Origin of the sequence: Microcystis sp. (genome assembly GCF_048564745.1) — a bacterium.
Taxonomy (GTDB): Bacteria; Cyanobacteriota; Cyanobacteriia; order Cyanobacteriales; family Microcystaceae; genus Microcystis; species Microcystis ichthyoblabe_A.
The window spans coordinates 1-57,119 of sequence record NZ_JBLZRT010000045.1 but is presented as its reverse complement, the minus strand read 5'-3'; the positions used below and the strand labels follow the sequence as shown (position 1 = coordinate 57,119).

The window sequence follows — 57,119 nt, the reverse complement described above, 5'->3', positions numbered from 1 at the left end:
GTTTTCTCTCTGATGCAACCCGATTATATTTTTGGCGAAAATATCAAGGTTTTTAACTATAATTCTCCTCCTGTCAATCCTGTGACTAATTCTCTGATGATACCCACGGGAGGAACATCGGGAAAAATTCGCTTTGCTATCCATAACTGGTTAACTTTAACTGCTTCTGTCAAAGGTTTCTCTGAGTATTTTCAAGTCGAGCAGGTTAACTCTTTTTGCCTACTGCCCTTATATCATGTTAGTGGTTTAATGCAGTTTCTAAGAAGTTTTTTAACAGGGGGAGATTTTGCTGTTATTCCTTACCATAAAATCAAACAAAAGCGCATAAATACTCTCAATCTTCAAGATTATTTTATCTCCTTAGTCCCCACTCAATTACAATTTTTTCTAGAAAATGATCCTCGATGGTTAGCCAATTTTAAAACAGTTTTACTAGGAGGTTCCCCTGCATGGCCATCTTTACTAGAAAAAGCTAGAGAATATAATATTTCTCTGTCTCCCACCTATGGAATGACAGAAACTGCCTCACAAATTGTCACCCTTAAACCAGAAGATTTTCGACGAAGCAATAATAGTAATGGACAGGTATTACCCCATGCTCAGATAAAAATTAATCCCGATAACCAGAAAATTATTATTGAAGCAAAATCTTTATTTTTAGGTTATTATCCCCATCTTAATCAAGCAAGCTACTTCGAGACCGATGACTTAGGTTATTTGGATAAAAGTGGTTATTTATATATCATTGGTCGGGATAGTCAAAAAATAATTACCGGAGGAGAAAATGTTTATCCTCTTGAGGTAGAAACTGCCATTAGACAAACTAATTTAGTTAAAGATGTGGTGGTTTTAGGGTTGCCAGATTCTCGATGGGGACAGATAATTGTGGCTTTTTATGTACCCGTTAACTCTCAGATAAACCAGACAATTATTCAATCTCAGATTAAAGATAAATTAGTCAATTATAAGCTGCCGAAACATTGGATAAAATTACCAGAGATACCAAAAAGTCCCCAGGGGAAGATTAATCGAACCAATTTAATTAAATTAGCTGAAACTTTTTTGACACCGAGTCAAACCCCGGACGATAATTATAGCAGTTATCTTAATGGTGAGTTATGAGGGTTTCCTAAATTAGCGTCATTTTCCCAGCCAAAAGCCAAGGGATTTACTCGGTATATGGCGACAAAATCGCCATTTTTTGCCGAGGAATTGCTGGTAATGGCAATCTCTGGCTCATTTTATTAATGAATGTTAAAAGTTGATAGCTATCTTGCTAAAGATTGACCGCTCAGGCAATAATGGGAAGGTTTATCATCCCCATTAAAGTAAAGAATGCTCAACGCTTTTATTTGGCTACCGATTATAGGGGCGATACTGATTGCCTACACGCCTCTAGAGGCGAAAAAAGTGCGAGGATTAGCTCTAACTCTTGCTGTCGTTCTCTTACTGCTTAATATTCTCCTTGGCTGGCAATTTGACCCTAGTAACCCGCAAATGCAGTTCACGGTTAACCTGCCTTGGATTAATTTCCTCGGTTTCAATTATGCCCTCGGTGTTGATGGATTGTCATTCTCATTACTTTTTCTTAACAGCATCTTGACAATAATTGCTCTTTATGCTAGTGGTACAGAGGTTAACCGGCCGAGATTTTACTATTCTCTGCTCTTGTTACTCAATGCTGGAGTAGCGGGGGCCTTTCTAGCACAGGATTTACTGCTATTTTTCCTATTTTACGAATTAGAAATCGTCCCGCTTTACTTTCTCATTGCCATTTGGGGGGGTCAAAGACGCGGTTATGCGGGCATGAAATTCTTATTATACACAGCAATTTCTGGCTTTTTAGTGCTAATCTCTTTCCTTGGCTTAGTTTGGCTAACTGGTGCTAATAATTTCGCCTATAACCCCCTTTTATCGAACAATTTAGACGTTAAAACCCAATTACTGCTCCTTATTCCCCTTCTGATTGGATTAGCCATCAAAATCCCGATTTTTCCCTTTCATACTTGGCTACCGGATGCCCACGTCGAAGCATCTACCCCCGTTTCTGTGCTTTTAGCGGGAATATTACTCAAATTAGGAACCTATGGACTGCTGCGCTTTGGAGTCGGTTTATTTCTCGATGCTTGGGTGACTCTCGCCCCTTGGTTAGCAACAATAGCAGCTATCAGCGCCCTCTACGGGGCCAGTTGCGCTATTGCCCAAAAGGATATGAAAAAAGTGGTCGCCTATTCTTCCATTTCCCACATGGCCTATATTTTACTAGCGGCGGCGGCCACCACCAGATTAAGCATCACCGCGGCGATTTTGCAGATGATTAGTCACGGTTTAATTTCCGCTTTGTTATTTTTGTTGGTGGGAGTAGTGTATAAAAAAACCGGCAGCCGGGATGTGGATTATCTACGCGGTTTATTAAATCCAGAAAGAGGTTTACCAATCACGGGAATGTTAATGATTTTAGCGGCCATGGCCAGCGCCGGCATCCCCGGAATGGTGGGATTTATCGCCGAATTTTTGGTCTTTCGTGGCAGTTTCCCGATTTTTCCGATACAAACGCTCTTATGTTTGGTCGCTAGTGGTTTAACCGCAGTATATTTTCTCCTGATGATTAATCGGGTTTTCTTTGGTCGTTTAACCCCCGAATTATCGCGCATTCCTCGCAGTACCTGGCCCGAAAGATTTCCCGAAATTGTTTTGGCTTTATTTATTATTGTTTTGGGATTACAACCGAGTTGGATGATTCACTGGAGTGAAAACCAAGCATCAGTGTTATTAACTGGCACGGCAATTAGTCAAAGGCAATCATAGAACCATCTTCCGGAATTTTTCAAACCTAGACCGAAACTAACTTGTGGATAGGAGCCGAAACGTCAAAAATTTTTGGCCTTGCGGAGGGAATTAACCGTTAAAACCACCTGTTCCCCCACCAGTTCAATTTCTTCTAAAGTATTAAAACGACTCAACCCGAAGCGCAGGGAGGCATAAGCGAGAGATTCGGGGCGACCCAAGGCAGTTAAAACGTGGGAGGGGGCGGTATGGCTAGAAGAACAGGCAGAACCGGAGGAAAGCGCCACTATTGGCTGTAATCCTAACAATAACGCCGCACCGTCCACCCCTTCAATACTAATATTCAAATTTCCGGCTAATCTTTGGCTAGGATGACCATTGAGATAAATTCTGTCTAATTGACTGATAATCTCCCATAAACGGGCTTTTAACTGATTTAAGTAGCTGTTATCTTCTTCGATCGCTTTGATGCCCAATTCTACCGCCTTGGCAAAACCGACAATTTGCGGTGTAAATAGTGTACCCGATCGCAGTCCTTTTTCCTGGCCTCCCCCTTGAATTTGAGCGGCGAGACGGACTCTGGGATCTCGGCGCCGGACGTACAGCGCACCGATTCCCTTTGGTCCGTGGACTTTGTGAGCAGTTAAGGACATCAGATCTATATTCATTTCCTCCACATCTAGGGGAATTTTCCCGATTGCTTGGGCTGCGTCCGTATGCAAAAGTACCTGATACTGGCGACAAATCGCCCCAATTGCCCCTAAAGGTTGAATCACCCCAATCTCGTTGTTAGCGGCCATAATTGACAGCAAAATCGTGTCAGGACGTAAAGATTTTTCTAGTAATTCCAAGTCAATTAGTCCATCAGCACCGACGGGTAAAATTGTCACCTCAAAACCCAATTTTTCCAGATAATGACAGGGATCTAAAACGGCCCGATGTTCTGTCATCACCGTAACTATATGCCTTCCCTTGGCGAAATAAGCTTCGGCAACCCCTTTGATAGCCAGGTTATTGGCCTCCGTTGCTCCACTGGTAAAAATAATTTCTTCGGGGCTACTATTAATAGCAGCGGCGATTGTTTCTCTTGCCTGTTTAACCGCAGCCTCGGCTGTCCAACCATAGACATGATTAATACTACTGGCATTACCAAAGTGTTCGGTAAAATAGGGCAACATCGCCGCCAGAACTTGCGGATCTAGGGGTGTCGTGGCGTGGCAATCTAGATAAATCGGCTTTTGAGACATATTTTTGGCGTGTGGGGGAGCAGGAAGGTCTTGTCTATGATGGAATTGATTAGTTGGGTAGATGGGATAAATGGGACTTTTGCAGAAGGCAAGTTCTCCGACCCTGTAATTAATTATAGGATTGGCCACTAGAAACGGTCTTAAGATTATAGATAAAGATGATTTGCGAGAACTTAAAGAAACCATCAAGGAAGAAATGAGTGAATGGCTGGAAACCCTAAAGCGATACGATGACCCATTGAGTGAAGATAAGTAGCTGGTTACAATTAAATTAAAAATGGATTTTAGGTTCGATCCCCCCTGCCCCCCTTGATAAGGGGGGTGCCGATAGGCGGGGGGATCTCCCCTTAATAAGGGGGGCATCTGACAACTTTTAACGCCTACCTACTTATGTCGGATGTTCGGTGATTTTAACCGAGGAGCAATCCCCCACCCTCTAGGTGAGAAGCTATAATATCATGGTCGGGACACAAGAAGAGCGAAACAATGACAACATTAGAATTAGAAAGCTGCCAGTCGATTCTTAAGGCTGGTAAAACGACGACAGAAATAGCTTTACAATTGTTTGACGCTCTCGAACCCGTGAGTTTAGACTTTATGCTCGGTGTTTGGCAAGGTTCTGGACTTGAGACAAATCACCCAATGGATGGTTTATTAGAAGCATCTAATTGGTATGGTAAAGAATTTGTTGATACTGAGAATGTCCACCCCCTGTTATTTTTAGATGGTCAGGGAAAAATTTTTAAGGTAGCACCTAATCCCACGGCCATGAACTGGATTTTGAAGCTGCCGATACTCAAAAATAATTCTCTGAAACCTTTACTGATGCTGACCAACTCCTTGCTGAAAACGCAGACAAGTCAGGCTAGACTGCGAATGATGGAATATCGGGGCAAAGTCAGCGCCACGATGATTTATGATTATTTGCCGATTAATGACTCTTTTCGGAAAGTAGATGATAATACGGTGCTGGGAATTATGGATTTTAAAAACTTTCCCCAGCCTTTCTTTTTTGTTCTCAAGCGATGTCAAAAACATTTTAATTCTTGAGGTTGGATTTGAAATTGTTCGCGCTCGTCCAGTTGCCAAGCTTGTAAATCGATCGCTCGCCCTGAAACTACGGAGACAATTAAATAAGTATATCCTGACCAGGCTAATTGGCGATCAATTTCCGAGGGAATGGCGGCATGATCGGGATGGGAATGATAGATACCAATAATTTCTAGCTGGTTTTCCCGGGCCGATTTTTGAGCTTGTAAAAGCACTTCTGGGGCAATACTAAAGCGGTTTCTTTTATTGCCTGACCAGTTATTTTCTGTTGCCTGTATGCTGATAACTTCGGCTGCTGTCTCGGTAATTTTTCCTAGGAGTAACCCACAACATTCTTCGGGATAGGTGGATTCTGCGTGGGTGAAAATAGACTGGTAAATTTGGTCTGTAATCAGGATCATAGGGTGGAGTAAGCGGGTCTCAAATGCTATGGACAACAGGGTAAACGCATCTCAATTTTGGCCCACCATTTTCTTGCTTCTGGCTGGCTATTTTGTCACCCGCCAACTGAGTTTAAGATTAACCCAAAAGTTCCAAACCGTGACGATAGCGATGGCGATGAAGTTAGCTAGATAGCGATTAATTCCTAAACCGTTAAAGAGCAGGTTGAGCAGCAGTACGTTTAAAATTAAACCGGCTAAACAGATCAAATTGAACTTGAAAAATCTTTTCCAGCGTTTATTCCAACCCCGTTGACGAGCGGATAAATCGCCAAAAGTCCAGCGATCATTCCAGATAAAATTATTAATAATTGCTAATTCGGCGGCGATGATTTTACTGCGGGTTAATCCCCAACCCAAAGCGGCGGGATCACTGAGAAGATAGAGAAAGGCCATATCGACAAAAACCCCGGTTAATCCCACTAAACCGAAGCGAATAAATCTATCTAAAGGTAGATTGACAATTGCATCTAAAAACCTTAATGGCTTTTGAGAGCGCAAACGCAGCAGATGGAAGATATATTCTAGCCATTGTTTCCAAGTTACCTTACTTTCCCCCTCTAGGCGCTCTTGGAAGACATAACCCACTTCTCCGATGGTTTCGATGCGGCCTTTGCCGATGACTTCTAGTAAAATTTTGTAACCGGTGGGATTGAGAATCGGACCGGCGATCGCTTGACGGCGGACCATAAAGTAACCGCTCATGGGATCGGAGACGCGACCGACCACCTCTGGCAGTAGAATTAAACCAAGGATTTGAGCGCCGCGAGAGAGAAATCGTCGCAGCAGACTCCACTCGCTCACTCCTCCTCCTTCGATGTGACGACTAGCAAGAGCTAAATCGGCTCCTTTTTCGATAGTTTCGAGGAGATTATAGAGAATTTCGGGGGGATGTTGCAGATCTCCATCGATTACTCCTAGTATCTCACCCCTTGACCCTTGCCAACCCCGCACCACTGCCGACGCTAATCCCTTTTCTCCCTGACGACGCATCACCCGCAGTTGCGGATAATCTGGGGTTAATTTGCCGGCTAATTCCCAAGTGCGATCAGGACTGTCATCATCGACGATAATTAGTTCATACTGATCGGGAATTTTTCGATCGAGTAATTGACTGAGATTCTCGACTAGGGGAATAACGTTATCTCGCTCGTTATAAGTGGGAATAACTAGAGATAATTTGAGTAATTGCGGCGAATCTCTGAGAATATAACTATTATTGCTAATAATTCCTTCAATTTGCTCTAAAAAAGGAATTTGCAAAGAGCCGACGGGGGTGGTTAAAAAGGGATAGGGTGGAGAGTTGGTCACTCGCTTACACTCACAGACTAAAACAGGTTTAGAGACGCACAGTTTACCCGCAAATTTGAGCTAACTACTGGCGATGCGGAATCCTAATACACTATAGCGATTATCGGGGCTAAATTGGCCTCGACTAGCGGAGCGACATTCCCTCAATTCTGTCCCCCAACCACCTCCACGCAGGACGCGATAACGATTGCCGGTGCTATTAGGATCGGCCGGCCATACTTGGTCATCGTTGGGAGCATTGTTATAGTTGCGATGCCAAGGATCGGCACACCATTCGTATAAACTGCCGTGTAAATCGTATAATCCGAAGGCATTTGGGGGAAAACTGCCTACAGGGGTGGTTTTAGCTCGAAATTCGCTCTCTCTTTCCACTGCGTAGGGAAATTTAATGGCATAGTAGTTAGCGAATTCACTGGTAAGGGTGGCACCAAAGTAGAAGGGTGTGGTAGTGCCGGCACGACAAGCATATTCCCATTGTGCCTCGCTTGGGAGCCGATAGTTTCTGCCGGTGGCCCTGGCAAGTCGATCGCAAAACTCGATCGCATCATACCAAGAGATGCTATCGACGGGTAAGTTATCCCCTTGGAAGTGGGAGGGATTGGGGTTTAAATCGCGGTTAATTTTGGGCAGATTAGCGACAATTTGCCATTGTTTTTGGGTTATCGGGTATTTACTCAGGTAAAAACTGTTCACCTTGACTAAGCGCTGGGGTTTATCACTACCGGTAAAGTCTCCTTTTTCTCCGTCCGGTGTCCCCATGATAAAAGTGCCAGCAGGGATAGCAATCATCTCTAATCCCGCAAGGGTTTCCCTGTAGTATTCGGCACTACGGGAATTGCGCTCGATCACGAAACCGCTAGGATCGAGAGTGACGGTTTCAAAGGAAAAGCTTTGTCGGGGGGGAAAAGAGGAATTTTGGGGGGGTTGCGAGGGTATGATTGCTGTAGCGGTGGAGGGGGAAAAAATATTTTTTCTATCTAGAATCGCTGCTAGTCCGACTCCTGCACCGATCAGACTGATCCACTGGCCAAATTTACGTCTGTTTACTTTAATCATCCCGATTTTTCTGTCATCATCACCCCATCCATTATACCATGAAATTCTGACTCTTATTTAGTCACTGCCACCTATACTTAATAATCAATGCCCAGCTTTTTGACTGTCCATAAACATTGGTTGATTGCAGCAATTATCACCTGCTTAGGTGCTTTTTTGCGAATCTATAATTATGATTCTTTGCCTCCAGATAATTGGACTGCTGACGAATATGCTTTTGCTTGGAGTGGCATGAGTTTATTACAAACGGGTATCCCCACCAGTTGGTCATGGTTAAGTCCCACGGATAATTTTCCTACGGTGGTTTGGGAAGCGAAAAATATCCGTTATCGTTTGGTGACTCCCTGGTTTGATCATCCTCCTTTATTTGGTTTATTGGTGGGTTTATTTGCTCTTTTAGGAGGAGCAAAGACTTTTTTTGATTGCAGTTTAACTATTATTAGAGTCCCTTCTTTACTCTTAGGTATTGCTGCGATAGTTTTGGTCTATTTACTCGCTCTCAAGTTGAGTAATTTATCGATCGCTATAATCGCTAGTTTAATTTATGCCACCAATCCTAATACAGTTTTTCTCTCTCGGTTAGCTATTAGTGAAAATTTAATGATTGTTTTGTGCTTATTGGTGGTCTTACTGTATTGGCAATACTATCAAAATCATCGGAAAAAATATCTCTACATCGCCGCTTGTTTAGCTGGTTTAGCCTGTTTAGTCAAAGTAACAGCTATTTATTTAGTAGTATTATTAATTGTCCTCTTGATTTACGAAAAGCAAGGACGAGAGGCCATTTATATAACTGCGATCGGTGCTTTCTTTTTCTCTCTCTATTTTCTCTACGGTGCCATCTATGACTACGATTTCTTTCGGAAGATATTTCAAGAACAATCCCTGCGCTTCGAGGACTTTAACTTTGTCAAATATCTAACCACTCCCACGGTATTTTTCGAGGATGGTTGGCTAATTTTTAGCTGGTTAACCCTCTTACCCTTTCTCAGAAAGAATCCCGCTAGTCCCCAAGTTAGATTACTCGCTTTACCAGTAATCCTCTACACCTTAATTTTAGTTGCCACGGGAGCGCAAAGTCACTTTTTTACTTGGTATATGATTCCTTTTTATCCGTTTATGTTTATTATTCTAGGCATCTTTCTCGATGATTTTCGCCAAGAAACGGACGCATTAACTGCCTCAATTATTTTTATCTTTCTGGGAGTTTGGTCGATTCATCTCAATCTGACAGCATGGATCTTATCTTCTCCCTACGGTCGCTATTATTTTATGCTCGGTACAGCAGCAATTCTGGGAGTATTCTATCTCAAGGATATCTTTGGTTTCTTTAAAAAATTCTGGATTGATCGCTTTACTTTCCTGTTATTCTTGGCGCTGCTGGCAGCTAATATCAATGTGGTATTAACCTATAAGTTTTCTGGTTAAAACTTAGCAAGAAGGGAACCCTAAAAGGGATAAATTGGCCTGGGAATCGAGAGTAAACTTAACTAGGATCCCTGACTTGAAAGAGGGTGTGGGGTGTGGGGTGTAGGAAAGGAAACCTCTTTCATCTGTGGGGGTGAAAATTTTTTCATCAGGACTGACTCAGGAATAACTTATTCTTGGCCAGTTCCAGCCAATGTTAAATTTATTAATAGACTGTACTGCATTTAAACTGCGTATTGAGAATTTTAGTACAAATGCTCAAACTCCTTTTCCCCGCTCATAGACAGTCTTAACGAGTAATTTAGATAGTTAACAGTATAGACTCTTTAACCGATTGTCCCCTAACCTTTTCCACTGAACTAATAAATGTCGATCGATTTTCGCAATCTTAATACACTTTGGGGTTCTATTTTAGTCGAAACATTGGCCCGTTTGGGATTGAAGATAGGGGTGGTTTCTCCCGGATCGCGATCAACTCCTTTAACGGTAGCCTTGGCAAGACATCCCCAGATTGAAGCTATTCCCATCTTAGACGAGCGCTCGGCCGCTTTTTTTGCCCTAGGATTAGCCAAACAATTATATCAACCGGTGGTTTTAGTCTGCACTTCCGGCACTGCCACGGCTAATTTTTATCCCGCAGTCATTGAAGCAAAAGAAAGTCATGTCCCCTTATTAATTCTAACCGCCGATCGCCCCCCAGAATTGCGTCATGCTCATGCCGGTCAGACTATCGATCAAGTCAAACTCTACGGTAATTATCCCAACTGGCAAGCGGAAATTAGCTGTCCTAGTGCCAATATCGAGCGTTTACGCTATCTCCGTCAAACTATCATCCACGCGTGGTGGCGCTGTCTCGATCCTGTCCCCGGAGTGGTGCATCTGAACTTACCATTTCGGGATCCCCTCGCACCAACTCCCGATCTAGAAATTAACAATTTAGAGGCTAATTTTGACGAAGAAGCTTTTTTTAGCCATATATCTCGGCAAAATATCGCCATTAATCACTCAATTCTCGAAATTCCTTCTTTACCCTCCAAAGGAATTATCATCGCGGGATTAGCTTCCCCGCAAAACCCTGAAAGTTACTGTCAGGCGATCGCTAATTTAGCCCGATCGCAACAATATCCCGTCTTAGCGGAAGCTTTATCTCCTCTGCGAAACTATGCAGGGTTAAATCCCCATCTCATCACTACCTATGATTTATTATTGCGGAATCCTGCCCTTAGAACCCAATTAACCCCCGATGTTGTCCTGCAAATTGGCGAATTACCCACCAGCAAAGAATTACGGATCTGGTTAGAAGAAATCGACTGTCCGCGTTGGATTATCGATCCCCATCCTGATAATTACGATCCTCTACAGGGAAAAACCAGACATCTCAGGGGAAATATCGAGCAATTAGGGGATTTATTCCCAGATAAAACCGATAATAATCGAGAATATCGGCAATTATGGCACAAATTCGACCAGCAAGCTAGATTTAAAATCGATCGCCTTTTGGCAGCAGAAACTAAACTGATTGAAGGGAAAATCCCCTGGCTGCTCTCCCAATACCTCCCCCCCCGCACCCCGATCTTTATCTCTAATAGTATGCCTGTTCGCTATGCCGAATTTTTTAACCCGCCTAGCGATCGCCAAATTCGTCCCTATTTTAATCGCGGGGCCAATGGCATCGACGGCAACCTCTCCACTGCTATAGGAATAGCTTATAAAAATGTCCCTAGTCTGCTATTAACGGGAGATTTAGCCCTATTACACGACACAAATGGTTTTTTAATCAAAAAATATTTTGTTGGCTCCTTGACCATAATTTTAATCAATAACAAGGGGGGAGGCATTTTCCAGATGTTGCCGATCGCCAAATTTGACCCTCCCTTTGAAGAATTTTTTGCCACTCCCCAAAATATCGACTTTTGCCAACTCTGTCACACCTACGGTATCGATTACCATTTAATCAGCGATTGGACTGATTTTCAGGAAAAAATCGCAGTTTTACCAGAATCAGGGATAAGATTACTAGAAATATCCTGCGATCGAGCTTTTAATGCTCAATGGTTCCTCAGTAATTATAGTTAATTCCCTTTTTCGAGAAAGTCAATACAATGGGTGGAAAGCGAGTTAAAAGGGTTCGATGAATCGACAAAGACGGCAAAAATCAAGACAATTTTCTCCCCCCAGATATTCTATCTTTCCCCCAGAACAATGGCGATGGGGAGTGACTTCTTTGGTGATTAGTTTAGTCTTGTCCCTACTGATTTTAAAACTGAATACCTCTAGTCTCTCCACTGCCACCATAAATATTTTTAATCCCTCCACTGTGGGGGAGAATTTAGCCGGTAAGAGCCTAGATGAGTTAGAAAAGCAGAAAATCGCCGAATTTTTGCAAATTGCCCCGCCAGAAACCGAATTAACCCTCGATCGCGTTCCCTTGTTTATTCTCCACGATACAGCTTGGAGTATGACTGCGGGTAACATCGAAGAGCAGAAAAAATATGCTCGCGGTCCGATGAAATTGGGTCCGAATGTTTACATCCCCCGCAAACAGAATTCCAGGGATAGAGATATTTTAGACTCGATCGCCCGGCCTTTTTTTGAACGTCACCGTCCCACGGCCACTTTTTATGAACAAGCGGCCGAAATGCTGCCCGCAGACACCAGAGATCAATTAGTGCGTCAACTGTGGCAACTCACCCCAGAAACTATCCGCGTCAAGGGTTTTGCTCTTGCTTTAGCGGGTGTTCCCTTGAGTACGCGATCGGCCCCTGAGTTAGAAAAAAGGGCGAGAATTTGGTTAAATACGCCTTCAGAAGCCGTTTTTAAGCGTTTAGTCAAAGAATATCCCACAAATTACTTTGATGGGGCAAAAACTACCGCATTATGGGCAACAGAAGCGATTTGTCAGCAGCTATCTCACCCTAATTGCGATCGCTTGCAGCCGGTTTTTGCCGAAAGAAATCGTCGGGTTATCTCTAGTGTTAACATTGAACTGGTACAAGCGCCAGGATCCCACTGTTTGACCAAAGGACGCTTGCAAACCCTCCCCGGTTACAGCGATTTTCAATACCAGCAAACGGCGAAATATTATCTCCTCGCAGCCTTACAAACGGGACAACTACCGCAAATTGTCAGCCATTTTGCCGTCGATAGTTTTCTGATTAATCAAGGAAAATATCCCCATTGTGACCCCCGGGGTTTTGATCTACAACGTCTCTACAATCTGATCAGTGAAGCTTTGGATTATGACCCCGGCACTGTTTATGGTATTGTCCCTCGTTACGGCACAAATATTATAGCTGGTGATAATATTTGGTGGCATAATCGAGTTTTTGATGCGGCCAATTTACCCACAACTTTAAATTAGACCTGATCATTTAGAAATATCCACTTCTCCCAAAGCTTCTAGATAGGTAATCGCCGCTTCTAAAGGAGAATCGTAGCTATAGGAAAACTCCTCAAACCAGCGTCCTTCCTCCGATTTGGCATCCAATTTATCTAACCATTGCTTTGCCTTTCTAGTTAAAGCTTCTCGCTTGCGCTGCTGTTTTAATGCCGCCGCTTTTTCTTTTTCCGCTGCCTCCTGTTGTTCCCTTTCTTGGTTTTCTAAGGCTAAAGCTTTTAAAAGCGCATCGGTAGAAGAATCGCCGGAATAATTAACCTTAAATTCGGCTGGGAAACGCTCTTTTTCTTGGCGAGAAGAAGAGGACGGCATCGGGTTTTCCCGATCCCGTTTCTGGTATTCTGCCTTCATTTGTGCCAGTAAATCTTCTATTTCTCCCATAATGGTCAAGTTAGAAAGTAAAAAGTTAAAAAGATAATTGCTCTGATTGCCTCTGCCTTAATAACTAAGTAGCTAGTTATAATTAAATTGAATATGGCACCCCCCTTAATCTCCCCTTGATAAGGGGGGTGCTGATCCCCCCAAAAGCTTGGATTGACTGATAAAATCGAAAGTAATACCCGATGTCTCAAGTTAATCGGGGGAGGATTTTTGGGGAATTTATCTCAGTCATAATTTTACCAAAAGTAGCGGTCGGGGTGAATAGTGGTTTGACGTTGTTGGGAATTGTATTCTAGCAGGTATTTTCTGGCGATTACTTCCTGTTCTTCTAATAAGAGTAGCTCATTTTGTCCGATTTCTGTATCGGTAGAAAGGAGGATGACTTGAGAGGAAGCAGCGGGAAAATAACGTTCAACTAAATTATGGCGATGGGAAGAATCTAAGCGTCCGAGGGGTGTATCGATAGCGATGGGTAAATCTCGTCCGGAGACTCGCGCTAATCCCCACAAAAAAGCGATCGCTAATAGTTGTTTTTCTCCGGCAGAAAGACGGTGTTTAGGCACATTTTGTCCATCGGGACCAAAGAGAGATAGACCAAAAGTATCGGCATCGATCGCTATTTTCTGAACTAGATCGGACTTATGCAATAAATAACGAAAACATTCCGCCACTTCTCCCTCTAATCTATTTAATTTTTTTAAAGTTAAGCGTTCTTTAAATACTTTTAAAGTTTGCTGTGCTTTGACAATAGCATTGACGATATGTTCGTTACTTTGGGATTCTAAAGCTTTCTCACTATAGGCAAATAATTCTTTTTTAGTTTTCTCAATTTTCTTTTTGATTTCCTCATAATTTTTGTGGCTTTGCTCGTATTCTGCTTGAGCATTTAGATACTTTTTCTGAGCGGTTTTTAAGTTATTACTCAGGGTTTCGTATTCTTCGGGAGAGGCTGCTACTGCTAATTCTCGCTCTAAATTATCTAAGTCAGCTTCCAGATTTCTTAATTGTTCCATCGCTTGATGAGCGAGGTTAATTTGTGCCGGTAATTGATGGGTTAAGACTCGATTTAATAACTCGATCGCCTCCTCGTCTAAATCTAAGTAAGGAGTAATCAAACAATCGCTATCCTCAGCTAAAAACTGATTTTCTTGCTGTAAAAATTCTCTAATATTCTCTAATTGTTCTAAAGTTAAATTCAGTTGTTCTAAATAAGCAAGTAACTTTTTATCTCTGGATTCTAAAACCGATTGAGCGACTTGAGACGATTGCAATTTTAGCTCTTTTTCTCCCTGAATTTTAGCCGCTTCTAGGAGAGGAAAAATTAACTTTAATGGTAAAAATTCCCCCGCTAATTGACCTAAATATTCTCTCTGGTTATCTAGCTTTTTATCTAAATCCTTTTTTCTGCTCTCTAATTGACTTCTTTCGGCGGCAATTTTTCCGCCATCAATGCGAAATTTATCCGAGACTGCATCAAAATCATTTCTAACCAAATCTAAATTTTTTTGTTGAGTTTCCATCTCTTGCCGAGCCAATTCTAAATCCTCTTGGTACTGGGCTAATTTTTTCTCGATAGCTTCAATAGTTGCCAGTTCATTCTCTGCCGCTAATAACCGGCGCTTGCGACTAGCTAAAATATCAAGATCAACTGCTAATCTTTCCGCTAATTCTAACCCTAATAAAGTCTGCATCGAATCCTTAACACTGTCAGGAGGTACATCCTGTTCTGCCAATTCTTTTACCTGTTCCCCATCAAATAAAAACAGGTTAGAAATACCCAAAGGTAATAAAGTTTCAATATATTCATCCCAAGTATTAGCTAAGGCAGGATCAGGCCAATCTTCATCTAAAATACCGAGGGTATCCTTACCATCTTTGGGCTGTTTTGTCCAGTATCTAACGATACGATATTGTCGCCATTGTTCATTAACTAGATGTTCAAAAGCCAGTTCAATTCTAGCTTGATCGATGAGGGAAGCTTGATGATTAACTGCTTGACTGAGAAACTCGGCATAACTTAAATTATTGCGAGTAGAACATTTAGCCCGCGCACCGTACAAAGCCAAACGAATCGCATCCATTAAAGTAGTTTTGCCGCCGCCATTCATGCCTCCCAAAAGGATAATTGGACAGGGATTGTTGTCTTTTTCGGGACGTAAATTAATCACTTGACGACCGGCGTAGGGACCGAAATTTTGCAAAACTAATTCAGTAAAAATCATTAACAGTCAGCCTTAGTTAAGTCGAAAGTTTTAGGGAATCTCCTGTAAAAATTATACCAGAAAAAGTGCCGCAGATATTTTTTTACACCCCAGAGAAAAACCCCAGATTTTATACTATAGCATTGATCACCATCGCCTAGATATAATTAGGGTCTGCGGAAAAAACTCTAAGATCCCCCCGCCTGTCGGCACCCCGCTTATTAAGGGGGGCAGGGGGGATCGAGTGCAAAACCTATCTTCTATTTAATTGCAAACAGCTACTTAATTAAAGTCTGCTGATTGTTACTTTCCAGTTTATTACTGGGCATGAGCCTATTTTTTGAAAAAATCGTTATGATCGGCGTGAAAGTGCCAACATAGGGGAGAAAATTGCTATGATCACCATCGGCGAATATTTATTCCAGCGTCTCCATAATTTAGGGGTTAATCATATTTTTGGGGTGCCGGGGGATTATGTCCTCGATTTGATGGATGTTTTGGTGGAAAGTCCGATCGAATTAGTTTGCACCTGTAATGAGCTTAACGCAGGTTATGCCGCCGATGCCTACGCGCGAGTCAAAGGTATGGGCGCTGTCTGTGTCACCTACGGTGTTGGGGGATTTAGCCTCGTTAATGCTGTGGTCGGTGCTTACGCTGAAAGAGTTCCCTTGGTGGTAATTAGTGGGGCTTCCGATCGCTCGATTCGCCGGGATAATTTATTATTACACCACACCACGGGCGATTATAATCTGCAATTGTCCATCATGGAAAAAGTCACGGTTGCCTCGGTTATTCTCACTAATTCTGCCCAAGCAGCCAGTCAAATCGATCAAACTTTAGCCGCTTGTTTGCATCACAAACGTCCCGTGTATATCGAAATTCCCCGGGATCTAGTCTATCGTCCCTGTATCCCCTCAGAAAAGCCAATTTATTTAACCGATAATCTCACGGATGCCGCCGCTTTAGAAGAAGCCATTGAAGAAGCGGCTTTTTTATTAGAAAAAGCGGAAAAACCAATTATTTTAGCAGGGGTAGAATTCCATCGGTTTAAACTCCAGGATAAGTTGCTGAAACTTTTAGAAGTAACGGGTTATCCCTTAGCCACCACTATTTTAGGTAAGTCGTCAATTTCGGAAATGCAGCCGCAATTTATCGGCACTTATGTGGGGGCATTAAGTCGCGAATACGTTAGTCAACGGGTAGAAAATGCCGATTGTGTCCTCTGTTTAGGGGCGATCATGTCCGATATGAATTTAGGCGGATTTACGGCTAATTTAAATCCCAATAATTTGATTAATGCCAATTCCGAGAAGATAAAGATTAAACATCACTTCTATCAACCAGTATTCCTAGGGGATTTTATCGAGGGTTTAATTGATAAGCTAAGTCACAAAGAAGCGGCTACACTAGAGATTAAACCCGCAGCCGAATTGAAGGATTTAGAATTCATTGCCGTGCCAGAGCAAAAATTAACTAATACTCGTTTTTATGAGCGAATGAATCATTTTATTGCTCAAGAATCTTTTGTTATTTCTGATACAGGGGACGCAATTATTGCCACGATTGATTTATTGATGCCCCAAAAAACCGACTTTATCGGTCAAGCATTTTATCTCTCTATTGGTTATTCAATTCCCGCCTGTTTAGGAGTAGCTTTTGCCGCACCAAATACTCGTCCTATCGTCTTTGTGGGTGATGGTGCTTTTCAAATGACCGCCCAAGAACTTTCGACAATTATCCGTCACCATCTCAATCCAATTATCTTTTTAATTAATAACGACGGTTACACGATCGAGCGAGTAATTCAGGATAATATTTATAATGATCTACAACCGTGGAAATATCACCAATTACCAGCAGTATTTAACGGGGAAAGTTGGAGTTGTCAAGTCAGGACAGAAGGGGAATTAGAAAAGGCTTTATCGATTGCCCAGGGTAACATCGATCGCCTATCATTTATCGAAGTACATCTCGATCGTTTTGACTGTTCCCAAGGCTTAACTCGTTTAGGTCAAGCTTTACGTTCACCCCATGCTTAGACTGGTTATGCTATCCGGTTTTGACTGTGTGAAGCTGCCCTAAGACACCAGACTGAAACTCTTTTCGCTCCCAAGAGTCAACAATTAAGATACAATCGGTATCTTAATCAAAGTGTGATGGTGACAACCGCAACTAAAAACCCTATGAATGCTTTATGGAAACAAATCACCCTACTGAACTTTTCCCCCGCTTCTTGGTCAAAATATAGCTATCTGCATCGTTTCGTCGGCCTTTTTAGTCAATGGCGACAGGGTAGCCGGTTTGTGGAGTGGACAGAACTGATGGGTGCGCTGTTAATCTCTCTTCTTATCGCCACTGCGCCGTTTTTTTCCACCAGTCAAATCGGTTTTTTATTGTTAGCAATAGCCGGTTATTGGCTACTGTTAACCCTTGTGGATGAAGGCAAAATCGGGGTGACACCGATTCACATTTTAGTGCTTTTATACTGGGGAATTGCCACGGTTTCCACGGCTTTTTCTCCCGTTAAAACCGCAGCTTTGGAAGGATTAATTAAATTAACTCTCAATCTCATCTTTTTTGCTTTTACTGCCCGAATTATGCGATCACAACGCCTAACAAATTGGATTCTGACTACTTTAGTTTTAACCGCTTTAGCAGTGAGCGTTTACGGCATTCGTCAGCAAATTTTTGGTGCGGAACAGTTAGCAACGTGGAACGATCCCACTTCAGAATTAGCGGGAGATACTAGGGTTTATAGTTATCTCGGTAATCCTAATTTATTAGCTAGTTATTTATTCCCTGGTATTGCTTTTAGCGGTGCAGCCTTGTTTGTGTGGCAGGGATGGCTACCGAAAATTTTAGCGGCTTTATTAACTTTAGCCAATGCCGCTTGTTTATTTTTTACCGAGAGTCGTGGCGGTTGGATTGGTTTGATGGTCTTAGGAATTGTCTTCTTATTGCTATTATTTTATTGGTTCAAAAATTATCTACCGTTATTTTGGCAAACATGGCTTTTACCCTTAATTTTAGGTGGTTTAGCGGTGGTGATTTTAGGGGCGATTTTATTGGTGGATCCCCTGCGAATTCGGGTGATGAGTATTTTCGCTGGCCGGGAAGATAGTAGTAATAACTTTCGGATTAATGTTTGGGATGCAGTTATCCGCATGATTCAAACTTATCCGCTTTTGGGCATCGGACCGGGTAATGATGCTTTTAAGAAAATTTACCCCCTATTCATGAAGCCAAAATACACGGCTTTAAGTGCCTATTCTGTGCTATTAGAAATCATGGTAGAAACGGGAATTATTGGTTTTACCTGTTTCCTCTGGTTATTAGTCACAACTATCGGTCAAGGCATCCATCAAATTAAACTTTTACGCGATAAAATGGACAGTCAAGGCTTTTGGTTAATCGGGGCAATTGCCGCTATGGCTGGAATTCTTGCCCACGGTTTCTTTGATACAGTTTGGTATCGTCCCCAAGTTAGTACCCTCTGGTGGTTAGTTTTGGGTTTAATTGCTAGTCGTTGTTATTCCCCCGCTAGGGGTTTAAAGTAGTTCAGGCACAGATGCGATCCTCGATCGCCACCGATTGCAGAAGTCTTTCTACGATAGCTTTAGCTTGACGACCGTGACTAGGAATCAGACGATGGCAGAAGACGTAGGGAGTGATAAACTTAACATCATCGGGGATAGCATAATCGCGACCTTCGAGGAAAGCGTAAGCTTGAACTGCTTTTTGCAAAACCACACAACCCCGGGGACTGACTCCTAAACTAATATCTTCGTGGTCACGGGTAGCGCGGACTAAATCGACGATATATTGCTGTAAAGCAGGAGCTACCCGGACCAGACTGACTAATCTTTGCAATTCTCCCACCTGTTCTAGGGAAATACAAGCTTCTAGGGATTTAACCGTCTCTTGAGAATGCTGTCTTTGTAACATTTTTAATTCTTCTGCTGCGCTGGGATAACCCAAACTCAGGCAAACGGCAAAACGGTCCATTTGTGCTTCTGGAAGCGGAAAAGTGCCTTGATATTCGATCGGATTTTGGGTGGCGATCACAAAGAAGGGTTGGGGGACCGGCCGCGCTTCTCCATCGATGGTAACTTGTTTTTCTTCCATGACTTCTAGAAGTGCCGATTGGGTGCGCGGGGTGGCCCGGTTGATTTCATCGGCCAGCAGGACGTTAGCAAAAGCGGGGCCGGGGATAAATTCAAATTCGCGACTGTTGGGGTTCCAAATCGTGGTTCCCGTGATATCACTGGGGAGGAGGTCGGGGGTGCATTGTACCCGTTGGAAACGACCGTTAATTGAACGCGCTAAGGATTTAGCTAACAGGGTTTTGCCGACTCCGGGTACATCTTCCAGGAGAGCGTGACCACCACTGAGCAAAGCCACCAGCACAATGCGAATCGATTCGGTTTGGCCGACGATGCTCTGGCTCAAATTTTCCATCAAAATATCAATAGCGTCTCTCATAGTACAGATGGGGTATTTTGTCAAGAAGATTAATGTTAAGTTTTTTTGATCTTAACGATTCTTTTCCTAATTTGCCCACACTAGCAAGAAAAGTTGACAGACAATGGCGGGAAATTTTCTACTAGGGAGCTAATCGGGGTTAGGGTGGCGAGCAGGGAGAAAATTAGTTAAGAATTGTTGCCAGTGGGCGAAATCAAGATTTTAAGTCGGTTCAGTACGGTAAAATCGAGAAGAATTTCTCTTAATCAGTGAAGATGAAAGCCAGTTCACTCGTTTTTAGTCTTGTTTTAGGAATCGCTGCCAGTACATTAACCAATAGTTTACCCGAAAATTTGACTTTCAATTCTCGGAAAATATTGGCTCAAGATCAGGCTCCTTCCTGTCCCCTTCCTCCAGATCTTGCCATCACTTTTCGCAATAGTGAATGTCAGGCAATTACCCTAGAAAAACCCCAGACTTTCTTCCGTTATTATAGTGACGAAAATTACAAAAAAGGTCGTTTTCTAACCACGGATCAATATACCACCAATGTGGAGGTGATCAGAAATTTAGCCCTCGATCAAAAGTGGAATCCTCCCAATCAAGCGACTAAAGTAGTATCGGTGACTTTACCTGCGGGAACAACGGTTTATCAAGGAATTGTTGCCCCCCAGAATCCGGCTGATTGTTATCCCGGTGGTGGTCAGCAAACTTTTATTAAAGACTCGCGAGATGCCAATATACAATGGGGAGAGGGGCGAGCAATAACGGTTACATCTCTTTCCTGTCGCTAGAATATTATGGAAACGAACATGAGGGAATTAGTTCAATCAATTGACCAAGCTATTACCGTGGCCGAACAGATGCGGAAAACAGAAATATCAACTCGGATTGAGGGTTTAATTTCTGTCCTGAAAACCATCAAAAGTCAGGCGTTAGCTGGTCAATTACCACCGTCTCAAGGCATTGTTACCCTAGGATTAGCGCGAGAAGTAGCTGATTGGATCGATTCCCTCGATTCTCCTTTATTGAAAGCCGTGGGTAAAGTGGAAAGAGAATACCAAAAATATTAGGAGTTGTCGGTTACAGAACTTAGAATTAACCGAGAGCGATCGCAGTCTATCTCGATCTGATTTTTTAATCGATCGAGAGAATTAAATTTCTGTTCTGGTCGCAGAAATTGCACTAAATCCATCGTTAAAATGCGATCATATACATAGCCCGACCAATCCAATAAATGGATTTCCACACTGATAGTTTTTCCCTCGATCGTGGGACGATAACCGATGTTCATAACTGCCGGTAAGCGAGAACCATCGAGATGCACCCAACCGCAATAAACCCCCAGTCGCGGCAATAATTTATCGGGAGGAACCTGTAGATTAGCGGTATGAAAACCTAATGTTCTGCCCAGCTGTTGCCCGACGACCACGCGACCGGTTAAACTATAGGGACGACCTAACATTTGCCCGGCTTGCTCAACGTTTCCCGCTGCCAAAGCTTGACGAATTAGGGAACTACTAATCCGACCCGCCCCACAGTTTTTTAAACCAACAATCTCGACTTTAATATTAAATTGAGAGGCGATCTGTAATAAATCTTCGGCTGTACCTTGACGACGATAACCGAAGCGGAAATCTTGACCAACACTGATCGATTTAGCCTGTAATTTTGCTACTAAAATCTGTTCGATAAAAGCCAAGGGAGTCAGGGAAGCTAATTGAGCAGAGAAAGGCAGTAAAACTAATTGTTTAACGCCTAAATTCTCTAAAACCTCTACTTTTTCCCCTAGAGGAGTTAATAACTGCCATTTTTCCCCCGTAAAAAATTCCCGCGGGTGGGGAGTAAAACTAACAACGGTGGGATAAGCGGATTCATCCTGAAAAATTGGCTGTAGGACGGTTTGATGACCTAGGTGCAAACCATCAAAGTTACCAAGAGCGATCGCACTAGGGGCTAAAATACGGGTATTAGGGGAATCTACAATCCACACGCTGGCTTTAAGAACAGATACAAGAGAACAATTCAAGCGATTAATCTTGAGTGTAGCCTTTTGATTCTATATCAATCGGGCGATCAAGCCAAAAAAACACCCCCAATCCCTTGGAGGCTTTTTCAGAGAAAAATAACTGTCATTAACCTTCTGCTAATTTCAGATCCCGCAGGGCGCTAATATCCACTTGAATCGATGGCCCCATGGAGGAAGAAACGTAAACTGTGCGCCAGTAACGCCCCTTGGCCCCGGAAGGCCGGTTTCTGTCCACCGTTTCCTGTAAAGCTTTCAAATTGACTAACAGATCCTCAGCACTAAAAGAAGCTTTACCAAATTGAACGTGAACGATCCCAGTGCGATCGGCCCGGAATTCTAATTTACCCGCTTTAAACTCAGAGATCGCTCCCGTTAAATCCGTGGTTACGGTTCCCCCTTTCGGTGAAGGCATTAAACCCCGTGGACCGAGTTGACGACCTAATTTAGCCACCTTCGGCATCATATCGGGGGTGGCGATCAAAACCTCGAAATCCATCATCCCCTTGGCGATTTCTTCGATTAATTCTTCCGAACCAACGATATCGGCCCCGGCGTTGTTCGCTTCCTGTACCTTTTCCCCGCGAGTAATGACCGCTACTCGCACCGTGCGTCCGGTTCCTTTGGGTAAACTTACCGTTGTCCGCAGTTGTTGGTCGGTATATTTAGGATCGATACCTAAACGAATATGAGCTTCGGCGGTTTCGTCGAATTTCGCCGTCGCTAATTCCTTTAATAATGTTAGTGCCTCTAATGGCTCGTAGGCTTTATTTTCTACCTTAGCCTGGGCATCTCGCAAACGTCGTGAAACTTTTTTTACCATCTGATTTGTTGCTCCTTGGGTAATAACGAAGCTGGGCTTCTCCCCGTAATAAAATTTAGTCTGAGATCTTGACACCCATATTTCTGGCCGTTCCCGCCACAATATTCATGGCCGCTTCGATGTCGTTAGCGTTAAGATCGGGCATTTTAGTTTGGGCGATTTCGCGTAATTGGTCCCGGGTAATGGTGGCGACAAATTTCTTGTTGGGTTCGTTGGAACCTCTTTCCACGCCGGCTGCTTTGCGGATGAGAACGGAAGCGGGGGGAGTTTTGAGGACAAAGGTAAAACTCCGATCCTCAAAAACGGAGATTTCCACAGGGATGATCATCCCAGCCTGATCGGCGGTTTTAGCGTTGTAATCTTTACAGAACGCCATAATATTCACCCCGTGTTGACCTAAAGCAGGACCCACCGGAGGAGCAGGGTTAGCCTTACCGGCAGGTAAAGCTAGTTTAATAATTGCGACGACTTTTTTAGCCATGATTTAGTTTTGTTTTTCGACTTGATTAAATTCCAATTCGACCGGGGTATCCCGACCAAAAATGGAGAGCAGGGCCTTGAGTTTGCCGCGCTCGGGACTAACTTCGATCACTTCCCCTTCAAAGTCCTTAAATGGACCGGATAGAACCAAGATTTGATCGCCAACTTCCATATCGATTTTGACGACGGGTTCTTGAATCTGAGCTTGTTTGAAGATGCGATCGACTTCTGACATACTCAAGGGTAGCGGGGTGACGTGACCGCGGCCGCGTCCGTAGTGCCGTTTTTGTTCGGCCCCGACAAAGTTGATCACATGGGGGGTGTTTTTCACCACCTGCCAAGCATCATCATCCATGATCATTCTGATCAGGACATAACCCGGGAAGACTTTTTCCTCGCCGTGTTGCCGTGAACCATCCTTGCGGACTTTGACGGTGGCCGCTTGGGGAATCTGGACTTGTAGAATGCGATCGGCCACATCGAGGGTGTGGATGCGCTGTTCCAAATTAGCTTTGACCCGTTTCTCACAACCGGAAGCCACCTGCACGGCATACCAACGGGGTTTTTTCGGTAGGCCGCTAAGATTGAGTTCTTCGGGAAACTGCTCTTCTTCTAGATTCATGGGAACACCTTCCCCGCACCCCAGGCAAAGAATTTATCGATTAGATAGATGAGAGTGGCTACTAAAGTCACCATTAACATCACCGCCGCTGATTCACTCAAAAGTTGCTGACGGGAAGGCCAGACGACTTTGGCGAGTTCTTCTTTGGTTTCATTGACGAATTCCTTGACCTGAAAGGAGCTTCCCTCTTTCTTGTCGCTCGCGTCTTTTTCTAGGGTTTCTTTTTTGGCCACGATCGCTACTCCTTAAAATGATACTCAAGCTATCCTTAACTTATCATTTTCACCGGACAACCCACACTAACCCCCAGACATTTAGATTATGTCCTTTGCAATTATCGGCTTGGTGATTACCAAACGCGCCCTGGAGGACTTGAACCCCCGACATCAGGTTTTGGAGACCTGCGTTCTACCAACTGAACTAAGAGCGCCCATTCGCTAAACTATTGGGCTTTTTTAAGGCCTTTATTTATTATAGCGTAGTTGTTGGCGATTAAGCAACTTTCTTGGTTAGGCTGTCGCCGGAAATTTTTTAGAGGGGGCGATCGAAACGTTCTTGGACCCTGGTGGCTTTGCCAACCCGATCGCGCAGGTAGTAGAGTTTCGCCCGGCGTACTTTACCACGACGGATGATCTTGATATTGGCAACCCGGGGCGAGTGGAGCAGGAAAACTCTTTCTACTCCCACACCCTGGAAGACTTTGCGTACTGTAATCGTTTCGTTGATACCGCCATGGCGTTTGGCGATGACAATACCCTCGTAGGGCTGAATCCGCTCTTTATCTCCTTCAACGATTCGCACCCCTACCCGGATCGTGTCACCGACATGGATAATGGGCAGATCGCTCTTGAGATACTCGGCTTCGATTGATTTGATAATCTCTTCCGTTTTCATCGGCTTTCGTAAAACTGACAATTTACTATCATACCATATTTTTTTAAGTACAGCCTTTCTCGTCTAAATGAAATATGCTCTAAACGGGATTAGGGACTTGCGCTTTGATAATGTATCTTTTGGGCGAACGCAGTTCGCCCCTACATTGTGGACAAAATCCGTTACTGTAGAAGTGCCAAGAACCTGCGCCCTCCGATCGCTCAAGTGTGCTGATCACCCTAAGTAGGGGGAAGTCCTTCGAGAGTCCCCGCAGCTGAGGGACTTACGCTTTGATAATATGCTATCTGGCTGGTCTGATTTTTCTACAGAGCGATTTTCTGGCTGGGATATTATTCCCAAGCAAGTCCCCCACGTCCAGCTTATAGTAGTAGCCAACAACCCCGACGAGCAAGCCATTTGCGCCCAATACCTGCGCCATAATCGCGTCAGATACTTTGCTTTGATCTAAGATTGAGTCAGCAATATCTAATTTGGAGTCTCAGGCAATGGAACCGATTTCTCTAATTCTCGCTGCGTTGGCTGCTGGTGCGGTTGCTGCTGCTAAGGATACGGCAGGAACAGCCGTTAAGGATGCTTATGAGAGTTTAAAAGCGTTGATTAAGAAGAAGTTTGCAGAAAAAGGGAAAACAGATGATAGTGATATCGTCGATAAACATGAGAAAAAACCAGATTCAGAGGGGGTAAAAACACTGCTCAAAGAAGAGTTACTTGAAGCAAAAATTGATAGAGATGCAGAGGTTATTAAGACAGCAGAAGCATTACTTAAGCAATTAAAACCTGAAGAATTTGCCGCAGGTAAGTATAATATTAATGTTGGTGGTGATATTAAAGGAATGGTGGGAGATGGTACTTTTAAGGGAATTGCAGGAGATATTAGTGGTGGAGATATTAGTCAGAAGATTAATTAGTTAAGAATTATTTAGGAGGGAAATTTATGTCAATTACTGTTGAGGTAGAACTTAAAGATTTTCTAATTCAAATCAATCAAAAGTTAGACAATCTTCAAAAAGATGTTACTGATATTAAGATTGAACTTAGTGAAGTTAAAGGTGAAATTAAGCGTCTGGAGGGAAAAATTGATGGTGTCGAGAAGCGTCTGGAGGAAAAAATCGATGGTGTCGAGAAGCGTCTGGAGGAAAAAATTGATGGTGTCGAGAAGCGTCTAGAGGGAAAAATTGATGGTATTGAGAAGCGTCTAGAGGGAAAAAATGATGGCGTGGAAAAGCGCTTAGAGAATCAAGAGTTTGTCAGTCGAGGGATTTTAGTTGCTTTAATTGTAACGATTTTAGGCGGTTTGGCTAAATTGTTTGGTTTAGTAGGAAGTCCTTAAAGATTTCTAGTTTTAAAACTGCAATTTAAAGTTAACTTTAAGAGAATAATTTTGGGGTAGCAAAAATGACTGATAAAAGTTATTATTCAGAAATAGGGGGTGATGTTAAAGGTCTTATTGGTGATGGTGAATTTAAGGGAATTGCGGGTGATATTAGTGGCGGTGTAATCAATCAATATATTATCACCCAAAAGTCAGGAGTTGAGATTCAAGCTCAAACTTTAATTACGGGTTCACCTTATTTGGGTTTAAGGAAGTTTGAAGTAGATGACAAGGATAGGTTTTTTGGGCGAGATAATTGGATTATTGAGTTAACTGATTATTTAAAGCAAAAGAATGTTTTATTGCTTTTAGGTGCGTCGGGAAGTGGTAAGTCTTCTCTCGTGCAAGCGGGTTTAATTCCTAAGTTAAAGGATAATTTTGGCGCGAATAAATTGGTTAATTTAACTTTTGTTCCTGATGTTAATCCCTTTGAGTCTTTTTATGGTTGTCTTTTGGCAAATAGATATAAACAATACCAAGCGAAATTAGCACAAGCTGTTAAGGAAGATACTTTAATTAAGGTGGTTGAAGGATTAAAAAATAATTCTGATTTATGGTTTATTTTTATTGACCAATTTGAGGAATTATTTACTCGTACACCGAAGACAGAAAGGGATATTTTTATTAAAAGTTTGGTTAATTTAATTGAAAAGAATGATAGTTTAGTTAAAATTGTGATGACGATGAGGGCGGATTTTTTAGATAAATTAAGTCCTTATCCCAGTTTAGGAAAAATCCATGATCAGTATAGCAAGATGTTAACGGATATGGACGAAAGTGAGTTAAGATTAGCTATTGCTGAACCGGCGGCGAGAAATGGTGTAATTTTTGAAAAGGGATTAATTAATCAAATTATTGCGGATTTTTATGAACAGGCCGGCTCTTTACCTCTGTTACAATATACATTAGATTTATTGTGGGAAAAAAATCATATTCAAGAGCGGGTTTTAAATATTAAGATTTATCAAGATATTGGTGGGGTAACGGGTGCGCTAGAAAAACAAGCGGATAAAATTTATGGTCAATTTAATGAACAGCAACGGAAAGCAGCAGAGGAAATTTTTCTAGAGTTAATTAGTTTAGAAGGGGAAAAAGCGGTTAGCAGAAGGGCGGATAAATCGAGTTTTGAACAGGAGGAAATGCAAAGGGAGGTTCTCTATCAATTAATAGATAATCGTCTTTTGGTGAGTAAGGGAGAAGACGGGAAAGCAACGGTTGAGGTGGCACATGAAGAATTGTTGCGGTGTTGGCAAGTGTTACAGGATTTAATTCGAGAAAAAGAGGAGATAATTGTTCTGAGAAGTCGTTTATATGCTGATGCAAAACAGTGGGATGATTTACAGAAGCAAGATGCAGTAAAAGCGAGTAGTGAGCTTTGGGGAGGTTCTAAGTTGGCTAAAATTGTTGAGTTTCAAAAGAATAATTCTCTGCCTAATTTAGAGGCTGTGGCGACAGAGTTTATTAAGGCGAGTATTAGTCAAGCTGAACGACAAAAAAATGAAAAAATTAGAACAGCGCGAAGGATTGCGGCGGTTTCTTTGGTGGCGGTGGTGATTAGTACGGGATTGGGTTTAATGGCGTGGAAACAAACACAACAAGCGGAACTCAATCTGGCAAATGCTCGCGGGTTTTCTTCCTTGTCTTTGTTTGTTCAAGGAAAAGAATTAGATGCTTTCGTTGAAGCAATTAAAGCAGGAAAAACCTTGCAAAAGCAACACAAATATGACAAGGAGGTGATGAATACCTTACAAGCACTTCTCAACTGGAAAAGTGAACGCAATCGCTTAGAAGGGCATAAGGACTTTGTCACAAGCGTTAATTTTAGTCGCGACGGCAAGACTTTGGTGAGCGGTAGTAATGACAAGACTATCAAACTCTGGAATGTAGAAACAGGCCAAGAAATCCGCACCCTCAAGGGGCATGATGACTTTGTCCAGAGTGTTAATTTTAGTCCCGACGGCAAGACTTTGGTAAGCGGTAGTAGGGATAACACTATCAAACTCTGGAATGTAGAGACAGGCCAAGAAATCCGCACCCTCAAGGGGCATTATAACTGGGTCAATAGCGTTAATTTTAGTCCCGACGGCAAGACTTTGGTGAGCGGTAGTTGGCAGACTATCAAACTCTGGGATGTAGAAACAGGCCAAGAAATCCGCACCCTCAAGGGGCATAATATCACAGTCTATAGTGTTAATTTTAGTCCCGACGGCAAGACATTGGTGAGCGGTAGTTGGGACAACACTATCAAACTCTGGAATGTCGAGACAGGAACAGAAATCCGCACCCTTACGGGGCATAATAGCCCTGTCAATAGCGTTAATTTTAGTCCTAACGGCAAGACTTTGGTGAGCGGTGGTTACGACACTATCAAACTCTGGAATGTCGAGACAGGAACAGAAATCCGCACCCTTACGGGGAATAATAGCATAGTCTATAGTGTTAATTTTAGTCGCGACGGCAAGACTTTGGTGAGCGGTAGTAATGACAACACCATCAAACTCTGGAATGTAGAAACAGGCAAGGAAATCCGCACCCTCAAGGGGCATGATAGCGCTGTCATAAGCGTTAATTTTAGTCCTGACGAGGGCAAGACTTTGGTGAGCGGTAGTTATGACAAAACTATCAAACTCTGGGATGTAGAAACAGGCAAGGAAATCCGCACCCTCAAGGGGCATGATAGCTTTGTCCGAAGCGTTAATTTTAGTCCCGACGGCAAGACTTTGGTGAGCGGTAGTGATGATAACACTATCAAACTCTGGGATGTAGAAACAGGCGAAGAAATCCGCACCCTCAAGGGGCATGATAGCTTTGTCCGAAGCGTTAATTTTAGTCCCGACGGCAAGACTTTGGTGAGCGGTAGTTGGGACAAGACTATCAAACTCTGGAATGTCGAGACAGGAACAGAAATCCGCACCCTCAAGGGGCATGATAACTGGGTCAATAGCGTTAATTTTAGTCCCGACGGCAAGACATTGGTGAGCGGTAGTTATGACAACACCATCAAACTCTGGAATGTAGAAACAGGCAAGGAAATCCGCACCCTCAAGGGGCATGATAACTGGGTCAATAGCGTTAATTTTAGTCCCGACGGCAAGACTTTGGTGAGCGGTAGTTGGGACAAGACTATCAAACTCTGGAATGTCGAGACAGGAACAGAAATCCGCACCCTCAAAGGGCATGATTGGTTTGTCAATAGCGTTAATTTTAGTCCCGACGGCAAGACTTTGGTGAGCGGTAGTGATGACAAGACTATCAAACTCTGGAATCTTGGGACAGACTGGGGTTTAAGTGATTTAATGGAGCGTAGTTGCGATTGGGTGCGGGCTTATTTGCACAATCCTAATTCTGGTGTCAGGGAGGAGGATAGGGGTTTGTGTGATGGGATTGGGGGTAAATCGTCAGTATCAGGATTTTGAGGATTAGAGGATTTTCAGGATGCTCAATCTTAAAAGATTGTCAGGAGTTTCCAAGTAAATAATCCAGTTAATCCTAAAATCCCGTTAATCTTGGTTTAGACTTCTTTGTGAGGATACAGAAGGATTATAGGGCGATGCAGAAGAGTTGTAGGACAATACAGAAAGATTGTAGGACAATGCAGGACTTAAACGCTTTAATGGGGCGTAGTTGCGATTGGGTGCGGGTTTATTTGCACAATCCTAATTCTGGCGTTAAGGAGGAGGATAGACATTTGTGTGATGGGATTGGTGAGGAGAAGTGATAATATAGTTACATATTATGGAGATTTAGAGAAGAAAATGATCTTACTCAATTATTGTGAAAAAGCTTTACAAAAAGCACAATACAAAAGGCTAAATGACGGTACTTGGTTTGCTGAAATAGAAGGCTTTCAAGGCGTTTGGGGAAATGGATTGACCGTTGAAGAATGCCGTCAAGACTTACTAGAAGTTCTAGAAGAATGGATCATTTTAAAATTACAAGATGGCGACCCTTTACCTATCATAGATGGATTAGAAATTAAAGTTACAACAGTTGCAGAAGTTTAGTTATGCCATCAGCAATTTCTCGCAGAAAATTAATCAGAAAATTGAAAGCTTTAGGTTACACAGGGCCTTTTTCTGGTAGTAAACATCAATTTATGAAAAAGGGTCAACATAAAATTCGCATCCCTAACCCTCATGGAAATCAAGAAATCTCTACAGATTTAGTTAAGGAAATTCTCAAACAAGCGGGTATTAGTGATGAAGAATGGGACAACAGTTAAACAGTATTGGTTATATATTTAGGATTTGATCTTTATGATTCTTTTCATATCGCTTGCGCTGAATATGCTAGAATAGACGTATTGTTAACCACCGATGACAGATTACTGAGAAAAGCCATAAAATACAGTAAATTATTGCAAGTAAAATTAGCAGAATTAAATATCTTAACCAATTAAAAAAGCGAGAAAGTATTAGCAACCCTTCTCGCTTTATTATAACTAAACCAACGCCTCCACAGCCTGCGGAACTACTGCCGTCTCGGTCGTGGTCGTGGGATTTTCCCCTAGGTAAATTCCCAAAGAACGGGCTGTTTTCACAATAAAACCATCAGGATCCACGGGATAGGCACAGCGATGCTCTTGATGACATTGTTTGATAATTTTGATCACCGGTTTCAGGGGCAAACTACGCACTTGTCCCCCGCGCCAAATCACCACGCGATCGAGTTTTCCCTGTTCAATTAATTCTACGGCCTTAATGCCGAAAGCCGTGGCTAACAGTCGATCCATGGCCAAAGGAGGACGACTTCTTTGCAGGTGTCCCAAAGACATGGCCCGCACATCCATGGAATTGAGATAACAGAAGACGGGATCGGTAACGCACAAAGAGCGAGTTTTGTCAAATATTAATTTTTCTAAATAATCGGCAATATACTTCTCTTTTTGGTTATCTTCGTTCTTAACACCCTCAGAAATCACAATGAGAGCGAATTTACGACCTTGAGCGCGTAATTGTGCCAAATGACGACAACAACCGTCGATAATTTCGGGAGTGAGAGCCGGGGTTAATTCGGGAATAAAAATCGCATCGGCCCCCCCGGCAATTCCGGCATGAAGGGCTAAATGACCGGCATCTCTACCCATCACCTGCACAATCATCACCCTTTCGTGACTAGCGGCGGTAAAGGTGAGATCATACAAAGCTTGAGTAACGATATCGACGGCAGTGGTAAAACCGACTGCCCATTCCGTATAGGGAACGTCATTATCGATGGTTTTGGGAACCGCGATAATATTCCAATTGCCTTTCTGGGCGAGATCGTAGATGATATCGATGCTCCCATCGCCCCCGACGACGATCAGGGCATCTAATCCCAGCATTTCGTATCCTTGCAGGATTTTCGTGGCAATTTCTGGGTTTTCGGGATGTCCTTTGCTCAAAGAACCCAAGACACTACCACTAAGAAACTGCAAAACGTCTAATCCTTTCAAGACCCCGGGTAGGTTATAGCCATGCTGAGTCAGGATTAAATCTTGGGGGTGATATTTTCCCTCGGCAATCTGCATAAAACCGTCGGTCCCGTAGGGAATGCCGTACACATCCCAACCCTTTAGTTTTGATGATTTCACCACGGCACGAATTACCGCATTTAACCCCGGGCAATCGCCACCACTGGTCAGAATACCGATTTTTTTCTTTTGATTCTCGTTCATGGTTATATCCTCCAGGATTTTTTTGTCAGTTATCAGTTATCAGTTATCAGTGATCAGATGTAAGTTTTCAGTTTTCAGTTAAGTAGCTGGTTATAATTAAATTAAAAATCGATTTTAGGTTCGATCCCCCCTGCCCCCCTTGATAAGGGGGGTGCCGATAGGCGGGGGGATCCCCCTTGATAAGGGGGGTGCCGATCCCCCTTTAGTCCCCCCTTGATAAGGGGGGTGTCTGATAATTTTTAACGCCTACCTACTTAAGTTTTCAGTTCACTGATTACTGATTACTGATCACTGATCACTGAAAAAAGCTCCCCACTTTCCACTTTTATTTACTGGTGGTTTGAAAACGTTTCCAAACAGGTTCGTAACTTTGCAGAGCTTTCATATACTGTACCCGTTCAAAAGCAGTCGGATCTGGGCAATTCATTTGACTCATACTGCCAATTAACTGCTCGATCGATTCGTACTCATTTTCTTCCAACCAATGCAATAAACCCTGTTCGATCTTGGTAATTTCCTCCAAACCGTGGCGTAATAAAACACTAACTAACATGGTCACTTTTGCCCCCACCATCATCATTTTGATCACGTCGATGGCGTTATGAATACCACTGGTAGCGGCAAAATCCGTCGGTACACGACCGTAAAGCATGGCAATCCAGCGCAGGGGTAAACGCATTGCTTGGGGATTACTGAGGATAATATTGGGGTGAACATCCAAGGTTTCTAAGTCGATATCCGGCTGATAGAAACGGTTAAATAATACCAACCCATCGGCCCCCGCTTCCGCTAATTGTTTAGCCATATTGGCCGTATTGCTAAAGTAGGGACTTAACTTCATCGAGACGGGAATTGATACCTCCGATTTGACAATTTTGAGGATATCAATATAGTTTTGTTCGACGTGATTTCCGGTTAATTCCAGGTCGTTGGGAACATAATAAACATTCAACTCCAAAGCATCAGCGCCCGCTTGTTGAATTTGAATGGCATACTCCAACCATCCCCCAGAGGTCTCACCGTTGAGACTGGCAATAATCGGAATATCGACCATTTCTTTGGCTTTGCGAATATGGTTGAGATATTCGTCGGAACCAACGTGAAAAACTTCCGGTTCGGGAAAATAAGTCAAAGCTTCCGCAAAACTCTCGGCTCCGTGGGTAAAATGATGGTGTAGAGCCAGTCTTTCGTGTTTAATCTGCTCCTCGAAAAAGGAGTGTAAAACCACGGCAGCGGCCCCAAAGTCTTCCATTCTCTTGATATTGTCGATATCCTCGCTCAAGGGTGCGGCCGCACCGATGACTAGCGGCGATCGCAATTGCAAACCCATGTAGGTAGTGTGTAGATTCATAACTATTCGTTGCTCCCTGTACCTTTTGCTGCTAAATACTGATACATTTGCCAGCGCGTATCCACATCTGCTTGTGCTTCTTTGAGCAGACGTTTAGCTTCCTCCGGCTTACTGGTGGCCAACATCTTAAAGCGATTCTCCGAGTAGAGAGTTTGCGCTACGGTAAGCTTAGGCGCACGGCTATCCAATTGCAGGGGATTTTTGCCTTCTTTAGCTAAATCGGGATGATAACGGTACATTAACCAGCGACCGCTTTCCACCACTTCTTTTTGATGGTTCATGGCGGTGGTCATGTTGATCCCGTGAGCAATACAGTGAGAATAGGCGATAATTAACGATGGCCCGTTGTAAGCTTCCGCTTCTAGGAAAGCTTTAATCGTTTGCTCGTTTTTTGCTCCCATAGCCACGCTGGCCACATAGACATTACCGTAGGTCATGGCCATTAAACCGAGGTCTTTTTTCGGTCCTGGTTTGCCACCAGAAGCAAATTTAGCTACGGCGGCGCGAGGAGTAGCTTTCGAGGCCTGGCCGCCCGTATTCGAGTAAACTTCCGTATCCATGACCAAAATATTCACATTGCGACCACTAGCTAAAACGTGATCTAAGCCACCATAACCGATGTCGTAGGCCCAACCGTCACCCCCGACAATCCAGACGCTTTTCTTGACCAGATAATCGGCCACGGATAACAACATTTTCACCTGCGTGGTCGGGGTTAATTGCCCTAAACGGGATTTTAGGGCCTCTACCCGATGCCGTTGTTCGTAAATTTCCGCTTCATCGACTTGGTGACAATTGAGAATATCTGCCGCTAGACTTTCTCCGATTTCACTAGCGAGGGTTCCTAAGAGTTCTGCGGCAAATTCTGCCTGTTTATCGATGGAAACTCGGAATCCTAAGCCAAATTCGGCATTATCTTCAAAGAGGGAATTCGACCAGGCCGGCCCGCGACCTTCGGCGTTAACTGCCCAGGGTGTTGTCGGTAAATTACCTCCGTAGATAGATGAACAACCGGTGGCATTAGCCACTATCATGCGATCGCCAAATAGCTGACTGACTAATTTAACGTAGGGAGTCTCACCACAACCGGCACAAGCGCCGGAAAACTCAAAGAGAGGTTCCTGCATTTGCTGATGGTTAATTTTATTGAGATTTAAGCTTAATCGGTCTGGATTAGGCAAATTAAGGAAGAAATCCCAGTTAACTCGTTCCTGTTCCCGCAGGGGCAATTGGGGAGCCATATTAATCGCTCTTAGACGCGGTTGCGATTTGTTTTTAGCGGGGCAAACATCAACACAGAGACCGCAACCGGTACAATCTTCGGCGGCCACTTGGATGGTGAATTTTAGCCCTTTCCAGTCGTGATCCTTGGCATTAGCGACTTTAAAGGTTTCCGGGGCCGTGGCTAATTCGGCCTCATCATAAACTTTCGAGCGAATAACGGCGTGGGGACAAACGAGAACGCATTTACCGCACTGAACACAGACATCCGCATCCCAAACGGGGATTTCTTGGGCAATATTGCGTTTTTCCCATTGGCTAGTGGCGGTGGGATAGGTCCCATCGTTGGGAAGGGAGCTAACGGGCAATTCATCCCCGTGACGGGCGATAATTTTGCCGAGGACTTCTCGGACGAAAGCGGGTGCAGTGTCGGGAATTGGTGGTCTTAACTCAAAAGCTTCAGGGGTGACAGTGGCGGGAATTGGGACTTGATAGAGGTGTTCTAGGGCAGAATCCACAGCTTTGATGTTCATCTGCACGATTTCTTCGCCTTTCTTGCCGTAGGTCTTGCGGATGGCTTTTTTGATTTGTGCGATCGCATCTTCCCGAGACAAAACCCCCGCTAGGGCAAAGAAACACACCTGCATCACGGTATTAATCCGGCTGCCCATGCCCGCTTCTTTGGCTACTTGAGTCGCATTAATCGTATAAACTTGCAGATTTTTATCGATGATAGTTTGCTGGAGATGGCGAGGTAAGTGACTAAATACCTCCTCCGGTGGATAGGGACTATTCAGCAGAAAAATTGAGTTCGATTTAGCGGTTTCTAGCAGATCAAATTGTTCGACAAATTCCCACTGATGACAGGCGATAAAGTTAGCATCAGTGATTAAATAGGTAGAGCGAATCGGATGGGGGCCAAAGCGTAGGTGAGAAACGGTGACGGAGCCAGATTTTTTGGAATCATAGACGAAATAACCCTGGGCATAATTATCAGTATCTTCACCGATAATTTTAATTGAATTTTTGTTAGCTCCCACCGTACCATCGGAACCTAAACCGTAGAAAACCGCCCGCACTACTTCGTCTGGTTCAGTGGAAAAACTGCGGTCATATTCCAGACTGGAAAAGGTGAGATCGTCAACGATACCAATAGTGAAGTGATTTTTCGGTTTGTCGAGACTTAAGTTATCAAATATACCGGCAACCATGGCCGGAGTAAATTCTTTGGAAGATAAACCGTAGCGTCCTCCCACAATTTTCGGCAGCTTGCCTTCGTACTCTTCCATAAAGGCATTTACCACGTCTAAATATAGCGGATCGCCCCCGGCACCGGGTTCTTTACAGCGATCTAAAACGGCTATTTTTTTCACTGTAGTGGGCAAAGCTGCCAGTAATTTGTCGGCGGCAAAGGGACGATAGAGACGAACTTTTAAAACCCCAACTTTAGCCCCATTTTGATTGAGATAATCAACGGTTTCATGGACGGTTTCCCCTCCCGATCCCATTAAAATAATCACTCTTTCGGCATCGGGCGCACCGTGGTATTCATAGAGATGGTATTGCCTTCCTGTTAATTGGGCAAAACGATCCATAATTTTTTGGGCGATATCGGGACAAGCATGATAGAAAGGATTGACGCTTTCCCTTGCCTGGAAATAAACATCGGGATTTTGTGCCGTGCCTCGTAACACCGGTCGATCGGGAGTTAAAGCCCTTTGACGATGGGCAATAATTAGGTCTTCATCGATCAGTTCTTTGAGAGTTTCATCGCTAATTAATTCGACTTTTTGCACCTCATGACTGGTACGAAACCCATCAAAAAAGTGCAGAAAAGGAATCCTGGTTTCTAGGGTGGTAGCCGTGGCAATAGCCGCCAGATCTTGAGCTTCTTGAACGGAATTAGCCGCTAACATAGCCCAACCCGTACTTCTGGCAGACATGACATCACTATGATCTCCAAAAATTGACAACCCTTGGGCTGCTAAAGCACGGGCCGCCACATGGACTACTGAAGAGGTTAATTCTCCCGCAATTTTGTAGAAGTTGGGGAGCATTAATAATAATCCCTGGGAGGAAGTGAAAGTGGTAGTTAAAGAGCCTGTTTGTAGCGCTCCGTGCAGGGTTCCCGCTGCCCCACCTTCGCTCTGCATTTCGATTACGGAAGGAATGGTTCCCCAGAGATTAGCTCTGCGTTCGGCTGCCCAACTATCGGACCATTCACCCATAGGCGAGGAGGGAGTGATAGGATAAATAGCGATCACTTCACTGAGACGATAGGCAACGCGCGCAACAGCTTCGTTACCATCTATGGTTGCATAGGTTTTTGTGGTCATGTGTTCCCCTTAGTTTTTACGATATTTGTCGGGATTTTAAGTTTTTTTACGGCTCAATTTCGCACTAAATATCCCCTCGTTTCCCTGACAACCGAAGGATTTTCTTGAGCGTCGCTTTTGACTCCCTATCTACTATTGGACGCTTACGGCAGACAGGCTTAAGTAGAGCGATTTTTCTGTCTCCACCTCGATCATTATCCAGATTCTCGGCTTTCTAGCAATTCGTTATTTTTTCTTAATACGCTGCTGAGTTTGCCAGCAATTGTCACCTGGATTAATTAATATTGAGAATTGATAAGTAATCGTGCAGAATTAATTTCCTAAATTTTTGATTTTTGCCAGCGGTCTCAATAACCAGTTGATTTAGTCGGCCGATGAAGTTAAGATGTACTAGGTTGAACACAAATGAACTAAAGTACAAATTATCTTAACCCAAGGATAGGAAAATAGATCATGACTAACCTCGAATCCCTTACTCAAGCGCAACAGGAGTTGTACGACTGGCTAATTGAGTACATTCGCACTACGCAACACGCCCCTTCCATCCGGCAAATGATGCGAGCGATGAATTTACGCTCTCCCGCACCGATTCAAAGCCGTTTAGAACGTTTACGCACCAAAGGCTATATTGATTGGACAGAAGGAAAAGCACGCACCCTGCGGATTCTCAAACAACCAGTGCAGGGTTTACCGATTCTCGGCGTGATCGCTGCCGGTGGTTTAGTGGAACCCTTCACCGATGAGGAAGAAAAACTCGATCTTTCTAACCTGTTGCAACGCAGTCAAGACTGTTATGCTCTGCGCGTTTCCGGAGACAGTATGATCGAGGATCATATTGCCGATGGGGATCTGGTGATTATGCGTTCTCTGACGGGTAGTGAAGCGGTGTCCAATGGGGAAATCGTCGCCGCTAGAGTCGAAGGCCACGGTACTACTTTAAAACGTTTCTACCAAGAAGGCGAAATCATCACTCTCCAACCCTCCAATCAAAAATATCAACCAATTACAGCCAATACTGAACAAGTACAGGTGCAAGGGGTTTTGGTTGGTGTTTGGCGCGGTTATTAGCCAAAACTGGGGCGCACTTAAGCGCCCCGATCATTTTTCCTCTCCTTGGCTTCTGGAAAAAAATCGGGTTGGCAAACTAGGATAATATAAGGGTTTTAGCCTATCCCGCACTCAGGTGTCTTAACTTTTATGCCCAAAAAACAGAAGTATCCCCATCTCTTGGGGTCAAAATGGACGGCAAAACAAAAAACATGGGGCTGGCGACATTTTCAAGTGGTCAATCGTCAAAATCGCGGTCAATGGGTTTTTGCCGAATTAGTCGCTTCCTGCGATCCGACCGTCCGCTTCTGGATTAATGCTAAACAGTTGCAAGACGCGAATCTCTGGCAATCCGGTTGGCAAACCCTAACGGAAATGAACCAACCGGACAGCGCCGACGAGATTATTGTAAAGTGAACTACTCTCAAGGTCTAGTGCCTTAGTGCCATCCTAGAGGTCAGATGTCACTGAGGTAAAGCGGATGACCCTAGCAGAATTGCCGGAGATAACTCAACGATCCCAGAAGTGGAAACGGGGTCTATACTGATAGAATATTCGCAAAATATTCCTAAAAGTCTTTCCCAGTAAACATTTCATGATTCTATAAGCAAAAATTATCACACAAAGTCGAGGAGAGCCTGATGATTCTGATGATGTTGACACGATCGCCAAGTCACTAGCTGAAGAAAAAGCCCAATGCTGAAGTGAAGAGACCGCAAATTAACCTAAAAAGAGATAGAAAGAGATAGAAAGGATGAATAGAAATCTAAGTGAAGAAGAACAAAAGAAGCCGCTTTTAAAAAACGCTGACAAACAGTTAAATCTGCCTAATTCAAACGAAGCAATAAAAGCAAGTTATGGAGCCAACTTTCAATCTCATCTCTTAGAGCAGTACAAAATGTATGTGGAGATGATGGATAGAGTTACTGAAAGAAGAGGAAAGACTAATACCTTCTATTTGTCATTACTATCTGGCTTGCTAACTCTGGTTCCTGTACTGGTTGAAAAAATCTTGTTACCTCAATCTAAAGATAAATATATTGTTCTACTAATATTAGCAACTTTGGGATTTTGTCTCTGTTTTATATGGCGTAGCAATATTGATTCATATAAACAAATTAACTTTCTGAAATTCCAGGTAATTTACGAAATAGAGCCAAATTTACCTTTCCCTTGCTACAAGAGAGAATGGGAAATATTGGAGGAAAATCCGCGCATCCAATATAGACGTTTATCCAAGATTGAGAAGTATGTTCCTTTGATTCTTGCCATTCCATACCTTGGTTTATTTATTTACTCTCTATCCGGCTTACTCAGATGATTCGTTTAAATCAAAAAAGCTAGGATCAAGTTTCAGTCAGATAATTGTAGATGAAGATGATAGTAAATTCGGGAGGATTTCGTCTGGTGTCGTTTGACTCAGGCAAACTAGGTCCAACGGTATGTGTGGTAGGAGGGGTACATGGAGACGAGACTTGTGGACTCAATGCTATCGAGGTTTTGGAGCGTGAGTTAGCTGTAGGGGGCAGACTTTTACGAGGTCGTTTGCTGACGCTAGTTGCCAATCTGAAAGCCATTCGACTTACAAGACGTTTTGTTGACTTTGATCTCAACAGAGCTTTCGGAAAATCTGACGCTTTTGGACACGAATCTCAATTGGCTAAGGATCTCGCCTCCTATCTGATAGAGATGGACTATATACTAGATTTGCATTCAACCTCTGCTCCAACAAGACCTTTTTGTGCTGGGGCTTTAACAGATCGCCATTTGGAAATGTTCTGGATGACGGGATTAGAGATTTATACTCACGGCTGGGAAGTTCATCGAGGACATACTATGCTTATAGACGAAGTTAACCGGTTAGGCGGAGTTGGAGTGATCGCCGAATGTGGAAGAACGGGCGCTCGTGAGACGGATGAGATCGCTTATAGCACTACTATTCACCTCCTTCAAGAACTAAAAATGCTTGCGCCTGTTAAGTTACAGCCTACAGCAAGCCATAGGATTGTTAGGATTGAACAGATCATAAGAGCTAATAGTGACAGGTTTTCCTTCACACGCCATTTTGAAAACTTCGATCCAGTCAAGGCGTTTGAGGTAGTGGCTTATGACGATGGAGAACCAGTTACATATCATCTTCCGTTTGCCATTGCTATGCCCACACAAGGTAAACTACAAGTGGGGGATGAGGCTTTTGGAGTAGGCATAATCGAGTAATCTTTCTTTACTTCACTCATCTCTTCAAATTAAAGAATTATTACCTCTACAATGGAGTTTTTTATGGAAATACTAGTCTTTATCTCTTGGTCAGGCGAGTGGGGGAGGCCACTAGCGGAACATCTCGCCGACACAATATTTAAATATTCTCCTCTAAAAAGTTGGATATCATCTCGTGATATACCTCCAGGAGAAAACTGGTATGACGCAACTATGAAAGCTTCGCAGCAAGCCAAAATTGGCGTTGTCTGCTTAACTCCTGGTGCTTCTAAAAGCTCTTGGCTAAACTTTGAGACTGGTTTGCTAGTCGCACGGCTAGAAAAAATTAAGATTATCAATTTTGGTGAAAGATTAATTGAGCCGTTAAAACGCTATCAAGCAATTGAAGCTGCTAACCGTGACGATTGGGTAAAATTGCTACAAGATATGAATTCTGAATGGAACAACAAGATGTGTCAAGCATTGGTAAACGGCTGGTTTCCTGACTGGCAAAAGTTTTTGGCAGAGCGAACACGATCTCCTCATGTTTATTTCCGTGACATAGGTAATATCCTCGGCAGGGTTCATGATGAAGTAGAAACACTAAATTCTCAAAATGCTTATGTCAAGAAAAACCTTTGCTTTCAAAGAGTTATTTATGACTCTTATTCTCAACTTTATGAGCGTTCTAGAAATATAGAATCGACCTTTTCACTTCCAGCATCTCAGTATCCATTATATCTTATTTCTTTACAAAGAAATCTAGAAAATTGTTATGTCAAGGCAATCGCTCTCGTCAACGTCGAAGAACAGTTTTGGTCACAGCCGATGGGACAGGAAATTTTAACAACTTCGTGTTCAGAAAACATTAGAGTGTTTGCATTTTTCTCTGAAAAGGAGTTTGATTACCATCTAGCAAGTCTCCGAGAACATTCTAAGAAATACAATGTTTATGCAATAAGTTTGGCAAAGCTATCAGATGTCTTGGGAGCTAACAATACTAAAGACTTTTCTATTATTGAGGTATCAGGAAGCAAGCTGCTTGCAGTATATGATGATGACAACACGGAAGAAAAGAATATCTCTTTTATTGCTGATCTAAACATGATTGCCCAGCACGAAGAATTATTTGAGAAATTATTATCCTCAAAAATACCTGTTTTTATACCTCCCCATACTATCCAAGAGAAAGCAGAGACTGATTCCCTAAGAGCGAGGATTTTTAAAGACCTAGTTCCCTATGAAAGAAAACTTATAGAAATGTCTGAATATATTGATGTAATACCCTATGATGAACATGAAGAAAAGCACGCTTATTATCAAGATATGATGTCAAAAATGATCGAAATTTTTTTAGAGCATAGTAGCAATAATTCTTCCCCAATCAGAATATTAGAATTAGGTGCAGGTACGGGCATTTTTACTGTCCGCTTAAATAAAATTACCAATGTAACTGAGATAGTGGCCGTAGAAATTGACTGGCATTGCTATCAAATTCTTAAAGGTAAATTCAGAGAGCAATATAAAAAAGTCAAGACTCTTAATAAAGACAGCCGTACTTACAATCCAGAGGGAGAATTTGATTATATATTTTCCTCGTTTGCAGACCATCATATTAAGACGGCTGACAAAGCAAAATACTTTGATAATATCAAGCAGAATTTGAAGCCTAATGGTCTAATGATTGTAGGAGATGAATTTCTTCGTAAACATGATCCGAATGATAGGGATGATCGAGACTCTGCTTTGAAAGATTACCACAGTCATATTATTGACATTGCTAAAGGACAGGGGGAAATGATTTTGGCAGAACTTGAGAGACAAGCCTTACAATCTGGTCTGGAGGAAAAGGGAGATTTTAAAGTCTCTTGTGAGCAGTATGAAAAATTGCTGAAACAAGCAAAATTTAAATTTAAAAAAGAGAAAATTGGACCTGAAAATATAGATAATATTGGTGGTGTATATGTTTACACTGCATGGCTACCTACTTAGGGTTTGCGGCAAAAAGTTTTTCCTGGGGGCAGGGTGTGGGGTGTGGGGTGTGGGGTGTGGGGTTTTACTGGTTTTGAGGTAGTCAATTACCTAATTTTCAGGGAAAAAGTACCTCAATTTTCCCCCTGATCACTCCCATGCCTGGTACTTTTTGATTGACAAAAAGTTTAAAAGTCTTACCAAACAAGGTTTTTAGATTTTTTCAGCAAACCCTATTTAAATTGCCTCTTGCCTCGTCTCAACAAGCAATTTAAATGCGCGGGCAGCTTAGGGACTTGCGTGGGAATAATATCCCAATCGATCGGAGGGCGCAAGCTTTGCGCCCCTACAGTAACGGATTTTGTTCACAATGTAGGGGCGAACTGCGTTCGCCCAAAAGGTACATTATCAAAGCGCAAGTCCCTTACAGCTTATTGCTGTTCCATAAAAGTCCGCACCGTACCATCAGAACCAAGAACTAGACGCAATTGGGGATTACCAGAGATATCGAGGGGAGACACGAAAGGTTGATTAAGCAGGGGCATATTAGTGCGATCGAGATAGATTTTCGCCGCCTGTCCCAGGGGAATAATCTGTTTTAGGGAACCATCCTGATTTAAGACCAAACGGTACTCTAGAGTATGCTTGAGACTTTCCGGCGGTTGCCAACGGGATTGAAAATATTCTCTGGTTTCTGCCACTTGGGGAATTGTATCTAGTAAATTCGTCTCTGGGGCTTTAGCGGTGCTTGTGGGCGTTTTTCGGTCTAAATTGACATTTTCGGGGTTAATAGGGCTTATAGGCGGTAAATTGGGCAATTTTGGCGGTGCTGGAGTCGGATTCATCGTGGTGGGGGGAAGATTTGCAAGTGCATTTGTACCCTGAGCGCCAGTGACGGGGGGGGCAGTAATCGGGATGTTCTGATTATTCGGTTCAATTATGATCGCCGTGCCGCCGGGAAGCGAACCCGTGACTGGTGGCGGCGGTACAGGGGACGGCGGAATCACTAGGGGGACGCTAGAGGGGCGCACTGGGACTGGAACGGTTGCCACGGGCGGCGGTGGCGGTAAAGGGGCTTTATTGCCCAAATTTGCCGGTAACTGCGGGTTTGGGGCGGCTGTTCCCGTGGGGGGTAAAGGCAGCGTTGGCAAGGGTTGGGGAATCTTGGCGTTATTGGGATCGCTGGTTAAATCATTGTTGACCACTTCTTGCCGTTGATAAAATGCGATCGCTATTCCCCCGATAGTTATTAGGGCTGAGGCGATTAATCCCGTCCAGATCAGGGCATTTTTTCGAGTTTTCTGGCGAATTAATGGGGGTATTAGGGGGCTTTCATGGTTATATTCCCCTAAAGCATTGGCTAGATCGAATAATTGCGATGTGGTTAATTCGATCTCCTGTTTATCCTGATCGGTTAGCAGGGAACCTAAAAATAATTGATGCTGGAGAAGTCCCCGACAACGGAGGGAGGGTAAGGAGGGGAGATGACTTTCGGGGGAACCACTAGCCACGAAAGAGAGGGTAGAAACGGGACTAGAGAGTAAATTCTGCACATAATTAGCGACAATTTCCCCTAGGAGTTGTAATTGTGTCCGATCGCCTTTGATCGTCACCTGTTTTTCCTCACTCAATCTAGGATCATCAAAACGCAATTGAAAGTGGGCATCGTTTAAGACATTTTTACCCAGCCAAACCGCTAGAGGCGAACTATTTCCCCAAATTTCTAGGGTACAGGTGGGGGGTGTATATTTGCGAATTAGATTACTCATTTTTAGTTATCGGTGGGAATTATGAATTATGAATTATGAATTATGAACTGGGAAGCTTTTTTTCAGTGTTGCCAAAGGCACGGCGTAGCCGTCCAGTAAACAGTAAACAGTAATCAGTGAACTGAAAACTTACATCTGAAAACTTACATCTGATAACTGATAACTGATAGGCTTTTTATTTTTTACTTGCCAAAAGGGTGTGCCAGAGAAGGAGATGACTGCGGGGACTGCTGTAGAACAATAAATCGATTAATAATTTCCAAGCTAGGGAAGTTAGGCTAGAATCAATGAGATTATTTTCCGATATTTCTGGGTATTTTAAGCGAAAATTATCAATATAATTGCCCAAAAGCGTGGTTTTGACCGGTTCTTCTCCTTGAGTTCCCACTTGTTCCAAAAGAATTACAGCGCGACGGATTAACTCTTGCTTTTTTTGGGCTAGATGACAGAGGAGGAGAACTAGAGAACGGATGTCCGCTAGGGAAAGTTTTGACTGGGGTTGCCAGTGGTGGGCAACTAGGCGATCGCTTGTATCTGCATCTAAGGCTAATTCTTGGGCTGCTTGGGTGATAGACTCGGAGTCTAAATTAGCTAGAGAGACTAAAGCCGCCAAAATCAGGTTTAAATAGCTATTAATATTCTCTAACTGCTCGTTACTGGGTGAGATAGCTAGGGGTAAATCCTCACCCGTGGAGGACTCGGCAGACTGAGGCATAGTCAAGGACATAGATAATAAGGAATTGCCAGCAGAAAAACTTGGGTTTAGGAGAAAAAATCACTGGTTCTAAAGTGTCATAATAATTGAGATTGTTCTTTTCTTGCACGTCCGCTCACCGATTGCCTCCCACCCAATGAGTTTAGAATCCGCTACCGATGAAGTCATTAAGCAAAATTTGGAACAATTTCTAATTGTTTTGTCCGTTTCCCTGAGTGTGGCCACGGTTTCGAGGATTTTTAGCTGGTTTCGCCAAATTCCTTACACCCTATTGTTAGTGATAGTCGGTTTAGGTTTAGCTTTCATCGATATCCGTCTGGTGAACCTATCCCCCGAACTGATTCTAGAAATTTTTCTGCCCCCTTTGCTATTTGAAGCCGCTTGGAATACGCGCTGGCGAGATCTGAAGGATAATTGGATTCCCGTCAGTCTTTTCGCTATTGTCGGCGTAATTATCTCGATTTTCGGGGTTGGCTTTGCCCTAGATGAATTGACCAATTTACCCCTATTTACGGCCTTATTAGTGGGTGCGAGCCTTTCTTCTACGGATCCCGTCGCTGTTGTCGCTCTTTTTCGGGAATTAGGGGCCAGTAAAAACCTCACCGTGCTTTTGGAAGGGGAAAGCTTATTTAATGATGGGGTCGCTGTCGTCGCTTTCGCTCTTTTGGTGGAAATTCCCCTCGGTGCTAGTGGTCTATCCTTAGAGACAACCATTAGCCGGATTGCGGCTTTTATCGGTATCGGGGTGGCAGTGGGTTGTTTAGTGGGTTTTGGTATTTCCTATCTGACTCAACGTCTGGATTTACCCCTAGTGGAACAGTCTTTAACTCTTGTGTCCGCCTACGGTGCTTATCTATTAACCGAGGAGTTCGGGGGTTCGGGGGTAATCGGAGTGGTGACTACGGGGATTATTTTGGGTAATTTTGGCTCTAGAATTAGTATGAGTCCCCGTACCCGCCTATTAGTCACGCAATTCTGGGAGTTTCTCGCTTTTTTTGTCAATTCGATCGTTTTTCTCCTCATCGGCGATCAGATCCGTCTCTCCAGTTTAGCCGATAATCTCAATTTAATTTTTATCACGATCGTCGCCGTGGTGGCGGCCCGTTTTCTGGCTACTTTTGCTTTGGCAACTGTTAGTAATGCCTTGATGGAAACTAAAATTAATTGGCGGGAAAAAACGGTTTTATGGTGGGGAGGTTTGCGCGGTTCCGTTTCTATTGCCCTAGCTTTAAGTGTGCCGGTTATTTTTCCCAATCGTCAGGATATCATCGATATCGTCTTCGGAGTTGTTCTCTTTACCCTTTTGGTTCAGGGATTAACTATTCAAACTTTCCTATCGAGATTAGACCTGATCGGTGATCAACCAATTCGAGAAAACTATGCGGAACTTTTAGCCCGACGGGTAGCTTTAAAAAGGGTTTTAGACTATCTTTCTAAGTTAGATAAATCTCCCGATGTTGCCCCCGAATTCTTTAGTTATGAGCAGCATCTTGTCAAAGAAAAGTTAAAGACTGTAGAAGCGGAAATTCAATCTCTCAACGATAGTTATCCTCAATTACAGCTATTGACAATGGAACAACTTCGGGAAACCCTCCTAGATATCGAAGCTGATACCTACGCTGAATTTATTCGATCCGGCCGTTTAACTAGCAATTTATCCCCCGTCCTCCAAGAAATTCTCGCTGAAAGTAAAATTAGTGAACAGTAGGACTATTTATTTTGGGGTATATACAATCAATCTCAATTCTCCTAACGACCGACGACTGGGTTTTATGACAAAAACCCCTCCAATTAATGAAAGGGTTTTTGTGGGGTTTTATGGGGGATTTTAGGAGACTTTTGTAGTTTCTTTTTCAGTGGATTGGGAAGGTTTTAGTTTGCGCTTGAGGGTTGAGGCTGCGCCGAGTGTGCCGAGAGCGAGGAGGCTTAAAATAGAAGAAGGTTCTGGAACTGCTTGCAGACGAGCGTATACTAGAATACTATCTGAAGGTAAATCCACTTGTCGTACACCTATAAATGGTGTGCCATCATTATTAAATTTTTTACCACTTGACCAATATGAAGTCGTTTCAGTTGTCGGATCATATTCATACGGAATATAAAATATATCTATACCGGGAGATAAAAATGAAAGATCTGCTGATATATTTTGTAAATAAAAATCTAATCCCACAGCTGATTCTTCCATTGCAGCTTTAGCATCTATTGAGGTAACAAGATCAAATATAGGTGGATTTCCATATACATCAAAGATAGTTCCTTCTTCCAAAGTAATATTATAAGTTCTTGTTATACCTGAACTAGGTAAAGTAAGAGATACTCCGTTTATACCACTTATCACATTTGGACTTGAAAATACAAGTTCATATGCCTGACTTGGAGATGAAAACACACTTGCGAGAACACCAATAGCCATTGCGCTAGAGGCAGTGTATTGAGTTAATTTATTGACTGTTAACATGATTAAAAATCCAGAGACCATAGAGCGCGATTGCCCCCCTCGCAGCTAGGTCAAGCAACACTCCAACCCAGCGCCAAAAGGAGATGACAAAAGGATACACATTACCCCCCCCCACACTGTATTCTAAGCTACAATTTAATAAATCTTTATATTCTTCTCCCTAGCTTAGGGATTCATAGGGGAAAGAGTCTCAGGTATTTTCCCCTGTTTTACTGCTTCTCAGGCGACCGATCGCCTTCCGTGAGGGATGGTGGCGCGGTGTGTCAGATTCGGTAATAGGGTTCAAAATTTCGCTAACATTATTAGGTGATTATTTATTAACTGTTGTTAAGTCTTGCATCTCCCCAGTGGGCATGATTTCTAGACTAGAGGTTATCTTGGTAGTTGGGAGGGTATATTATACATTGCTGGCGATCGCAGTATAATTTCTGAGTTTATGGAGTTAGAGTCAAAAGATGGAGTTCGAGTGGGATGACCAAAAGAACAACATCAATATTGAAAAACACGGGATCGACTTTAATTTTGCCAAGGAAATCTTTTCAGGAGTCTGGATATCAAAACATGATAATCGCAGAGACTACGGCGAAGAAAGATTAATCGCTTTGGGACTTTTAGGAAAATTCGTCCTAGTTGCAGTGTACACTCTACGAGAACAGAAAATACGGCTTATATCTACAAGACGCTCTAATGCAGAGGAAAGGAGAATTTATTATGAGTATGTCGAGAGAGGAACAATTAAAGCTCCTTGGTCAGATGAAAGATTCTGATATAGATTATTCAGATATAGCTGCTACTGATGCCGAATTTTGGCAAGAAGGTACTGTTAATTCTCCTCTAAAAGTTCCTGTAACTCTGCAGCTTGAACCCTCAGTTGTTGCTTGGTATAAACAGCAATTTCCCAAAAAATATCAGACTTTAATTAATGCCGTACTAAAAAAATATATGCTAGAACATAATTATTAATTCCGTTTCTGGTTCATAGAAAACTTTGACTTGAGCCATAGGGTTTTCCCTTAAGCAGAATTCGCGCCGCCTCCAGTTCATAATGCAAGACCAGAAGCTGATCGCCTGGCAGAATAGCCATCGCATATTCCCGCCCCTGACTGTCAGAAAATTCCACTAAATATTGATAGTGCGAACCTTTTTCATGCACCTCAACCACCGTTCCCACCTGTACGCTCGGTAAGCTGGGGACAGCTTCATAATCTGGTTCAACTAAAGTCAATCGCTCGCGAGGGACAGGGTTGAGGATGGCAACCAGATCTAAGAGTTTGAGGGGTGATTAGAAAGGAATATCGTCTAAATTTTCCTCCACCGATGTGTCGCTGGGTTGCCAAGCGGAAGGATTAGAAAGTTCATAGGATGCGTCATATTCAAAGTCCCCGGTGGAGACAGGTGCGACGGGTTTTTCCACCTCGGTTTTATTCGATTTGTGGGTATTGATTGGCACGACTTTTTCCGGAGTCGGGGCTGCCATTTCACCGCTACTCACGCTACCGTCAAGATGATAAAGATGACTAATGACTAATTCGGCCCGTTTTTCCTTAAAACCTTCGGGACGATCGATCGTCTGCATCGAGAGACGACCTTCCAAAATTACTTGATCGCCTTCATGATAGTTCTGAGCGACTTCTGAGGCTAAATTTCCCCAAGCTACGGCCCTTAAATTAGCTGGGGTTGCCTCGGCACGATTGGGAGAAAACTCGACTAACATTTGAGCGTAGGGAGTTTGATTATCTTGGGTATAACGTAATTCGGGACGACGGACAATTTTAGCCATTAAAATGCAACTGTTCATGGTCGAAAATTAGTCTGAATTTTTCTAATAGCACCATTGTACTGAAAAAGTACAAGGATCACCACTGGGGAGGTTGGAGAATTTTATGGGACTCTGGTTAAGAAAAAATCTCTTTAACACTTGGTACAACGTCATCTTAACCCTTGCGGGTCTATTTCTCGGCCTCTGGGGTGGTTTAAGTTTTCTCGATTGGGCGATAAATCAGGCAAAATGGGCTGTAGTGACGGAAAATCTCGGTTTATTTGTGGTCGGTCGTTATCCAGAGCAGTCAATATGGCGAATTTGGCTGATTTTAACGATAATTGCGGCTTTATCACTGTTTTCTTGGCAATTAAACCAGGGTCGCTTCCCCGATTGCCCCGCTTTTCTGCAACGCTGGTGGGGATTGATGTGGTTATTGACTTTACCTTTAATCGCTTGGTTGCTATTGGGGGGATTGTTTTTAACGACAATTCCCCTCGATGATCTCAGTGGTTTAATCTTAACTTTATTAGTAGCGATCGCCAGTATGATTTTATCTTTCCCCTTGGGGGTATTATTAGCCCTGGGGAGACAGAGTGAATTACCGGCAATTCGTTGGCTATCTATTGGCTATATCGAATTATTGCGCGGTTTACCTTTGTTGGGAATTTTATTCATGGCCCAGGTGATGTTACCCTTGATTTTACCCGCCGGGACGAGACCAGAACGGGTGATCAGAGCGATCGCCGGATTTACCCTTTTTGCAGCAGCCTATCTGGCCGAAAATGTCCGGGGTGGTTTACAAGCGATTCCCAAAGGTCAAATTGAAGCGGCCAAAGCCTTGGGTTTAAAACCGATTTTCGTTCTATTATTGATCGTTCTACCCCAAGCTTTAAAAGCGGTCATTCCCGCTATTGTTGGTCAATTTATCAGTTTATTTAAGGATACTTCTCTACTGGCGATCGTGGGATTGGTGGACCTCTTGGGTATGGCAGGATCGGTTTTAGCTAATCCGAAATTTATCGGCGATTATCCAGAGGTTTATCTATTTTTGGCGTTTATTTACTGGATTTTCTGTTATTCTATGTCCCTAGCCAGTCGTAGGTTAGAACAGCGTTGATTGGGGTGTGGGGAAGTTTTATCAGTGAACAGTAAACAGTGATCAGTAAACAGTAAACTGAAAACTCACATCTGATAACTGATAACTGATCACTGATAACTGATAGATGGCTACCTGGCTTTTTGTCATAAATATTGATATGATTTAACAATCAGCAGCAATTTATGGTAAATATATTTATTTAGGAGAGGGAGAAAATGGCTGGATTCTTTGGCCTGTTTGGCAATAAGACGAAATACGTCGATGAACCGATGGATATGAGCGCACCGGAACCGAAAGAGGCTTTTTACTTGGAACCCGATGACGCTAAAACTCTCGGTGATATCGACTTTATGCGGACACCGATCACGATCCGACGTACTTTCCCGAAAACTGCCTCGAATAAAAAGGGTGGCGAATCGATTAAACAGATTTCTTCTATGGAAGTCAGCAAAGTCACCGATAACGGTATTGTGGCAAAATCGGCTACTTCCGAGGCTAATAGTAAGGCTAACGCTGCTAATGATAACGTTCGTCGCGCTAACGATGACAATATCAATCCTTTCCTGAAAATGGCCCGCGAAATCAAGAAATAGTATAGGGTTTGCTGAATAAATCTAAAAACCTTGTTGGGTAAAACTTTTAGACCTTTTGGCCATCAAAAAGTAATGGATCTGGGAGTGATCGGGGGAAAAATCCCTGGACTTTTTCCCTGAAAATTAGGTAATTGACCCCCTCAAAATCGGTAAAACCCTACACCCGTTCGGCTGAGCTCACGGCCGAAGCCCACACCCCACACCCTACACCCTGCCCCCAGGAAAAACTTTTTCAGCAAACCCTAGTATAGTAAGGTGAGCATTGGCCACCCTTGATATCAAACTTTGGTGGGGAAAGCCCACCTTTTTTATGACCATTATTAACGGAAAAACCAAGTTATTAGGCGTAATCGGCGATCCTATCGGCCATACTCTTTCTCCCCCCATGCACAATGCCGCTATCGATGCCTTGGGGCTAAATTATGTCTATCTTCCCCTACCGATCGCCCCGGAAAATTTAGCAACTGCGATCGCTGGCTTGGCTGCCATCGATCTAGAGGGTTTTAGCGTCACAATTCCCCATAAATTAGCAATTATTCCCCTATTATCGCAAATTACGGAGAAAGCCAGGCTAGTAGGCGCAGTTAATACCGTCTGGCGCACGGAAACCGGCTGGCAGGGAACAAATACCGATGTGGATGGCTTTCTCGCACCCTTGAAATCCCTTGACAAAGATTGGAGTCAGGTGAATCCAGTTATTTTGGGCAATGGCGGCGCGGCCCGGGCGGTAGTGGTGGCTTGCGCCCAGTTGGGCTGTGGCGAAATTCATGTGGTAGGACGCAATCAAAAGAAATTAGATCCTTTTAAAGAAAGTTGGGCGAATACCAGCCTCTATGACCTCCTAGAAGTGCATAGCTGGGACGAATTAGAGGGGCTGGTATCCACCACAGAACTCCTGATTAATTCTACCCCGATCGGAATGTCTCCCCAGGGCGAACAATCCCCAGTTGAGTTAGAATTATTAGACCTTTTGCCATCATCTGCGATCGCCTACGATCTAATTTATAATCCCCGGCCGACCAAATTTCTCCGGTTGGCCCGGACTAGAGGGATAAGAATTATTGATGGGTTAGAAATGTTAGTTAATCAGGGAGCGATCGCACTAGAAATCTGGTTAGGTCAACCGGTCCCCGTCTCGGTCATGCGGGAAGCTTTGTTAAAACAATTCTAAATGCTAAAATCCTATTTCTGGCTTTATTTATGCCCCCTTCTAGTTCCTTTTGGAAAACTCTGAATAACTCGATTCTAGTACGCTATCTATTATTATTTGGCTGTGGCTGGAGTCTAATTATCTTAATTAACTATTTCTACGGGATGATCGCTATTTTTACCGGTTCGGCAGTCCTGGCCGCTCTATTAAATTATCCCGTGGTTTGGTTATCCCGTTATCTACCGAGAGGACTAGCCATTGCTATTACCACCCTAGTAGCTTTTATCCTCCTATTTAGATTAGTCACAGGCATAGGATTAGAAGCGGTTAATCAGGGGAGAGGACTACTATTTAATCTTACCGATGCCCTTAGTCAAAAAGATTTTTTACCCTTTCAAGACTTTCTCGATCGATTAGATTTGAATAAAATGGTGGGAAGCTTACAAACCGGTTTAGCCACGGGTTTATCGCTCGTACAGGGAGTTTTTTCCAGTGTCTTTACGGGCATTTTCGGGGCGGTGATCAGTGTTTATATGCTCATCGACGGTGATAAACTCTGGCGAAGTTTTTTGCAACTTCTCCCCCTAGCATACCGGGAGCGTTTTGCCAAGTCTTTTCGACAAAGTTTTCTGGGATTTATTCGCGGGCAACTGTTGTTAATGCTCTTTTTATCCGTGACGAGTTTCTTAAGTTTTTCCCTATTGGGAATCAAATATGGGCTAATTTTAGCGAGCATTCTCGGTGTTATCGATGCTATCCCGGGTATCGGGGCAACCCTGGGCATTTTGTTGGTAACTATCTTGACTTTTACCTCCCAGGGACTAGCAATTGCCGTTAAAGCTTTTATTGTCTGTGTTGTCTTGGTGCAAATTCAAGATAATATTCTTCGCCCTAAAGTTATGGGCAATGCCCTAGAATTAAACCCAGTAATTTTATTTTTATCCCTCTTTATCGGCGAAAGAGTTGCGGGATTATTAGGAATTTTTCTCTCCATTCCTATTGCTGGAATGATTGCGATCTGGATCGGATCGAGTGAAGAAAAACCAATAACAGATTTAGAGGAAAATCAGTTAGGAGAAAGTCAGGAGAATTAAGGGCTGATCCCCAGTCTCTACTATACAATTAGAGAAATTTGTTATCTACAACACTCGATCGCTACCTATGGAAAACCTAGATTTAAAGAAATCCTCGCCCCTCTTATTTATCTCACCGTTTTTTCTCTGGGGAACAGCGATGGTAGCGATGAAGGGTGTTATCCCCCATACTACCCCCCTATTTATGGCGGGAATTCGCCTTGTCCCCGCCGGAATGTTAGTTTTAATAGTAGCTTGGTTTTTAGGTCGTCCTCAGCCCAAAACCCTGCAAGCGTGGCTATGGATTGCCCTTTTTGCTCTGATGGATGCCACTCTTTTTCAAGGTTTTCTGGCATTGGGATTAAATCGCACTGGGGCGGGGTTAGGATCGGTAATTATTGACTCCCAACCCCTAGCGGTGGCTTTAATGTCCAGTTGGCTATTTAAAGAAGTTATCGGTGTCTGGGGATGGTTGGGATTGGGTTTAGGGATTGGGGGAATTAGTTTAATTGGCTTGCCCGATCAATGGTTTTATGACTTTTTTGGACAAAAAGCGGTAAATATTGACTTTAGCTGGCAAGAATTACTAAATAGCGGCGAAATGCTCATGCTTTTGGCTTCCCTATCCATGGCGGTGGGAACAGTCTTAATCCGGTTTGTCTGTCGTCATGCGGATCCCGTCAGCGCCACCGGATGGCACATGATTTTAGGAGGATTGCCGCTATTTTTAGCTTCAGGTTTGAGAGAATCCCATCAATGGCAGAATATAGATTTAAATGGTTGGTTAGCTTTAAGTTATGCCACGATTTTTGGTAGTGCGATCGCCTATGGAATATTCTTTTATTTAGCCGCCAAGGGCAATTTAACCAGTTTAAGTTCTTTAACTTTTTTAACTCCGGTTTTTGCCCTCAGTTTCGGGAATTTATTCCTTGGTGAGATGTTAAGTATATTGCAATGGGTGGGGGTATCTTTAACCCTTGTTAGTATTTATTTAATCAATCAAAGGGAAAGAATCGCCCCACAAGTGCGAGCAATTTTTGCTAATCTTTCCTCACTTATACCCAAAAGCAACTAACTCAATCCTCAGATAATATAGTTAGCTTTTCTCCCGATGGATCGTATTTAAAAAAAGCTTCTACGCCATAACCGCAGCGATCGCTATTATCCCAGAAAGCGGCGACTAAACTACCGCGACGAAAACAGCCAATTTGACAGTAAACCTCGTCCGGTTGCAGACAGGCAACGGCTAGATTGAGCAGGGGAAAGAGATTGATATCAGAATAGGAGGCGGTTTTTTCGCTTAAAAGGGTTAATTGCTCGGAAATAGGCGACATTAAAGCCGATCCCCAATCCTGATACTGTTGGGGCAGTTTTTCTAAGAATTTCTGTAAATCCATACCTTAGCTCTTGCAAAAGTGACGATCCTCACCCCTTAATCATAGATCGTTATCTTCGGGATGAAGTCACTGCCTTAATTGTGGAAGAGTGCTAATCTGATCTATTAGCCCATCAGCACAAGTAGACCAACTTCTGATATGCCCTACAACTGCTTCCAGATCAAATTTTGGGGAGTACGGGGAAGTATTCCCTGTCCAGGTTCGGAAACCGTTCGTTATGGTGGTAATACTTCCTGTGTGGAGATGCAAGTCGGTAGAGAAAGATTAATTTTTGACGGTGGTACGGGGTTACGCATCCTAGGACAGTCTTTGATGGCAGAAAGTCCAGCGAAAGCCCATTTATTTTTCAGCCACTCCCATTGGGATCATATTCAAGGTTTTCCTTTTTTTACCCCCGCTTTTATCAGGGGCAATACTTTTAAAATCTATGGGGTTCCCTCCCCCAACGGGGCAACCATGAAGCAAAGATTAGACGATCAGATGTCACACCCTAATTTTCCCGTGCCTTTGCAGATTATGCGGGCCGATTTAGAATTTTATGATCTAGAAATCGGCGAAACCCTCCACTATGGCGATGTCAGCGTCGAAACCCGTCCTTTAAATCATCCGGGGGAAGCGGTGGGTTATCGGGTAAATTGGCGGGGTTTATCGGCAGCTTATATTACCGATACCGAACATTTTCCCGATCGCCTTGATGATAACGTTTTGGCTTTAGTCCGGCAAGCGGATGTGATGATTATTGATGCTACCTACACCGATGAGGAATACAACGATCCTAAGTATTCTAAGGTGGGTTGGGGTCATTCCACTTGGCAGCAAGCAGTCAAAATCGCCCAGGCAGCCCAAGTTAAGCAGTTAGTTCTATTTCATCACGATCCCGCCCATAATGACGATTTTCTCGATCGCATTGGTGAACAGGCAAGAAAGATTCTGCCTCAAACTATTCTCGCCCGGGAAGGCCTGTTGATCGAACTACGACCGGAAGGTTCTCGGATAGATGAAGTGTAATCTAAGTCACTGTTCCCCACCATGAAGATAACTGCTCCCCGTGAGCGCAGATAAGATAGAATGATATAACTTCATCTGGGATTTTCTCTGATGCCATATTATAAAAATGTCCAATCAATCCTCACCTAACTCCACAGAAATACAAGCAATTTTTGATCAGATCGCTCCCGAATATGACCGACTCAATCAAGAATTAAGTTTAGGATTACACCGTATCTGGAAATTAATGACAGTCAAATGGTGTCAACCCAAAAAAGGGGATTTTGCCCTCGATATCTGTTGTGGTAGCGGCGACCTGACTAACCTATTATCAAAACAAGTGGGTAAAACCGGCCAAGTGATCGGACTAGATTTTTCCCCACAACAATTAAAAATCGCCCATCAACGTTTTAGTGCCACTAATATTAACTGGATGGAGGGGGATGCCCTCAATTTACCCTTTGCCGATTCTAGCTTTGATTGTGCCACTATCGGCTATGGATTACGCAATGTGGTCGATATTGCCCAATGTTTGGGGGAATTATACCGAGTCCTGAAACCGGGTGCTAAAGCGGCGATTCTTGACTTCCATCAACCCACCGAAACCATCGCCAAATTATTCCAAAACTGGTATCTCGATCATATCGTCGTTCCGGCTGCCGAGCGTTACGGTTTAACTGACCAGTACGCTTATATTAGTCCCAGTATCGATCGCTTTCCCCGGGGCCCAGAACAGGTAAAATTAGGCTATAGGTCGGGATTTTCCGGTGCCGTTCACTATCCACTCCTAGCAGGACTGATGGGAGTGTTAGTCTTGAAGAAATAACTTACTCACATTTCCGTTTATTTTTTGCTGCTAAATTGAATCTCCCTACTCTTTGGACATGGATCTTACCGCCGATCGCGGGGGCAATTATTGGCTATTTTACCAACGATGTAGCCATTAAAATGCTATTTCGTCCCTACAAGGCGATTTATATCGGTAAGCGTCCTCTTCCCTTCACTCCGGGGCTAATTCCTCGCAATCAAGATCGATTAGCTGTCCGGGTATCGGATACGATCATGGGTTCCCTGTTAACCCCCGAGGAATTACAAAAACTGGCTAAACGACTCCTCGACACCGAAAGGGTACAGGGGGCGATACTCTGGCTGTTACAATTAGCTTTAAAACAAATAAAAGGCGATCGGCAAGCAAAAACCGCCGAGATTTTGGCGGCGATTCTTCACGATTTATTCGGGGAATCTTTAGCGAGATTACTAAAAGTTTTAGCCCGACGGCAGGACTTTTTAGAAAAACAGATCAATCAAATTTTTGATCGCCTAGTCTTGGAATTTTCTCTCAGTGAACAACAGGCGCGACAATTCTCCGATTGGCTATTAGAAACCGTCCTACCTGCTGATGTTATCCGTCTAGCTTTAATCGATTTTTTAACCGATCGCAATATTCAAGTTATCGATGAAGGATTTCGAGAAAAAACCAGTGGAACCTATTGGGTAGTAGCCAATTTATTCGGTTTACGCAATGCCCTCGCTCGCTTACGCACTTTTTGCCTTGATGAAAAGGATTTAGCTAATACCAGAATCAAAGAATTATTACTATCTTTAGAGATGCGTAATCGTCTGAAAAACTGGTTACAAAGTATCTCTTTACAAAATTTACCTATCTCCACTGTCAGACAATTGCGTAAAACCACTAGGGATACGGTGCGAATTTATATTCAAGAAAGTGGCGAACAATTTCTGCAAGATTTTGGACAAACGATCGACTGGGATCAAATCGCTAATTTAATTATTAATCGTCTGCAATCTTCGGGGTCAATGACTACATCATTAGGGGTAATTAGTCAAGAGTTAGCGTTAATTTTAGAGCGTTATCTAGAGGAAGATTTAGAGAAATTAGTCGCCCAAATTATCCCGATTCTCAACATCGATCAAGTGATCCGCGATCGGGTAAATGCTACTTCGCCGGCCGATCTGGAAAATGCTATTCAAGGCATTGTTAAACAGGAATTACAGGGAATTGTTAATCTTGGTGGGATTCTCGGTCTTCTAGTCGGACTAATGCAAACAATTATTTTAATTGCACAGAATAGAGGGTAATAATTAGGGTTTGCTGAAAAAGTTTGTTGGTGGGGGCAGGGTGTGGGGTGTGGGGTGTGAATTTTCCCCCTGAAAAAGCCTTAATCTAACAAGGTTTTTAGATTTATTCAGCAAGCCCTAATTAGGGTTTGCTGAAAAAGTACGGGCGAAGCATTCGGGCAATAACCTATCGGTGAAACCGTAGATTTTTTATCCGAATGCTTCGCCCCTACAGGACGCGGGCCGATGAAGACGCAAGGTTTTGAAGCACGATTCTCTC

54 protein-coding genes, 1 tRNA gene and 2 pseudogenes (1 of these 57 running past the window's edge) are annotated in these 57,119 nt (G+C 43.2%); 34 read left to right on the top strand and 23 right to left on the bottom strand.

Translation table 11 applies throughout. From position 1 onward, the window contains the following. Positions 1-1,091, top strand: a pseudogene (locus ACOCD9_RS07375) (2-succinylbenzoate--CoA ligase); it begins 252 nt to the left of the window's first position. Positions 1,092-1,335: 244 nt separating this feature from the next. Beyond that, positions 1,336-2,808, top strand: a complete 1,473-nt coding sequence (locus ACOCD9_RS07370; RefSeq protein WP_419546930.1) for an NADH-quinone oxidoreductase subunit M — start codon at positions 1,336-1,338, stop codon at positions 2,806-2,808. Positions 2,809-2,870: 62 nt separating this feature from the next. Here the strand turns inward: ACOCD9_RS07370 and ACOCD9_RS07365 are convergent, their stop codons facing one another. Then, entirely contained in the window at positions 2,871-4,034 is a 1,164-nt protein-coding gene (locus ACOCD9_RS07365) for a cysteine desulfurase family protein (RefSeq protein ID WP_419546928.1), read from the bottom strand. A gap of 145 nt (positions 4,035-4,179) precedes the next feature. On the opposite strand from ACOCD9_RS07365, the pseudogene ACOCD9_RS07360 reads away from it, so the two are divergent. Continuing rightward, positions 4,180-4,290: pseudogene (locus ACOCD9_RS07360) on the top strand (recombinase); the annotation flags it as partial. Between the two features lie 230 nt (positions 4,291-4,520). Further along, a complete protein-coding gene (locus tag ACOCD9_RS07355) occupies positions 4,521-5,084 on the top strand; it encodes a DUF4334 domain-containing protein (RefSeq protein WP_194015384.1) in 564 nt (187 codons plus the stop codon). On the opposite strand, the gene ACOCD9_RS07350 is transcribed toward ACOCD9_RS07355, so the two are convergent. The 3 genes from ACOCD9_RS07350 to ACOCD9_RS07340 all read right to left on the bottom strand — a co-directional run bounded on the left by ACOCD9_RS07350 (position 5,063) and on the right by ACOCD9_RS07340 (position 7,891). Next, positions 5,063-5,485 carry a Mov34/MPN/PAD-1 family protein gene (locus ACOCD9_RS07350; protein ID WP_002799991.1) on the bottom strand — a complete coding sequence of 141 codons (423 nt, stop codon included), beginning with the start codon at positions 5,483-5,485 and terminating at the stop codon, positions 5,063-5,065. The genes ACOCD9_RS07355 and ACOCD9_RS07350 overlap by 22 nt on opposite strands. Before the next feature lie 87 nt (positions 5,486-5,572). Then, a complete protein-coding gene (locus ACOCD9_RS07345) occupies positions 5,573-6,835 on the bottom strand; it encodes a glycosyltransferase (protein WP_419546926.1) in 1,263 nt (420 codons plus the stop codon). Between the two features lie 60 nt (positions 6,836-6,895). Then, positions 6,896-7,891, bottom strand: a complete 996-nt coding sequence (locus tag ACOCD9_RS07340) for a formylglycine-generating enzyme family protein (protein WP_419546924.1) — start codon at positions 7,889-7,891, stop codon at positions 6,896-6,898. A gap of 87 nt (positions 7,892-7,978) precedes the next feature. On the opposite strand from ACOCD9_RS07340, the gene ACOCD9_RS07335 reads away from it, so the two are divergent. The 3 genes from ACOCD9_RS07335 (at position 7,979) to ACOCD9_RS07325 (ending at position 12,680) form a co-directional block, all read left to right on the top strand. Continuing rightward, positions 7,979-9,319 (top strand): ArnT family glycosyltransferase, encoded by a 1,341-nt coding sequence (locus ACOCD9_RS07335; RefSeq protein ID WP_419546922.1) that lies wholly within the window; start codon positions 7,979-7,981, stop codon positions 9,317-9,319. Positions 9,320-9,685: 366 nt separating this feature from the next. After that, a complete protein-coding gene (menD, locus tag ACOCD9_RS07330) occupies positions 9,686-11,395 on the top strand; it encodes a 2-succinyl-5-enolpyruvyl-6-hydroxy-3-cyclohexene-1-carboxylic-acid synthase (protein ID WP_419546920.1) in 1,710 nt (569 codons plus the stop codon). A gap of 55 nt (positions 11,396-11,450) precedes the next feature. Continuing rightward, entirely contained in the window at positions 11,451-12,680 is a 1,230-nt protein-coding gene (locus ACOCD9_RS07325) for a hypothetical protein (protein ID WP_287703762.1), read from the top strand. Between the two features lie 6 nt (positions 12,681-12,686). Here ACOCD9_RS07325 and ACOCD9_RS07320 read toward each other — a convergent pair whose 3' ends face one another. Both ACOCD9_RS07320 and dndD read right to left on the bottom strand, forming a co-directional pair. After that, positions 12,687-13,097: a salt stress protein, Slr1339 family gene (locus ACOCD9_RS07320; protein WP_287703763.1), complete on the bottom strand. Its 411-nt coding sequence runs from the start codon at positions 13,095-13,097 to the stop codon at positions 12,687-12,689. A 236-nt stretch (positions 13,098-13,333) separates the two neighbouring features. Then, the gene (dndD, locus tag ACOCD9_RS07315) at positions 13,334-15,319 is read right to left on the bottom strand and encodes a DNA sulfur modification protein DndD (protein ID WP_419546918.1); all 1,986 of its coding nucleotides are present in this window, start codon (positions 15,317-15,319) and stop codon (positions 13,334-13,336) included. 374 nt (positions 15,320-15,693) lie between these two features. Between dndD and ACOCD9_RS07310 the strand changes: the two genes are divergently transcribed. Further along, positions 15,694-17,337, top strand: coding sequence for an alpha-keto acid decarboxylase family protein (locus ACOCD9_RS07310; RefSeq protein ID WP_419546917.1), 1,644 nt, complete (start codon positions 15,694-15,696; stop codon positions 17,335-17,337). A 144-nt stretch (positions 17,338-17,481) separates the two neighbouring features. Further along, positions 17,482-18,855: an IctB family putative bicarbonate transporter gene (locus ACOCD9_RS07305; protein WP_419546916.1), complete on the top strand. Its 1,374-nt coding sequence runs from the start codon at positions 17,482-17,484 to the stop codon at positions 18,853-18,855. Position 18,856: 1 nt separating this feature from the next. Here the strand turns inward: ACOCD9_RS07305 and ACOCD9_RS07300 are convergent, their stop codons facing one another. Then, positions 18,857-19,780, bottom strand: a complete 924-nt coding sequence (locus ACOCD9_RS07300; protein WP_419546915.1) for an AAA family ATPase — start codon at positions 19,778-19,780, stop codon at positions 18,857-18,859. A gap of 254 nt (positions 19,781-20,034) precedes the next feature. On the opposite strand from ACOCD9_RS07300, the gene ACOCD9_RS07295 reads away from it, so the two are divergent. Beyond that, entirely contained in the window at positions 20,035-20,553 is a 519-nt protein-coding gene (locus ACOCD9_RS07295; protein ID WP_002761128.1) for a hypothetical protein, read from the top strand. A gap of 18 nt (positions 20,554-20,571) precedes the next feature. Beyond that, entirely contained in the window at positions 20,572-20,832 is a 261-nt protein-coding gene (locus tag ACOCD9_RS07290; protein WP_104395649.1) for a hypothetical protein, read from the top strand. Here the strand turns inward: ACOCD9_RS07290 and ACOCD9_RS07285 are convergent. The 7 genes from ACOCD9_RS07285 to rplS all read right to left on the bottom strand — a co-directional run bounded on the left by ACOCD9_RS07285 (position 20,829) and on the right by rplS (position 24,604). Continuing rightward, complete coding sequence (locus ACOCD9_RS07285) at positions 20,829-21,752, bottom strand: bifunctional riboflavin kinase/FAD synthetase (protein WP_419546949.1); 924 nt, start codon at positions 21,750-21,752, stop codon at positions 20,829-20,831. The two genes, ACOCD9_RS07290 and ACOCD9_RS07285, sit on opposite strands and share 4 nt — an antisense overlap. Before the next feature lie 142 nt (positions 21,753-21,894). After that, complete coding sequence (gene rplA, locus ACOCD9_RS07280) at positions 21,895-22,608, bottom strand: 50S ribosomal protein L1 (protein ID WP_194014296.1); 714 nt, start codon at positions 22,606-22,608, stop codon at positions 21,895-21,897. A gap of 55 nt (positions 22,609-22,663) precedes the next feature. Next, positions 22,664-23,089 carry a 50S ribosomal protein L11 gene (rplK, locus tag ACOCD9_RS07275; RefSeq protein WP_002735897.1) on the bottom strand — a complete coding sequence of 142 codons (426 nt, stop codon included), beginning with the start codon at positions 23,087-23,089 and terminating at the stop codon, positions 22,664-22,666. A 3-nt stretch (positions 23,090-23,092) separates the two neighbouring features. Then, entirely contained in the window at positions 23,093-23,710 is a 618-nt protein-coding gene (gene nusG, locus ACOCD9_RS07270; protein ID WP_287703771.1) for a transcription termination/antitermination protein NusG, read from the bottom strand. Beyond that, entirely contained in the window at positions 23,707-23,943 is a 237-nt protein-coding gene (gene secE / locus ACOCD9_RS07265) for a preprotein translocase subunit SecE (RefSeq protein ID WP_002737505.1), read from the bottom strand. The genes nusG and secE overlap by 4 nt, the downstream gene beginning before the upstream one ends. A 124-nt stretch (positions 23,944-24,067) precedes the next feature. Further along, positions 24,068-24,140 (bottom strand) — tRNA-Trp (locus ACOCD9_RS07260). 101 nt (positions 24,141-24,241) lie between these two features. Beyond that, a complete protein-coding gene (gene rplS, locus ACOCD9_RS07255) occupies positions 24,242-24,604 on the bottom strand; it encodes a 50S ribosomal protein L19 (RefSeq protein ID WP_002754314.1) in 363 nt (120 codons plus the stop codon). A 277-nt stretch (positions 24,605-24,881) separates the two neighbouring features. Between rplS and ACOCD9_RS07250 the strand changes: the two genes are divergently transcribed. The 7 genes from ACOCD9_RS07250 (at position 24,882) to ACOCD9_RS07220 (ending at position 30,198) form a co-directional block, all read left to right on the top strand. Further along, the gene (locus ACOCD9_RS07250) at positions 24,882-25,052 is read left to right on the top strand and encodes a hypothetical protein (protein WP_287765587.1); all 171 of its coding nucleotides are present in this window, start codon (positions 24,882-24,884) and stop codon (positions 25,050-25,052) included. Positions 25,053-25,089: 37 nt separating this feature from the next. Beyond that, the gene (locus ACOCD9_RS07245; protein WP_419546912.1) at positions 25,090-25,512 is read left to right on the top strand and encodes a hypothetical protein; all 423 of its coding nucleotides are present in this window, start codon (positions 25,090-25,092) and stop codon (positions 25,510-25,512) included. Positions 25,513-25,538: 26 nt separating this feature from the next. Next, positions 25,539-25,934 carry a hypothetical protein gene (locus tag ACOCD9_RS07240; RefSeq protein ID WP_149985906.1) on the top strand — a complete coding sequence of 132 codons (396 nt, stop codon included), beginning with the start codon at positions 25,539-25,541 and terminating at the stop codon, positions 25,932-25,934. Positions 25,935-25,999: 65 nt separating this feature from the next. Beyond that, entirely contained in the window at positions 26,000-29,392 is a 3,393-nt protein-coding gene (locus ACOCD9_RS07235) for a hypothetical protein (protein WP_419546910.1), read from the top strand. Between the two features lie 176 nt (positions 29,393-29,568). Further along, entirely contained in the window at positions 29,569-29,694 is a 126-nt protein-coding gene (locus tag ACOCD9_RS07230; RefSeq protein ID WP_256378255.1) for a hypothetical protein, read from the top strand. Positions 29,695-29,731: 37 nt separating this feature from the next. Next, on the top strand, positions 29,732-29,980 hold the full coding sequence (locus ACOCD9_RS07225) for a type II toxin-antitoxin system HicB family antitoxin (RefSeq protein WP_002736552.1): 249 nt from the start codon (positions 29,732-29,734) through the stop codon (positions 29,978-29,980). 2 nt (positions 29,981-29,982) lie between these two features. Next, positions 29,983-30,198, top strand: coding sequence for a type II toxin-antitoxin system HicA family toxin (locus ACOCD9_RS07220; protein WP_002738249.1), 216 nt, complete (start codon positions 29,983-29,985; stop codon positions 30,196-30,198). Between the two features lie 219 nt (positions 30,199-30,417). On the opposite strand, the gene ACOCD9_RS07215 is transcribed toward ACOCD9_RS07220, so the two are convergent. From ACOCD9_RS07215 to nifJ, 3 genes are all read right to left on the bottom strand, one after another. Next, a complete protein-coding gene (locus tag ACOCD9_RS07215) occupies positions 30,418-31,632 on the bottom strand; it encodes an ATP-dependent 6-phosphofructokinase (protein ID WP_419546908.1) in 1,215 nt (404 codons plus the stop codon). A gap of 325 nt (positions 31,633-31,957) precedes the next feature. Continuing rightward, on the bottom strand, positions 31,958-32,983 hold the full coding sequence (locus ACOCD9_RS07210) for a dihydroorotate dehydrogenase-like protein (protein WP_012266602.1): 1,026 nt from the start codon (positions 32,981-32,983) through the stop codon (positions 31,958-31,960). Between the two features lie 2 nt (positions 32,984-32,985). Beyond that, positions 32,986-36,540, bottom strand: coding sequence for a pyruvate:ferredoxin (flavodoxin) oxidoreductase (gene nifJ / locus ACOCD9_RS07205; protein WP_419546907.1), 3,555 nt, complete (start codon positions 36,538-36,540; stop codon positions 32,986-32,988). Between the two features lie 453 nt (positions 36,541-36,993). On the opposite strand from nifJ, the gene lexA reads away from it, so the two are divergent. The 5 genes from lexA to ACOCD9_RS07180 all read left to right on the top strand — a co-directional run bounded on the left by lexA (position 36,994) and on the right by ACOCD9_RS07180 (position 41,775). Beyond that, positions 36,994-37,608, top strand: a complete 615-nt coding sequence (lexA, locus tag ACOCD9_RS07200; RefSeq protein ID WP_287661965.1) for a transcriptional repressor LexA — start codon at positions 36,994-36,996, stop codon at positions 37,606-37,608. A 129-nt stretch (positions 37,609-37,737) separates the two neighbouring features. Then, positions 37,738-38,004 carry a TIGR02450 family Trp-rich protein gene (locus ACOCD9_RS07195; protein WP_002754323.1) on the top strand — a complete coding sequence of 89 codons (267 nt, stop codon included), beginning with the start codon at positions 37,738-37,740 and terminating at the stop codon, positions 38,002-38,004. Between the two features lie 337 nt (positions 38,005-38,341). Further along, positions 38,342-38,908, top strand: coding sequence for a RipA family octameric membrane protein (locus ACOCD9_RS07190; RefSeq protein ID WP_287693513.1), 567 nt, complete (start codon positions 38,342-38,344; stop codon positions 38,906-38,908). 56 nt (positions 38,909-38,964) lie between these two features. Next, a complete protein-coding gene (locus ACOCD9_RS07185) occupies positions 38,965-39,804 on the top strand; it encodes a hypothetical protein (RefSeq protein WP_419546906.1) in 840 nt (279 codons plus the stop codon). Positions 39,805-39,867: 63 nt separating this feature from the next. Further along, entirely contained in the window at positions 39,868-41,775 is a 1,908-nt protein-coding gene (locus tag ACOCD9_RS07180) for a methyltransferase domain-containing protein (RefSeq protein ID WP_287693509.1), read from the top strand. Between the two features lie 410 nt (positions 41,776-42,185). On the opposite strand, the gene ACOCD9_RS07175 is transcribed toward ACOCD9_RS07180, so the two are convergent. After that, positions 42,186-43,523, bottom strand: a complete 1,338-nt coding sequence (locus ACOCD9_RS07175; RefSeq protein ID WP_419546905.1) for a DUF4335 domain-containing protein — start codon at positions 43,521-43,523, stop codon at positions 42,186-42,188. Positions 43,524-43,698: 175 nt separating this feature from the next. Beyond that, entirely contained in the window at positions 43,699-44,238 is a 540-nt protein-coding gene (locus ACOCD9_RS07170; RefSeq protein WP_271935893.1) for a DUF3038 domain-containing protein, read from the bottom strand. Between the two features lie 136 nt (positions 44,239-44,374). Between ACOCD9_RS07170 and ACOCD9_RS07165 the strand changes: the two genes are divergently transcribed. Continuing rightward, a complete protein-coding gene (locus ACOCD9_RS07165; RefSeq protein ID WP_419546903.1) occupies positions 44,375-45,946 on the top strand; it encodes a Na+/H+ antiporter in 1,572 nt (523 codons plus the stop codon). A gap of 120 nt (positions 45,947-46,066) precedes the next feature. Here ACOCD9_RS07165 and ACOCD9_RS07160 read toward each other — a convergent pair whose 3' ends face one another. Further along, positions 46,067-46,699, bottom strand: coding sequence for a PEP-CTERM sorting domain-containing protein (locus ACOCD9_RS07160; RefSeq protein ID WP_419546902.1), 633 nt, complete (start codon positions 46,697-46,699; stop codon positions 46,067-46,069). 455 nt (positions 46,700-47,154) lie between these two features. On the opposite strand from ACOCD9_RS07160, the gene ACOCD9_RS07155 reads away from it, so the two are divergent. Together ACOCD9_RS07155 and ACOCD9_RS07150 are read left to right on the top strand one after the other, a co-directional pair. Continuing rightward, complete coding sequence (locus tag ACOCD9_RS07155; RefSeq protein ID WP_419546901.1) at positions 47,155-47,466, top strand: BrnT family toxin; 312 nt, start codon at positions 47,155-47,157, stop codon at positions 47,464-47,466. Next, positions 47,453-47,662 carry a BrnA antitoxin family protein gene (locus tag ACOCD9_RS07150; protein WP_287703578.1) on the top strand — a complete coding sequence of 70 codons (210 nt, stop codon included), beginning with the start codon at positions 47,453-47,455 and terminating at the stop codon, positions 47,660-47,662. The genes ACOCD9_RS07155 and ACOCD9_RS07150 overlap by 14 nt, the downstream gene beginning before the upstream one ends. A gap of 13 nt (positions 47,663-47,675) precedes the next feature. On the opposite strand, the gene ACOCD9_RS07145 is transcribed toward ACOCD9_RS07150, so the two are convergent. Further along, a complete protein-coding gene (locus ACOCD9_RS07145; RefSeq protein ID WP_287703598.1) occupies positions 47,676-47,960 on the bottom strand; it encodes a DUF4926 domain-containing protein in 285 nt (94 codons plus the stop codon). A 21-nt stretch (positions 47,961-47,981) separates the two neighbouring features. Beyond that, a complete protein-coding gene (locus ACOCD9_RS07140; RefSeq protein ID WP_419546900.1) occupies positions 47,982-48,497 on the bottom strand; it encodes a single-stranded DNA-binding protein in 516 nt (171 codons plus the stop codon). An 85-nt stretch (positions 48,498-48,582) separates the two neighbouring features. Between ACOCD9_RS07140 and ACOCD9_RS07135 the strand changes: the two genes are divergently transcribed. The 5 genes from ACOCD9_RS07135 (at position 48,583) to ACOCD9_RS07115 (ending at position 53,451) form a co-directional block, all read left to right on the top strand. Then, positions 48,583-49,578 carry an amino acid ABC transporter permease gene (locus ACOCD9_RS07135; protein ID WP_419546899.1) on the top strand — a complete coding sequence of 332 codons (996 nt, stop codon included), beginning with the start codon at positions 48,583-48,585 and terminating at the stop codon, positions 49,576-49,578. A gap of 197 nt (positions 49,579-49,775) precedes the next feature. After that, on the top strand, positions 49,776-50,153 hold the full coding sequence (locus ACOCD9_RS07130) for a hypothetical protein (RefSeq protein ID WP_002737069.1): 378 nt from the start codon (positions 49,776-49,778) through the stop codon (positions 50,151-50,153). A 310-nt stretch (positions 50,154-50,463) separates the two neighbouring features. Continuing rightward, positions 50,464-51,324, top strand: a complete 861-nt coding sequence (locus tag ACOCD9_RS07125) for a shikimate dehydrogenase (RefSeq protein ID WP_419546898.1) — start codon at positions 50,464-50,466, stop codon at positions 51,322-51,324. A 29-nt stretch (positions 51,325-51,353) separates the two neighbouring features. Further along, positions 51,354-52,397: an AI-2E family transporter gene (locus tag ACOCD9_RS07120; protein WP_287703586.1), complete on the top strand. Its 1,044-nt coding sequence runs from the start codon at positions 51,354-51,356 to the stop codon at positions 52,395-52,397. A 67-nt stretch (positions 52,398-52,464) separates the two neighbouring features. Further along, on the top strand, positions 52,465-53,451 hold the full coding sequence (locus ACOCD9_RS07115) for a DMT family transporter (RefSeq protein ID WP_287703587.1): 987 nt from the start codon (positions 52,465-52,467) through the stop codon (positions 53,449-53,451). 1 nt (position 53,452) lies between these two features. On the opposite strand, the gene ACOCD9_RS07110 is transcribed toward ACOCD9_RS07115, so the two are convergent. Further along, positions 53,453-53,773 carry a methyltransferase type 11 gene (locus tag ACOCD9_RS07110; protein ID WP_287703589.1) on the bottom strand — a complete coding sequence of 107 codons (321 nt, stop codon included), beginning with the start codon at positions 53,771-53,773 and terminating at the stop codon, positions 53,453-53,455. 138 nt (positions 53,774-53,911) lie between these two features. Between ACOCD9_RS07110 and ACOCD9_RS07105 the strand changes: the two genes are divergently transcribed. The 3 genes from ACOCD9_RS07105 to ACOCD9_RS07095 all read left to right on the top strand — a co-directional run bounded on the left by ACOCD9_RS07105 (position 53,912) and on the right by ACOCD9_RS07095 (position 56,860). Beyond that, on the top strand, positions 53,912-54,781 hold the full coding sequence (locus ACOCD9_RS07105) for an MBL fold metallo-hydrolase (protein WP_419546896.1): 870 nt from the start codon (positions 53,912-53,914) through the stop codon (positions 54,779-54,781). A 106-nt stretch (positions 54,782-54,887) separates the two neighbouring features. Next, positions 54,888-55,586, top strand: coding sequence for a bifunctional demethylmenaquinone methyltransferase/2-methoxy-6-polyprenyl-1,4-benzoquinol methylase UbiE (gene ubiE / locus ACOCD9_RS07100; RefSeq protein WP_419546894.1), 699 nt, complete (start codon positions 54,888-54,890; stop codon positions 55,584-55,586). Positions 55,587-55,621: 35 nt separating this feature from the next. Further along, on the top strand, positions 55,622-56,860 hold the full coding sequence (locus ACOCD9_RS07095) for a DUF445 domain-containing protein (protein ID WP_419546893.1): 1,239 nt from the start codon (positions 55,622-55,624) through the stop codon (positions 56,858-56,860). Positions 56,861-57,119: the final 259 nt, after the last annotated feature.

Bases quoted from the DNA above. Each gene is read 5' to 3' on its own strand.
- ACOCD9_RS07240 (WP_149985906.1), top strand. From the start codon at position 25,539: ATGTCAATTACTGTTGAGGTAGAACTTAAAGATTTTCTAATTCAAATC.
- nusG (WP_287703771.1), bottom strand. From the start codon at position 23,710: ATGAATCTAGAAGAAGAGCAGTTTCCCGAAGAACTCAATCTTAGCGGC.
- ACOCD9_RS07235 (WP_419546910.1), top strand. From the start codon at position 26,000: ATGACTGATAAAAGTTATTATTCAGAAATAGGGGGTGATGTTAAAGGT.
- ACOCD9_RS07110 (WP_287703589.1), bottom strand. From the start codon at position 53,773: ATGGATTTACAGAAATTCTTAGAAAAACTGCCCCAACAGTATCAGGAT.
- ACOCD9_RS07115 (WP_287703587.1), top strand. From the start codon at position 52,465: ATGGAAAACCTAGATTTAAAGAAATCCTCGCCCCTCTTATTTATCTCA.
- ACOCD9_RS07335 (WP_419546922.1), top strand. From the start codon at position 7,979: ATGCCCAGCTTTTTGACTGTCCATAAACATTGGTTGATTGCAGCAATT.
- ACOCD9_RS07300 (WP_419546915.1), bottom strand. From the start codon at position 19,780: ATGAGAGACGCTATTGATATTTTGATGGAAAATTTGAGCCAGAGCATC.
- ACOCD9_RS07325 (WP_287703762.1), top strand. From the start codon at position 11,451: ATGAATCGACAAAGACGGCAAAAATCAAGACAATTTTCTCCCCCCAGA.
- lexA (WP_287661965.1), top strand. From the start codon at position 36,994: ATGACTAACCTCGAATCCCTTACTCAAGCGCAACAGGAGTTGTACGAC.
- nifJ (WP_419546907.1), bottom strand. From the start codon at position 36,540: ATGACCACAAAAACCTATGCAACCATAGATGGTAACGAAGCTGTTGCG.
- ACOCD9_RS07320 (WP_287703763.1), bottom strand. From the start codon at position 13,097: ATGGGAGAAATAGAAGATTTACTGGCACAAATGAAGGCAGAATACCAG.
- ACOCD9_RS07305 (WP_419546916.1), top strand. From the start codon at position 17,482: ATGAATGCTTTATGGAAACAAATCACCCTACTGAACTTTTCCCCCGCT.
- ACOCD9_RS07160 (WP_419546902.1), bottom strand. From the start codon at position 46,699: ATGTTAACAGTCAATAAATTAACTCAATACACTGCCTCTAGCGCAATG.
- rplA (WP_194014296.1), bottom strand. From the start codon at position 22,608: ATGGTAAAAAAAGTTTCACGACGTTTGCGAGATGCCCAGGCTAAGGTA.
- ACOCD9_RS07120 (WP_287703586.1), top strand. From the start codon at position 51,354: ATGCCCCCTTCTAGTTCCTTTTGGAAAACTCTGAATAACTCGATTCTA.
- ACOCD9_RS07150 (WP_287703578.1), top strand. From the start codon at position 47,453: ATGAAAGATTCTGATATAGATTATTCAGATATAGCTGCTACTGATGCC.
- ACOCD9_RS07310 (WP_419546917.1), top strand. From the start codon at position 15,694: ATGATCACCATCGGCGAATATTTATTCCAGCGTCTCCATAATTTAGGG.
- ACOCD9_RS07210 (WP_012266602.1), bottom strand. From the start codon at position 32,983: ATGAATCTACACACTACCTACATGGGTTTGCAATTGCGATCGCCGCTA.
- ACOCD9_RS07125 (WP_419546898.1), top strand. From the start codon at position 50,464: ATGACCATTATTAACGGAAAAACCAAGTTATTAGGCGTAATCGGCGAT.
- ACOCD9_RS07290 (WP_104395649.1), top strand. From the start codon at position 20,572: ATGAGGGAATTAGTTCAATCAATTGACCAAGCTATTACCGTGGCCGAA.
- ACOCD9_RS07350 (WP_002799991.1), bottom strand. From the start codon at position 5,485: ATGATCCTGATTACAGACCAAATTTACCAGTCTATTTTCACCCACGCA.
- ACOCD9_RS07230 (WP_256378255.1), top strand. From the start codon at position 29,569: ATGCAGGACTTAAACGCTTTAATGGGGCGTAGTTGCGATTGGGTGCGG.
- ubiE (WP_419546894.1), top strand. From the start codon at position 54,888: ATGTCCAATCAATCCTCACCTAACTCCACAGAAATACAAGCAATTTTT.
- ACOCD9_RS07195 (WP_002754323.1), top strand. From the start codon at position 37,738: ATGCCCAAAAAACAGAAGTATCCCCATCTCTTGGGGTCAAAATGGACG.
- rplS (WP_002754314.1), bottom strand. From the start codon at position 24,604: ATGAAAACGGAAGAGATTATCAAATCAATCGAAGCCGAGTATCTCAAG.
- ACOCD9_RS07370 (WP_419546930.1), top strand. From the start codon at position 1,336: ATGCTCAACGCTTTTATTTGGCTACCGATTATAGGGGCGATACTGATT.
- ACOCD9_RS07105 (WP_419546896.1), top strand. From the start codon at position 53,912: ATGCCCTACAACTGCTTCCAGATCAAATTTTGGGGAGTACGGGGAAGT.
- ACOCD9_RS07365 (WP_419546928.1), bottom strand. From the start codon at position 4,034: ATGTCTCAAAAGCCGATTTATCTAGATTGCCACGCCACGACACCCCTA.
- ACOCD9_RS07250 (WP_287765587.1), top strand. From the start codon at position 24,882: ATGCTATCTGGCTGGTCTGATTTTTCTACAGAGCGATTTTCTGGCTGG.
- dndD (WP_419546918.1), bottom strand. From the start codon at position 15,319: ATGATTTTTACTGAATTAGTTTTGCAAAATTTCGGTCCCTACGCCGGT.
- ACOCD9_RS07340 (WP_419546924.1), bottom strand. From the start codon at position 7,891: ATGATTAAAGTAAACAGACGTAAATTTGGCCAGTGGATCAGTCTGATC.
- ACOCD9_RS07155 (WP_419546901.1), top strand. From the start codon at position 47,155: ATGGAGTTCGAGTGGGATGACCAAAAGAACAACATCAATATTGAAAAA.
- ACOCD9_RS07135 (WP_419546899.1), top strand. From the start codon at position 48,583: ATGGGACTCTGGTTAAGAAAAAATCTCTTTAACACTTGGTACAACGTC.
- ACOCD9_RS07170 (WP_271935893.1), bottom strand. From the start codon at position 44,238: ATGCCTCAGTCTGCCGAGTCCTCCACGGGTGAGGATTTACCCCTAGCT.
- ACOCD9_RS07190 (WP_287693513.1), top strand. From the start codon at position 38,342: ATGAATAGAAATCTAAGTGAAGAAGAACAAAAGAAGCCGCTTTTAAAA.
- rplK (WP_002735897.1), bottom strand. From the start codon at position 23,089: ATGGCTAAAAAAGTCGTCGCAATTATTAAACTAGCTTTACCTGCCGGT.
- ACOCD9_RS07165 (WP_419546903.1), top strand. From the start codon at position 44,375: ATGAGTTTAGAATCCGCTACCGATGAAGTCATTAAGCAAAATTTGGAA.
- ACOCD9_RS07245 (WP_419546912.1), top strand. From the start codon at position 25,090: ATGGAACCGATTTCTCTAATTCTCGCTGCGTTGGCTGCTGGTGCGGTT.
- ACOCD9_RS07295 (WP_002761128.1), top strand. From the start codon at position 20,035: ATGAAAGCCAGTTCACTCGTTTTTAGTCTTGTTTTAGGAATCGCTGCC.
- menD (WP_419546920.1), top strand. From the start codon at position 9,686: ATGTCGATCGATTTTCGCAATCTTAATACACTTTGGGGTTCTATTTTA.
- ACOCD9_RS07175 (WP_419546905.1), bottom strand. From the start codon at position 43,523: ATGAGTAATCTAATTCGCAAATATACACCCCCCACCTGTACCCTAGAA.
- ACOCD9_RS07220 (WP_002738249.1), top strand. From the start codon at position 29,983: ATGCCATCAGCAATTTCTCGCAGAAAATTAATCAGAAAATTGAAAGCT.
- ACOCD9_RS07130 (WP_002737069.1), top strand. From the start codon at position 49,776: ATGGCTGGATTCTTTGGCCTGTTTGGCAATAAGACGAAATACGTCGAT.
- ACOCD9_RS07355 (WP_194015384.1), top strand. From the start codon at position 4,521: ATGACAACATTAGAATTAGAAAGCTGCCAGTCGATTCTTAAGGCTGGT.
- ACOCD9_RS07225 (WP_002736552.1), top strand. From the start codon at position 29,732: ATGATCTTACTCAATTATTGTGAAAAAGCTTTACAAAAAGCACAATAC.
- ACOCD9_RS07215 (WP_419546908.1), bottom strand. From the start codon at position 31,632: ATGAACGAGAATCAAAAGAAAAAAATCGGTATTCTGACCAGTGGTGGC.
- ACOCD9_RS07185 (WP_419546906.1), top strand. From the start codon at position 38,965: ATGATAGTAAATTCGGGAGGATTTCGTCTGGTGTCGTTTGACTCAGGC.
- ACOCD9_RS07140 (WP_419546900.1), bottom strand. From the start codon at position 48,497: ATGAACAGTTGCATTTTAATGGCTAAAATTGTCCGTCGTCCCGAATTA.
- ACOCD9_RS07180 (WP_287693509.1), top strand. From the start codon at position 39,868: ATGGAAATACTAGTCTTTATCTCTTGGTCAGGCGAGTGGGGGAGGCCA.